This is a genomic window from Myxococcus sp. CA033, assembly GCF_013336625.1.
Taxonomy (GTDB): Bacteria; Myxococcota; Myxococcia; order Myxococcales; family Myxococcaceae; genus Myxococcus; species Myxococcus llanfairpwllgwyngyllgogerychwyrndrobwllllantysiliogogogochensis.
The window spans coordinates 1-57,671 of the sequence record NZ_JABUMU010000032.1; the positions used below are offsets into that span (position 1 = coordinate 1).

43 protein-coding genes (1 of these 43 running past the window's edge) are annotated in these 57,671 nt (G+C 69.7%); 14 read left to right on the forward strand and 29 right to left on the reverse strand.

Translation table 11 applies throughout. The annotated features are described in order from the left end of the window. Positions 1-123 precede the first annotated feature (123 nt). Positions 124-651, reverse strand: coding sequence for a DinB family protein (locus tag HUA78_RS41605; protein WP_174459126.1), 528 nt, complete (start codon positions 649-651; stop codon positions 124-126). Between the two features lie 174 nt (positions 652-825). Between HUA78_RS41605 and HUA78_RS41610 the strand changes: the two genes are divergently transcribed. Beyond that, a complete protein-coding gene (locus HUA78_RS41610) occupies positions 826-3,264 on the forward strand; it encodes a helicase-related protein (protein WP_174459127.1) in 2,439 nt (812 codons plus the stop codon). Between the two features lie 204 nt (positions 3,265-3,468). Beyond that, positions 3,469-4,002, forward strand: coding sequence for a hypothetical protein (locus HUA78_RS41615; RefSeq protein ID WP_174459128.1), 534 nt, complete (start codon positions 3,469-3,471; stop codon positions 4,000-4,002). A gap of 60 nt (positions 4,003-4,062) precedes the next feature. Here the strand turns inward: HUA78_RS41615 and HUA78_RS41620 are convergent, their stop codons facing one another. Next, complete coding sequence (locus HUA78_RS41620) at positions 4,063-5,025, reverse strand: TIGR03885 family FMN-dependent LLM class oxidoreductase (RefSeq protein WP_174478740.1); 963 nt, start codon at positions 5,023-5,025, stop codon at positions 4,063-4,065. 133 nt (positions 5,026-5,158) lie between these two features. On the opposite strand from HUA78_RS41620, the gene HUA78_RS41625 reads away from it, so the two are divergent. Both HUA78_RS41625 and HUA78_RS41630 read left to right on the forward strand, forming a co-directional pair. Next, the gene (locus tag HUA78_RS41625; protein WP_174478741.1) at positions 5,159-6,808 is read left to right on the forward strand and encodes an alpha-amylase family protein; all 1,650 of its coding nucleotides are present in this window, start codon (positions 5,159-5,161) and stop codon (positions 6,806-6,808) included. 51 nt (positions 6,809-6,859) lie between these two features. Next, entirely contained in the window at positions 6,860-7,540 is a 681-nt protein-coding gene (locus HUA78_RS41630) for a lysoplasmalogenase (protein WP_174478742.1), read from the forward strand. A 39-nt stretch (positions 7,541-7,579) separates the two neighbouring features. Here HUA78_RS41630 and HUA78_RS41635 read toward each other — a convergent pair whose 3' ends face one another. The 3 genes from HUA78_RS41635 to HUA78_RS41645 all read right to left on the reverse strand — a co-directional run bounded on the left by HUA78_RS41635 (position 7,580) and on the right by HUA78_RS41645 (position 11,806). Beyond that, a complete protein-coding gene (locus tag HUA78_RS41635; RefSeq protein ID WP_254624195.1) occupies positions 7,580-9,148 on the reverse strand; it encodes a leucyl aminopeptidase in 1,569 nt (522 codons plus the stop codon). Between the two features lie 138 nt (positions 9,149-9,286). Beyond that, positions 9,287-10,273: a glutaminase A gene (gene glsA, locus HUA78_RS41640; protein WP_174478743.1), complete on the reverse strand. Its 987-nt coding sequence runs from the start codon at positions 10,271-10,273 to the stop codon at positions 9,287-9,289. A gap of 129 nt (positions 10,274-10,402) precedes the next feature. Then, entirely contained in the window at positions 10,403-11,806 is a 1,404-nt protein-coding gene (locus HUA78_RS41645) for a hypothetical protein (protein WP_174478744.1), read from the reverse strand. Positions 11,807-12,112: 306 nt separating this feature from the next. Here HUA78_RS41645 and HUA78_RS41650 point away from each other — a divergent pair, with 306 nt between their 5' ends. Further along, entirely contained in the window at positions 12,113-13,027 is a 915-nt protein-coding gene (locus HUA78_RS41650; protein WP_174478745.1) for a hypothetical protein, read from the forward strand. A 118-nt stretch (positions 13,028-13,145) separates the two neighbouring features. Then, positions 13,146-14,219: a type IV pilus twitching motility protein PilT gene (locus tag HUA78_RS41655; protein ID WP_174459169.1), complete on the forward strand. Its 1,074-nt coding sequence runs from the start codon at positions 13,146-13,148 to the stop codon at positions 14,217-14,219. 51 nt (positions 14,220-14,270) lie between these two features. On the opposite strand, the gene HUA78_RS41660 is transcribed toward HUA78_RS41655, so the two are convergent. Then, the gene (locus HUA78_RS41660) at positions 14,271-14,858 is read right to left on the reverse strand and encodes a hypothetical protein (protein ID WP_174478746.1); all 588 of its coding nucleotides are present in this window, start codon (positions 14,856-14,858) and stop codon (positions 14,271-14,273) included. Positions 14,859-14,968: 110 nt separating this feature from the next. Continuing rightward, positions 14,969-16,585 (reverse strand): NADP-dependent glyceraldehyde-3-phosphate dehydrogenase, encoded by a 1,617-nt coding sequence (locus HUA78_RS41665; protein ID WP_174459135.1) that lies wholly within the window; start codon positions 16,583-16,585, stop codon positions 14,969-14,971. Between the two features lie 95 nt (positions 16,586-16,680). Here HUA78_RS41665 and HUA78_RS41670 point away from each other — a divergent pair, with 95 nt between their 5' ends. The 3 genes from HUA78_RS41670 to HUA78_RS41680 all read left to right on the forward strand — a co-directional run bounded on the left by HUA78_RS41670 (position 16,681) and on the right by HUA78_RS41680 (position 20,081). Next, positions 16,681-16,872 (forward strand): hypothetical protein, encoded by a 192-nt coding sequence (locus tag HUA78_RS41670; RefSeq protein WP_174463268.1) that lies wholly within the window; start codon positions 16,681-16,683, stop codon positions 16,870-16,872. A gap of 264 nt (positions 16,873-17,136) precedes the next feature. Next, positions 17,137-19,200: an ATP-binding protein gene (locus tag HUA78_RS41675; protein ID WP_254624201.1), complete on the forward strand. Its 2,064-nt coding sequence runs from the start codon at positions 17,137-17,139 to the stop codon at positions 19,198-19,200. Next, on the forward strand, positions 19,197-20,081 hold the full coding sequence (locus tag HUA78_RS41680; protein WP_217441940.1) for a hypothetical protein: 885 nt from the start codon (positions 19,197-19,199) through the stop codon (positions 20,079-20,081). Before HUA78_RS41675 ends, HUA78_RS41680 begins: the two co-directional genes overlap by 4 nt. Before the next feature lie 70 nt (positions 20,082-20,151). On the opposite strand, the gene HUA78_RS41685 is transcribed toward HUA78_RS41680, so the two are convergent. Together HUA78_RS41685 and HUA78_RS41690 are read right to left on the reverse strand one after the other, a co-directional pair. After that, positions 20,152-22,026, reverse strand: coding sequence for an EGF domain-containing protein (locus HUA78_RS41685; RefSeq protein ID WP_174463320.1), 1,875 nt, complete (start codon positions 22,024-22,026; stop codon positions 20,152-20,154). 253 nt (positions 22,027-22,279) lie between these two features. Beyond that, positions 22,280-23,107, reverse strand: coding sequence for a PPK2 family polyphosphate kinase (locus HUA78_RS41690; protein WP_141646447.1), 828 nt, complete (start codon positions 23,105-23,107; stop codon positions 22,280-22,282). A gap of 269 nt (positions 23,108-23,376) precedes the next feature. Here HUA78_RS41690 and HUA78_RS41695 point away from each other — a divergent pair, with 269 nt between their 5' ends. Beyond that, a complete protein-coding gene (locus HUA78_RS41695) occupies positions 23,377-23,964 on the forward strand; it encodes a 2OG-Fe(II) oxygenase (RefSeq protein WP_141646446.1) in 588 nt (195 codons plus the stop codon). An 88-nt stretch (positions 23,965-24,052) separates the two neighbouring features. On the opposite strand, the gene HUA78_RS41700 is transcribed toward HUA78_RS41695, so the two are convergent. Then, complete coding sequence (locus tag HUA78_RS41700; RefSeq protein WP_254624196.1) at positions 24,053-25,642, reverse strand: DUF4215 domain-containing protein; 1,590 nt, start codon at positions 25,640-25,642, stop codon at positions 24,053-24,055. Between the two features lie 788 nt (positions 25,643-26,430). On the opposite strand from HUA78_RS41700, the gene HUA78_RS41705 reads away from it, so the two are divergent. Beyond that, positions 26,431-27,879: a chondroitinase-B domain-containing protein gene (locus HUA78_RS41705; protein ID WP_174463318.1), complete on the forward strand. Its 1,449-nt coding sequence runs from the start codon at positions 26,431-26,433 to the stop codon at positions 27,877-27,879. A 54-nt stretch (positions 27,880-27,933) separates the two neighbouring features. Here HUA78_RS41705 and HUA78_RS41710 read toward each other — a convergent pair whose 3' ends face one another. The 4 genes from HUA78_RS41710 to HUA78_RS41725 all read right to left on the reverse strand — a co-directional run bounded on the left by HUA78_RS41710 (position 27,934) and on the right by HUA78_RS41725 (position 33,222). Next, complete coding sequence (locus tag HUA78_RS41710; RefSeq protein WP_174463317.1) at positions 27,934-29,517, reverse strand: SDR family NAD(P)-dependent oxidoreductase; 1,584 nt, start codon at positions 29,515-29,517, stop codon at positions 27,934-27,936. A gap of 138 nt (positions 29,518-29,655) precedes the next feature. Next, entirely contained in the window at positions 29,656-30,498 is an 843-nt protein-coding gene (locus HUA78_RS41715; RefSeq protein WP_174478748.1) for a GIN domain-containing protein, read from the reverse strand. Positions 30,499-30,570: 72 nt separating this feature from the next. Further along, complete coding sequence (locus HUA78_RS41720; RefSeq protein WP_174478749.1) at positions 30,571-31,947, reverse strand: hypothetical protein; 1,377 nt, start codon at positions 31,945-31,947, stop codon at positions 30,571-30,573. A 39-nt stretch (positions 31,948-31,986) separates the two neighbouring features. Next, positions 31,987-33,222 (reverse strand): GAF domain-containing sensor histidine kinase, encoded by a 1,236-nt coding sequence (locus HUA78_RS41725; RefSeq protein WP_174478750.1) that lies wholly within the window; start codon positions 33,220-33,222, stop codon positions 31,987-31,989. A 290-nt stretch (positions 33,223-33,512) separates the two neighbouring features. On the opposite strand from HUA78_RS41725, the gene HUA78_RS41730 reads away from it, so the two are divergent. From HUA78_RS41730 to HUA78_RS41740, 3 genes are all read left to right on the forward strand, one after another. Continuing rightward, on the forward strand, positions 33,513-35,300 hold the full coding sequence (locus HUA78_RS41730) for a HEAT repeat domain-containing protein (protein WP_174478751.1): 1,788 nt from the start codon (positions 33,513-33,515) through the stop codon (positions 35,298-35,300). Positions 35,301-35,342: 42 nt separating this feature from the next. Next, on the forward strand, positions 35,343-36,062 hold the full coding sequence (locus tag HUA78_RS41735) for a hypothetical protein (RefSeq protein WP_174478752.1): 720 nt from the start codon (positions 35,343-35,345) through the stop codon (positions 36,060-36,062). 110 nt (positions 36,063-36,172) lie between these two features. Next, positions 36,173-37,540 (forward strand): tail fiber domain-containing protein, encoded by a 1,368-nt coding sequence (locus tag HUA78_RS41740; protein WP_174478753.1) that lies wholly within the window; start codon positions 36,173-36,175, stop codon positions 37,538-37,540. A gap of 50 nt (positions 37,541-37,590) precedes the next feature. Here the strand turns inward: HUA78_RS41740 and HUA78_RS41745 are convergent, their stop codons facing one another. The 15 genes from HUA78_RS41745 to HUA78_RS41815 form a co-directional block, all read right to left on the reverse strand. Next, positions 37,591-38,577, reverse strand: coding sequence for a DUF2278 family protein (locus HUA78_RS41745; protein WP_141646209.1), 987 nt, complete (start codon positions 38,575-38,577; stop codon positions 37,591-37,593). A 123-nt stretch (positions 38,578-38,700) separates the two neighbouring features. Continuing rightward, the gene (locus tag HUA78_RS41750; RefSeq protein WP_174478754.1) at positions 38,701-42,777 is read right to left on the reverse strand and encodes a DUF6519 domain-containing protein; all 4,077 of its coding nucleotides are present in this window, start codon (positions 42,775-42,777) and stop codon (positions 38,701-38,703) included. A gap of 9 nt (positions 42,778-42,786) precedes the next feature. Then, positions 42,787-44,979: a hypothetical protein gene (locus HUA78_RS41755; RefSeq protein ID WP_141646211.1), complete on the reverse strand. Its 2,193-nt coding sequence runs from the start codon at positions 44,977-44,979 to the stop codon at positions 42,787-42,789. Beyond that, the gene (locus HUA78_RS47915; RefSeq protein ID WP_174478755.1) at positions 44,976-47,558 is read right to left on the reverse strand and encodes a putative baseplate assembly protein; all 2,583 of its coding nucleotides are present in this window, start codon (positions 47,556-47,558) and stop codon (positions 44,976-44,978) included. The genes HUA78_RS41755 and HUA78_RS47915 overlap by 4 nt, the downstream gene beginning before the upstream one ends. Beyond that, a complete protein-coding gene (locus HUA78_RS41765; protein ID WP_174478756.1) occupies positions 47,555-50,155 on the reverse strand; it encodes a putative baseplate assembly protein in 2,601 nt (866 codons plus the stop codon). Before HUA78_RS41765 ends, HUA78_RS47915 begins: the two co-directional genes overlap by 4 nt. 1 nt (position 50,156) lies before the next feature. Then, positions 50,157-50,513, reverse strand: coding sequence for a GPW/gp25 family protein (locus tag HUA78_RS41770; protein WP_141646214.1), 357 nt, complete (start codon positions 50,511-50,513; stop codon positions 50,157-50,159). 3 nt (positions 50,514-50,516) lie between these two features. After that, complete coding sequence (locus HUA78_RS41775; protein ID WP_141646215.1) at positions 50,517-50,840, reverse strand: hypothetical protein; 324 nt, start codon at positions 50,838-50,840, stop codon at positions 50,517-50,519. A 2-nt stretch (positions 50,841-50,842) separates the two neighbouring features. Next, entirely contained in the window at positions 50,843-51,391 is a 549-nt protein-coding gene (locus HUA78_RS41780; protein ID WP_141646216.1) for a phage baseplate assembly protein V, read from the reverse strand. Then, on the reverse strand, positions 51,388-52,530 hold the full coding sequence (locus tag HUA78_RS41785) for a hypothetical protein (RefSeq protein WP_174463310.1): 1,143 nt from the start codon (positions 52,528-52,530) through the stop codon (positions 51,388-51,390). The genes HUA78_RS41780 and HUA78_RS41785 overlap by 4 nt, the downstream gene beginning before the upstream one ends. A gap of 7 nt (positions 52,531-52,537) precedes the next feature. Then, a complete protein-coding gene (locus HUA78_RS41790; protein ID WP_141646218.1) occupies positions 52,538-52,828 on the reverse strand; it encodes a hypothetical protein in 291 nt (96 codons plus the stop codon). A gap of 24 nt (positions 52,829-52,852) precedes the next feature. Then, complete coding sequence (locus HUA78_RS41795; protein WP_174478757.1) at positions 52,853-53,497, reverse strand: hypothetical protein; 645 nt, start codon at positions 53,495-53,497, stop codon at positions 52,853-52,855. 4 nt (positions 53,498-53,501) lie between these two features. Beyond that, positions 53,502-53,765, reverse strand: a complete 264-nt coding sequence (locus HUA78_RS41800) for a hypothetical protein (RefSeq protein ID WP_174459151.1) — start codon at positions 53,763-53,765, stop codon at positions 53,502-53,504. Then, positions 53,762-55,756 carry an ATP-binding protein gene (locus HUA78_RS41805; RefSeq protein ID WP_174478758.1) on the reverse strand — a complete coding sequence of 665 codons (1,995 nt, stop codon included), beginning with the start codon at positions 55,754-55,756 and terminating at the stop codon, positions 53,762-53,764. Before HUA78_RS41805 ends, HUA78_RS41800 begins: the two co-directional genes overlap by 4 nt. Next, complete coding sequence (locus HUA78_RS41810) at positions 55,753-56,955, reverse strand: DUF4255 domain-containing protein (protein ID WP_174478759.1); 1,203 nt, start codon at positions 56,953-56,955, stop codon at positions 55,753-55,755. The genes HUA78_RS41805 and HUA78_RS41810 overlap by 4 nt, the downstream gene beginning before the upstream one ends. Further along, positions 56,952-57,671 carry the 3' portion of a hypothetical protein gene (locus HUA78_RS41815; RefSeq protein WP_174478760.1) on the reverse strand. 420 nt of this gene lie beyond the right edge of the window, so 720 of the gene's 1,140 nt are visible here — the last part of the coding sequence; its start codon lies off the right edge, out of view — the gene reads right to left on this strand; it ends in the stop codon at positions 56,952-56,954. The genes HUA78_RS41810 and HUA78_RS41815 overlap by 4 nt, the downstream gene beginning before the upstream one ends.

Genomic DNA, 57,671 nt, shown 5'->3' on the forward strand with positions numbered 1-57,671 from the left:
CTCATGGTTCGGGTGCATGCCTACCTCGCCGCACGCAACGCCCAGCGCTCTGCCAGTCCATACCTACGTCGAGCCGACCTCAGGCGCACCGCCTGAGGTCATGCGGGAATCGTGGTCGTTGGTTTAGGACGCCTTGGAAACCGCCAGGACGAACCGCGCGTAGCCGAGTTCCGCCGCGTTCTTCATCAATTCGAGCGAGGCCCAGGCCACGATGTCTCCGAAGGGCTTGCCCTGCAGCGGCCAGCGCGTGCGCTCCGTCGAGCGCAGGTCTTCGTCGCCGAGTCGTTCGATGTGGGCCCGCCATTCTCCGTGCAGTCGATGGACCCACTCGCGCACGCCGTCGGCGGTGCCGGGCCAGTACACGGCCTCTTTGGTCAGGGTCGCATCCGCGAACGAGTGGTTGAGCACCATGGCCCACCAGAAGCCCAGATGCCATGTCAGCCAGGCGACGCTCGCGGGCCCCAAGTCATAGCCCTCGTGTTCGGGCCAGTCCGCGCGCCAGTGTCCGTCCGCGCCTTGTTGAACGTGAAGGCCCACCCGGCCCGGGCGGCGCAGGCACTCCTCCGTGGTCAATCCCTCGAGATGGTACTGGGTGAGCGCCCAGGCGATGTCGAGCTGCCCGAGGAGGGTGTCTCTGACGGGATGGGTCATGGGCCCCACGCTAGAGGGCACCCCCAGGCGCCGTCCATGGCGCGTGGCGCGCGTCAAGTCACCCACGTTCCGGGACGTCACGTGCCCCTGCTCGTGGAGCCGAGCGCCCAGCCATGCCCGCGAGGACCGCGCGGCCTGCGGCGCAGGGCCCCTCCCGCGGTTAGACTGCCGCCAATGAACTCCAGTCCATCCAGCCGCTCGGCCATCGTCGTGGCGGAGCTGGGGCCGACGAACACTGGAAAGACCCACCGGGCCATCGAGCGCATGCTCGAGCACGACACGGGGATGATGGGGTTGCCACTTCGCCTGCTCGCCCGCGAGGTCTACGACCGGGTGACCGCCCGGGTGGGTGAGGGGCGGGTGGCGCTGATGACAGGGGAGGAGAAGCGGCTGCCTCCGCGCCCCGACTACTGGATTTGCACCGTCGAGGCGATGCCTCTGGACCGCACGGTCGACTTCCTCGCGGTGGACGAAATCCAGCTCGCCGCCCACCGTGAGCGCGGGCACGTCTTCACGGACCGTCTGCTGCATGCGCGAGGGCGCAAGGAGACCTGGTTCCTGGGCGCGGACACGATGCGGCCGATGCTCCAGTCGCTCATCCCCCACGCCTCGGTGAAGCGCGCCACGCGCCTGTCCCAGCTGCGCTACTCCGGGCGGCGCTCCCTGAAGAGCCTGCCTCCGCGCTCGGCCGTGGTCGCCTTCTCCGCGGACCGGGTGTACGAGCTGGCCGAGTCGCTTCGGCGCCTGCGCGGCGGGGTCGCCGTGGTGCTGGGCGCGCTGTCGCCCCGGACGCGCAATGCCCAGGTGGCGATGTATCAGTCCGGCGAAGTGCAGTACCTGGTGGCCACCGATGCCATCGGCATGGGGTTGAACCTGGACCTCAACCACGTGGCCTTCGCGGCGCTGTCCAAGTACGACGGTGCCGAGCAGCGAGACCTCTTCTCGGATGAGCTGGCGCAGATCGCCGGCCGCGCGGGCCGTCACCTCAATGACGGCAGCTTCGGCACCCTGAACACGCTGTCCGAGCTGTCCCCCCGGGTGGTCTCTTCCATCGAGTCACACCAGTTCCCCGCCGTGCGCAGCCTCATCTGGCGCAACGCCGAGCTGGACTTCGCGAGCCCGGAGGCGCTGCTGGACTCGTTGACCCGGGCACCCCGCCACAACGCCTTCATCCGGGTGGAGCGCGCGGATGACTTCGATGCGCTGAAGGACCTCTCCCAGGTCCCCGCCGTCCGGGACCTGGTGACGGACCGCGCGGGCGTCGAGCTCTTGTGGCAGGTCTGCCAGATTCCCGACTTCCGCAAGGGCCTCTTCGGCCAGCACGTCGGGCTGCTGCGGGAGACGTTCCTCCAACTCGCCGAGGGCGATGGGACGTTGGACGCGACGTGGCTCGGCAAGCAGGTGTCACCGCTCGACGACGTCTCGGGGGACCTCCACACGTTGATGGACCGGCTCGCCGCCATCCGCATCTGGACGTACATCAGTCATCGCTCGTCATGGTTGCATGACGCCGAGCAGTGGCAGGAGCGCACGCGCCACATCGAGGATGCGCTGGGGGATGCCCTGCATGAGCGACTCGTCGAGCGCTTCGTGCAGCGGGCCGCGCGCAGGAGCGCACGGCGCTTCGTGAGGGCCACGGCGCCTGTCGCTGGGAGCGGCTCCGACAGTCCCTTCGCCAAGCTGGGGCTCCTCCTGGGCGAGGTGGCGGGGGCGGATGGGCCGGCGCTGACGGAGGAGCAGTTCGTCCAGCGCGTCGTCGATGCGACGCATGAGGCCTTCGAGGTGGATGCGCTGGGAAGCATCTCGTTCGAGGGGCAGCCGCTGGCGCGACTGGTGCGCGGCACGGACCGGCGCTCGCCGCAGCTGGCCCTGGCGGAGCCGGAGGTCTGGACGGGGGGCGCGCGGCGGCGGCTCGAGCGGCGGCTGAACGCCCTGGCGAGGGACCTGGTCACCGAGGCGATGGGAGGTTTTCCCGCCGAGTCCCTCACTGGCGCGGGGCGCTCCGCGGTGACGCGGGGACTCTCCTACCGCCTGGCGGAAGGGGTGGGAGTGATTACCCAGGGCGAGGCCCGGGAGCAGTGGGGGCTGATGGACGAGGAGTCGCGAGAGCGCTTGAGGACGCTGGGCGTTCGCGAGGGGCGACGCTACTTCTACGTGGCCAACGCCCTGTCGCCTCCGGCGATGGAGCGGCGCTGCATGCTGACGGCGCTGTTTCTCCAGAAGCCCGCACCCAAGGGGGTGCCGAGTGAAGTTTCGCTCGAGGCGTCTGTGTTTGGCGCGCGGGAGGCGCGAGCCTTCGGATACGAGGTGCTGGGCTCCGCGGCGTTGCGAATCGATGTCGTCGAGCGGCTCGCCGATGCGCTGCGTCACCCGAACGGCGCGCAGCAGGCGCAGGCGCTCATGCAGGAGCTGCGGCTGGAGGCCGGCGCGCGCGCGGTGGTGCTCCGGGAATTGGGGGGCCCGTCGGGGAGCGCCGCGATGAAGCGCCGCCGCCGTCGCCGCCGAGGGACCCAGAACTCCCCCGCAGTGCAGCAGGCTGCGGGCTCGCATCCCTCCTCCCGGGAGAGCGGCACGGGTGCGCGGGGAGCCCGGGGCGGACCCAAGCCGGAGTGAGGACTGGCGACGGGTGCTGTCCATTGAGGCTGTTGGATTGAATTGAGCTGGGATTGCGGGACCTGTCCTCGGACGAAGGTACGATGCCCGTGTTGAGTCGTGCGGGTGGCGCTTGGGGGATGGGTTGAATCATCGCAATCACTTCCCGCAAATACATATCGCTCGCATAAGTCAGACAAGTTCACCCGCGAGCGAGGGAGTCCCATGTCCAGCCAGCTCAGTCGTCGTGCGCAGTCAATCCCTTGCTTCCTTGTTCTCACGCTCGGAGTCGTCCTCTTCGCCAGTCCAGCGAGCGCGCAGCTCGTGGCCCTGGAGTGCCCTGGCACCATCGCGGCGACGTACAATCCAGGCATCAAGCTCGAAGCCCAGGCCATCTCCGCGACGGCGATGGGAAGCTTCGGGCCCTGCGTCGGTGTGCCGCTGACCTTGCCCTCCGGTACCTTCACCGCCACTGGCGGCGGCACCTTGAGCTGTGTGACGGGAGATTCAACCTTCGATGCGGTCATCAACTGGAATGACAACTCCACGAGCAACGCGTCCGTCACCGCCACCATCGACGTACGCCCCGGGGGCGCGGTCGTCGTCTATACGGGGACCCTGAGCAGTGGGAAGTTCAACGGCGCGACCATTGTCATCACCGTGGCCCTCCTCACGACGGACCTCGACAACTGTCTCACCGCGCAAGGCGTGACGTTCACCAGTGGCGCGGGCACCATCACCTTCGCCAAGGTCCTGTGACGGCTCGCCCCGGCACGGGTCCAAGCCCGTGCCGGGGCGGCATGCGCCCGAGGTGAGGGGTTAGCGGAGCGCTGGCAGCACCCGCGCGGCGAAGGCGTCGATGAACGGCTCCTGCCAGCGATTGACGTTGTGCAGGTACAGGCGACTGAATCCGAGCGCCACGTCCTGGGAGAGCCAGTCCACGTGGCGCTGGAGGCTGGAGGACACGCGCACGTGGCCCTCCAAATCCCTGGGCTGCACCGTGCGCGCCAGCTCCTCGAACTGGGAGGGGCGGCGCAGGTCCGAGAGCACGGAGCTGGCGAAGATGTTCGGAGCCCACTGCTCCATGGCGCCCTGGAGCGCGGCCTGCTCGTCCTCGGCCCACGAAAGCTGCACCTTGAGGAACATGGGCTTGCCCTCGCCGCCTCCGCGATGAAAGGCCTCCACCATCTTCCGCAGCTCCTCGGGAGGCTTGCTCACGGTGATGAGGCCATCCGCCCAGCTCCCCACCCACTCCGCCGTCTGGGGAGTGATGGCCGCGCCCACCAGCAGGGGCGCCTGGGCCGGGCGTGAGTAGAGCTTCGCCTCCTCCACCCGGACGAGTCCTCGGTGCGTCACCGTCTCCCCCCGGAAGAGGGCGCGCATCACCTCCACGCAATCCCGCAGCCGCGCGTTGCGCACATCCTTCGGCGGCCAGGGCTCCCCCGTCACGCCTTCGTTGACGAGCTGCCCGCTGCCCAGTGCCGCCCAGGCGCGTCCTGGGAACATCTCCGCGAGCGTCCCCAGTGCCTGCGCGATGATGGCGGGGTGGTAGCGCTGTCCCGGTGCGTTCACCACGCCCAGGCTCGTCAGCTTCGTGGTGGCCAGGGCCGCGCCCATCCAGCTCCAGGCGAAGCCGCTGTGTCCTTGTGTCTCGCTCCAAGGGTGGAAGTGGTCGGAGTTGAGCGCCGCCGTGAAGCCCGCCGCGTTCGCGCGCTGTACCAGCCGGAGCAGTTCGCTGGGAGGAAACTGCTCGTGGGAGGCGTGGTAGCCGAGCGTGAGCATGCGCGCGCACGGTGGTGTCGCCTTCTTGGTTTCGCGAGTCCACCTGATGACCAAGTGTGCGCTGTCGCACGCATGTGTCACGTCGTGGCGGCGCCTCTGCCTCGGCGTCCCCACCCTGCACGCAGGGAGACGGATGATTCAGGACCTCTGGTACAAGAACGCGGTCATCTACTGCCTGGACGTCGAGACGTTCATGGACGGAAACGGCGACGGCGTGGGCGACTTCATCGGCCTCCAGCGTCGCCTGGACTATCTGGCCGGCCTGGGTGTCACCTGTCTGTGGTTGATGCCCTTCCACCCGACGCCCAACCGCGACAACGGCTACGACATCACCGACCATTACGGCGTGGACCCCCGGCTGGGGACCCCCGGTGACTTCGTGGAGTTCACGCACCAGGCGAAGCAGCGCGGGATGCGCGTCATCATCGACCTGGTCGTCAACCACACCAGCGACAGGCACCCGTGGTTCCTGGACGCGTGCAAGGGCCGCGACAGCCGCTTCCATGACTTCTACGTGTGGTCCGACAAGAAGCCCCGCGACGCGCACGAGGGCATGGTCTTCCCCGGCTCGCAGAGCACCACCTGGACCCATGTCCCCGTGGTGAAGCGCTGGTACTTCCATCGCTTCTTTCCCTTCCAGCCGGAGCTCAACGTCGCCAACCCCGCCGTGCGCGAGGAGCTGCTCAAGGTGATGGGCTTCTGGCTGGAGCTGGGCGTGTCCGGCTTCCGGGTGGACGCGGTTCCCTTCCTCGTGGAGCTCAAGGGGACGAAGGACCACGGGAACAAGGACCCGTACGCGCTGCTCAGCCGGATGCGGGAGTTCCTCTCGTGGCGCAGCGGGGATGCCATCCTCCTGGCGGAAGCCAACGTCACCATGGACGAGGTGATGAATTTCTACGGCAAGGAGGGGGACCGGATGCAGATGGTCTTCAACTTCGCCGCCAACCAGAACTTCTTCCTCTCGCTGGTGACGGAGGACGCGACGCCGCTGGTGGAGGCGCTGCGCTCCGCGCCCCGGCTACCCCAGCTGGCGCAGTGGGCGAACTTCCTGCGCAACCATGACGAGCTGGACCTGGGGCGGCTGCCAGCCGCGGCGCGCAAGCGCGTCTTCGCGGAGCTGGGCCCGGAGCCGAGGATGCAGCTGTATGGGCGGGGACTGCGCAGGCGGCTTTCCCCCATGCTCGCGGCGGACCGTCGCCGGCTGGAGCTGTCGTTCAGCCTGATGCTCTCGCTGCCGGGCACTCCGGTGCTCTGGTACGGGGACGAGCTGGGCATGGGCGAGGACCTGTCCCTGCACGAGCGGCAGAGCGTGCGAACGCCCATGCAGTGGTCCACCGAGCCCCATGGGGGCTTCACCCGGGCGCCGGAGCCCTTCCGCCCGGTGGTGGCCAACGCTCCCTTTGGCTTTCCCCAGGTGAATGTCGAGCAGCAGCGCAGGGACCCGTCCTCGCTGCTCAACTGGATGGAGCGCATGGTGCGCATGCGCAAGGAGTGCCCGGAGCTGGGCTGGGGCGCGTGGAAGCTCCTGCGTGTGAAGCCTCCGCACGTGCTCGCGCTGCGCTACGACTGGAAGGGCGAGACGCTGGTGATGCTGCACAACCTGTCTGGCAAGGCGTGCGAGGTGGGCTTCTCGCCCGGCGGGCCTCCGGCTCGGCTGGTGCATCTCCTGTCGGAGGCGCACTCCGCGCCGGGCAAGGCAGGGCGACATCGGGTGACGCTGGAGGGGTACGGCTACCGGTGGTTCCGGATGGAGCCCCGCGCCATGCCCGCCGCCACGGCTTGAGCGCTCGCGGCGCGTACCTGCCTGGGACGGCGCCGCGCTAGGCTGCCACCCATGCTGACGGGTGGTGGGTCGAGGATTCTCGCGGGAGTCGGAGTCGTGGGCGCGGTGGGCTTCCTCCTCGCGATGGACACGGGGCGCCCCGAGGTCCGGCTGATGACGAAGGCGGTGCCCATGCTCTGCCTGCTCCTGTGGCAGTGGCCCCCTCGGGAGCGTTATGCCCGCTGGGTCTTCGCGGGCCTGGGGCTGTCGCTGCTCGGCGACGTGTTGCTGGACCTGGGGCCGGAGTTCTTCCTGCCCGGCCTGGGCGCCTTCCTGTTGGCCCACGTGAGCTACACCGCCGCGTACCTCACCGTGACGCGCGGGCTCCAGTGGGTGAGGGCGCTGCCCTTCCTGCTCCTGGCCGTGAGCGCCAGCGTGTTCCTGTGGCCCGGCCTGGGGGACATGTCGCTCCCCGTGACAGTCTATGTCGCCGTCATCTGCACGATGACCTGGCGCGCGGCGGCGATGCTGGGGACGCCCGGCCTGTCACGCCTGGAACAGCGGGCCGCGTTCGCCGGCGCGCTGCTGTTCGCCGTCAGTGACGGACTGCTCGCCATCAGGCTCTTCGTGCAGCCCGTGCCCGGCGCTGGTTACGCCATCATGTTGCTGTACTGGGCCGCGCAGCTCAGCATCGCCGTCTCCGCTCGCGGGCCGCGCGCCCACCCCGCGAGCGCCGGGCACTCCCTGGCTTGAGGGGGCCCGCGCGGTGGCGGGCGCCCCTTGCCGCACCTGTCAGTGGCGGGTTTCCTTGGGCGCGCTGAACGAGCGCAGGAACTCGATGAGCAGCCGCGCGCCGTAGCCCGTTGCCCCCTTGGAGCGCCACGCCTTGTCGCTGTCGATTCGCGACGTCCCCGCCATGTCGATGTGCGCCCAGGGAATGCCGTCGACGAACTCCTCCAGGAACAGGCCCGCGGTGATTTGACCCGCGTTCACCCCGCCGATGTTCTTGAGGTCCGCGACCTCTGAATCGAGCTCGCCCCGCAGGCGCTTGTCGAGCGGGAACTGCCACACCGTCTCGTCGGACTTCTCGGCCGCCGCGCGCACCTGGTCGACGATGCCTTGATGGTTGCCCATGACCCCGGCGTTGTCGTTGCCCAGGGCCCGCTCACAGGCTCCGGTGAGCGTGGCGATGTCGAGGATGGCGTCGGGGGCTGGCTTCTCCTCCGTCGCGAGGACCAGGCCGTCCATCATCACCAGCCGGCCCTCGGCGTCGGTGTTCAGGACCTCGATGGTCTTCCCGCCCCGGGCCGTCAGGACGTCGCCGAGCCGCATCGCCTTGCCTCCCGGCATGTTGTCCGTGCACATGAGATACCCGGTAACGGAGGCCTTGACGCCGAGCGCGGACAAGGTGGACATGGCGGCGAGGATGGCCGCCGCGCCGGACATGTCTGTCTTCATCGCGGCGTGGACCAGGTCGTTGGGCTTCAGGCCGAGTCCGCCCGAGTCATACATGATGCCCTTGCCAATCAACGACACGCGGCCGAGGGGCTCGAGGGCCTTGCCTCGCTCGTCTTTCGGCCGATACGAGAGCTTGATGAGGCGCGGAGGCTCCGCGCTCCCGGCATTCACCCCGAGCATGCCGCCGCAGCCCATCTTCGCGAGGGCCTTCTCGTCGAAGACCTCGATGTCCAGCCCCGACGCGGCCGCCACCACGCGGGCAATCTCCTCCACGCGGCGCGCGGTGAGGAGCGTGGCCGGCGCGTTGGCCAGGTCGCGGGCCAGCTCGGTGGCCCGGGCCGTGATTCGGCCACGCTCGACGCCGCGCTTCACCTCTTCGAGGGGTAGCGACGACGACAGGAGGGTGAGGGCCTCCAGGGGCGGCTCCTGCTGGGACGTGCGCTTGAGCGGGCGATAGCGATAGCGCGCCAGGAGGACTCCCTCGACGACCGCCTGAGCGGCGACGTCGGGCGCGATACCGCCGAGGTCCGGCAGCGTGAAGCCGAGGTGGACGTAGTGGCCCGCTGCCCGTGCGAAGGCCGCCGCGGCATCGCGCAGGGACGCGAGGTCACTGTCTGCCTTTTCTCCGATGCCGACGACGACGAGCGCCGAACCCTCCGCGCGTGGAATGACGAGGGACTGGCCGACCTTGCCCGTAAATCCAGCCGCCTTGAGCTGGGCCCGGCTGAGCCCCAGCTCACGGGGGACCTCCCCATCGACTCCGACAGGGATGCCCAGGACGCCCGCCTCTTTGGGCAGGGCCCGTGAGACCTGGAGCGTGGTGGCCTCGAGCTCATCCACGGAAGGCGCGGGATGGAAGTCAGACACTGCTTCCGCATGGTACGTTGGAAACGTCATCGTCATGGCTCTGTCCTCGGGCGCTGTGCCAGCGCGGCGCTGACTGTCGAACTCGCGAAAATGTAGTCACGCGATATCCGGCGCGGTCATGCCCGCTGCCGAAGACGAGCCCCTCGTCGACTGGCCGCCAGGGAGCGGCCGGCCTCAGGCGTCGGGGCTCGACCTGAACAGGCTCAACCCGAGCCGCTGCGACAGGAAGCGCGCGGCGAGCTGCCCCTGGACGCTGTTGCCCGCGGCGTCGAGCCGTGGGGCGAACGTGCCCAACCCACCCTTGCCCGGCGCGACGGTGACGATTCCGCCGCCAATGCCACTCTTGCCGGGAGTGCCCACGTCATAGAGCCAATCTCCCGAGGTCTCATACATCCCCGCCGTGGCCATCACCGCGAGCGCGTGGTGGCAGACCTCCGCGTCGACCACCCGGGTCCGGGTCACCGGGTTGACGCCTCCGTCCGCCAGCGTGGCCCCCATCACCGCGAGGTCCCTGGCGGTCACCGCGAGCGAGCACTGACGCGTGTAGAGCTCCGTCGTGAGGGAGGGCTCTGTCTCCAGGCGGCCCAGGCCATGCAGCAGCCAGGCGAGCCCCTGGTTGCGGTGGTGTGTCTTCGTCGCGGAGACATACACCTCCTCGTCGAGCACGAGGGGCCTGCCGGCGAAGCGTGACAACCCCTCGTGGATGAACCGCCACCGGGCCTCGGGGCTGGTGCCCGGCACCAGGCTCGTCGTCGCGAGCGCTCCTGAGTTCACCATGGGGTTGGTGCGCCCGTCCGGGCTCTGGTCTATCGCCATGGCCGAGTTGAACGGCAGGCCGGTGGCATTGACCCCCAGCTTGCGCCGCGCCACCTCCGGGCCCAGCGCCTGGCAGACGAGGGCGAAGACGAACGGCTTGGACACACTCATGAGGGTGAACGGGTGGTCCACGTCGCCCGCTCCGTGGCTGCTGCCGTTGATGCCGGCGACGCACACGCCGAAGAGGCGGGGGTCCACCCTCGCCAGCGCGGGGTAGACCTGGGAGCACGCTCCCTCCGTGTTCTCTCGATGACGTCGGTGCGCCTCGATGACCAGCTCCCCGACCCGCTCCGAAGAGGGGAGGTGTCCGGTGGAGATGAAGGCCGCCTCGTCTGCCGTATCCATGCGTGGCGGCCCTCCTGCTCGGAGTGGAGAGGCGAGGCGTTGCTCGCCTCGTCGGTCATCGGTCCCCTGGCGTTGGCTTCGCTGGAAGGGTTCGGTCGCGAGGGGTGGTTGTCAATGCCGCGGGCAGGCCTACTGCGCCTCGAGCATCAGGAAGCTGAAGTCCGCCGTCCCACTGCCGCTCGCCTTGGGGGCGTTGGAGTGGCAGCCCATGCAGGACGCGGTCGGCTGGATGAAGGTCTCCATCGTCGTGTTGGCGAGCACTGGCGGCGTGCCCTGGGGCGCTCCACCCGTGGCCCACTGGGTGCTGATGAGCTGGTAGTTGGCCCAGACGGAACCCTTGAGCAGCCCCCGGTAATACGCATTCAGGCTGGGGTCGGCCTGGATGGGCGTGGTGCGAGTCACCTGCACCGGCGCGTTGAGCGGCCCGCCGTCCGGAGCGAGCTCCGTGTACGGCTGGGTCGCCGTCTGCTGGTTGGGCTGGCAGTTCGTCGTGCAGTGCGGGTTGAAGAAGGACGACGTCGTGTTGTCCACCTGCTCGAAGGTGGACCAGAACCACTTCGCCTGGCTGGCCGTCTTGTGGATGATGTGCAGTCCCACCAGTCCCACGGTGACGGGGTTGGCTCCGGGACTCGGGGCGCCCGACTCGTCGTTGAGGACCCACGCCTTGCGCATGTAGAAGCGCTTTCCGGCGACCTCCTGCGCGGACAACACCTTCCACGCCGCCTTGACCTCCATGGCGCCCACCGGACCGCAGGGTTTGCCATTGCAGGGCCCGGGGTTCTGGGTGGGACCGGTGGGGAAGGAGATGGTGGCGCTCGTCTGACCCGCCGCGTTCCAGAGGTCGTTGGTGATGAGGTAGTTGTACTCGTCCTGGTTCAGTCGCTTCTCGTAGCGCACGAACCGGCCGTTCTGGTCCGTCAGGGGTCCGCCGACGGCCTGCTTGATGTCGGGGAACCTCTCGATGACGATGGCGGACGCCTTGGAGTCACTCACGAGCAGCTTGTCCACGTTCGCGTTGACGGCCTCGAGTCGGCCGGCCTCGGTCAGCTTCGTCAGCCGCCGCAGCTTCGTCTCCAGGGCCGCCGGCGTGTTGAACGTGCACCAGGCGCCGGGCTTGCTCCCGGGTGGCACGAAGATGTCGGTGTCCTCCGGGTAGGTCTCCCAGACGGTCGGCCCCTGTCCCGTGAGGATGCTGACCTGGGTGTTGGGCGCGCACGCGGACGTCGTCGCCGGCCAGTTGAGCGCGATGAAGGTGTTCCACGAGTAGACGTCCACGTCGGACTGGAACTCGCCGAAGCGAGGGCACGCGTCCACTGGCACCACCGACTGCGCGGGGGTGATGGCCGTGGCGCACGTGGAGCCGGGACAGGTGGGGTCCGGGTTGCACCCCGGCGGGAGTGCCTGGGCGGACGGAGTGTCCGTCGAGCCCACCGGAGAGGATGAGGGCGACGTGGTGGCACAGGCGACGATGACGGCTCCGGCGAGGACACCGCCCACCGTCAGCTGACGCAGGAGAGTGTGAGAGACGCTCATGGACGACCCAGGGGTAAGAGGGGACGACTGCGACGCTGCCCGTGCAAGGCGAGGGCCCCTGTCCAGGAGTGGCTGCAACCTCCCGGAAAGAGGAACGAGCCCCACCGGGCCCGCATCCACCCGCGTCGTGTGCGGACGCTGGTGCGTTGGTGCATCACGCAGCCAGGCGCGCCAGGGTGCCCGTGGGAAGCACCCCGCGCCAGCCAGGGGGAGGGGAGGGGTGCTCGATTCAAGACACCGTGAGGGTGTGTGGGTTCAGCGCGGTGGGGCTTTCGCGCGGCGGGGTGGGCCCTTGATGATGTGGCCATGCCCCGCCGCCCCGCGCTTCCCGTCGTGCTGCTGCTCTCGCTGTCGTCCGCCTTCCTGCTGGGCGCGGCGCCTCCCGCCGCGACGGGGGCGGCGAGCTCCGCTCCGGTGACGCTCCGGTGGAAGGTGCCGCCGGAGTCCTTGGGCTACGCGTACACGACGGAGGACACGGACCCCCAGGGCGGCCGGATGCGCGTGGACCTCTCCAGCCTCAAGTCGCAGGGCGTCTCAGTGGGCAAGCGTCGGCAGCTCTTCACGATTCAGCAGCCCACGCAGGCCGAGATGGTACTGGTGCTCACGCCGAAGCCCTCGGGCGACGTGGCCGCCAAGGTGGTGGTGACGCGGATGGACATGCCCAAGGCCAGGCGCCCGTCGAAGCAGGACCAGGCGATGGCGAAGGCGATGAAGTCCATGGAGGGCACGGTGCAGTTGCGTGGGAGCCTGACGCCCTCGGGGTTGGTGACCAGCGACCTCAAGCGAGAGCAGCGCAACCTGCTGGCGTTCATGGTGGAGCTGCCGACGAAGCCGGTCTCCGTGGGGGAGGTGTGGACCCACAGCGCGGACCTCCTGAAGATGGGCGGCCGGTGGCAGGGCGAGCATGAAGTCCTCAACCGCGTGGAGCTGGTGGCGCTGGAGCGCGAGGCGGAGGGGCGCACGGTGGCCGTCATCGACTTCACGCTCGCGGAGCGGCACGACGGCAAGTTCGAGCACTCCGACCCGTCGAAGTCGATGCCTGGGATGATGGAGATGTCCTACGTGGCGCGAGGCGAGTTCCTCGTCGAGGAAGGCCGCTGGAGGCGCATCGCCGGTCAGATGTCCACGCTCTCCAAGGGCCTGATGACAGGCAACACCGCGCAGCGGTTCGTCATGGTGCCGCTCGCGCCCATTCCCGCCGAAGTCCTCGCCGCCGAGTGACACGTGGGGGCCGGGGTTCTCTCAACCCAGGGGCTGCGAGGTCATTACCCACTCCGTGGGCAGGTGAGAGGCGTTGCCCTAGAATCCCGGGTTCTCCTCGTTGAAGTGAGGCTGTCTCCTGGACCTGGCAACGCTGAACAAGCTGCTCTCGGTGGGTGTGCAGAATGGCGCATCGGACATCCATTTCCGCCCGGGTGACCCGCCCATCTACCGGGTGAACGGCGCATTGCGCCCCCTGAAGATGGACAAGCTCCAGGCGGACCACACCAAGCAGGTGGCGTTCCACGTCATCACGGACCCCTCCATCAAGAAGCAGCTGGACACGCTTCAGGAGTGCGACGCGTCGTACAGCCTGCCGGGCGTCGCGCGCTTCCGGGTGAACATCTACCGTCAGCGGGGCTCGCTGGCGTGCATCCTGCGCATCATCCCGGATGAAATCCCTACCATCGACGGGCTGGGTCTGCCGCAGGTGCTCAAGACGATTGCGAGCAACGAGCGAGGGTTGGTGTTGGTGACGGGCGCGACGGGCTCCGGGAAGAGTTCCACGTTGGCGTCCATGATTGACCACATCAATCGCACGGAGAACCTGCACGTCCTCACCATCGAGGACCCCATCGAGTTCATCTACAAGAACATCAAGTCGTCCATCTCCCAGCGCGAGATTGGCTCGGACACGACGAGCTTCGCGGTGGCGCTGAGAGGGGCGCTGCGCCAGGACCCGGATGTCATCCTGGTGGGAGAGATGCGCGACACGGAGACCATCGACATCGCGCTCAAGGCGGCGGAGACGGGCCACCTGGTGCTCTCCACGGTGCACACGACGGATGCCTCGCGCACCATCAACCGATTGGTGTCCGTGTTCCCCGCGGAAGAGCAGACGATGGTGCGCATGCGACTGGCGGACTGTCTGAAGGCGACGGTGTCCCAGCGGCTCCTGCCCCGGGCCAGCGGAAAGGGGCGCACGGTGGCGCTGGAAATCATGGTGCAGACGAAGACGGTGGAGCAGTACATCCGGGATGACCGCGCCAACGAGCTGAAGGACGTCATCGAGAAGGGCCGCGACATGTTCGGCATGCAGTCCTTCGACCAGCACCTGACACAGCTCTACCGCGAGGGGCTCATCACCCTGGAGACCGCCCAGAGCGCCGCCTCCAACCCGGCTGACTTCCAGCGCGCGCTCGAGTTCGATTGAGCCCTGGGCACGGCCCGTCCCGTCCGAGCCGTCCGTTTCCGCTCGAGAGGGTCAGAGAGTGCAGTTCTGGTTGCCGGTCAGGGACTCGTTCGTCGCGCTGATACAGGAGCACGGACGACTCCCACGGCACTTGAACGAGTTGGACGCCTCGCACAGGTCGCTCACGCGCTTCCAGCGCCTGATGGACTGGTCGACATCGTCATACCGGGTGAAGAGCTCATCCCCACGGACCGCGAAGGTGAAGACGTCCTGGTTGGACTCCAGCGAGCTCTCGCCCGAGGTGTCGCAGGAGGTGGCCCTCGTCATCACCAGCTTTCCGTCCGCCACCTTCCAGGTCCCCAGCGTGTTGTCCCAGACCTGCTCCATGTGGATGAAGGAGCTTCCCTTGATGAGCATGGCTTCGGTGGACCGAGCACCGAGGCCCTGCTCGAGGCGATAGAGGCCGTCCGGAAGGGTGCCTCCGGTGAGCGCCGGCGCGTTCGTCACCTCGGTGTCGTCCACGCTCATGTTCGAGCACCAGCTCACGGCATGGCACTGGAGCGTGCCCCCCTCCTCTTCCTTTTCATTGGAGTCGCCACATGCCGTGGCGAGGAGGGACAGCGAGAGGGACAGTGACAGGGCACGCAGCATCTTCTTCATCGGGTCCTCCTGCATCGAGTCGGTGGGGAACCAACCCCCGACAGGAGGAGACAGGCCGGAGCCCGCTGTTGCAGAAAATCGACGGGCCCCTTCTCGCCGTGGGTGGCTCGTCAGAAGAGGAAGTCCGTGGTGAGGAAGTCCGACTCCCGCCGGGTCAGGATGGATTGGACGAGCGTGGTGTTGGCGGGCGTCGTCTTCGTGGCGACGAGCGTGCGGATGGAGAACACGCGCAACGCATCCGCGACGGACAGCGTGCCCTCGGCGGAGTCCTTCCTCCCGTTGAAGGGGAAGGTGTCCGGGCCTCGCTGGCACTGGCAGTTGAGGTTGATGCGGCCGACCTGGTTGGAGAACGCGTCGATGAAGCGGCCGATGCGCGCCGAGTCCTTTCCGAACAGGCTCAGCTGCTGGCCGAACTGGGAGTTCACCACCAGCCGCACCACCTCCTCGTCCTCGTCGAACACCATCACCGGGACGACGGGGCCGAACTGCTCCTCGCTCGCCAGCCGCATGTCCTGCGTCACCGGGTACACCACCGTCGGCGCGTAGAAGGAATGGGCCGCCTGGCCTCCCGTCGCGTTCACCACGCGCGCACCCTTGGACACCGCGTCGTCCACGAGGCCCTGGAGGTAGTCCGCCTTGCCCGGCTCGGGCAGGGGCGTGACGGAGACGCCCGGCTCCCACGGCATGCCGGGCTTGAGCTGGTCCACCGCGGCGGTGAACTTCTTCAGGAAGGCATCGACGATGCTCCGGTGCACCACGAGCAGCTTGAGCGCCGTGCACCGCTGGCCGTTGAAGGACAACGTCCCGGTGATGCACTCCTTCACCGCCTCATCCAGGTTCGCGTCCTCCAGGATGATGGCCGGGTTCTTCGCGTCCAGCCCCAGCACGGACTTCAGGCGGTGGGGCCGGGGATGCATCTTCTTCAACTCACTGGCGCCCCGGTTGGTGCCGATGAAGGCGAAGAGGTCCACCTGGCCGCTCTCCATCAGCGCGCCCACCGTCTCGCGGCCCTTGCCGTAGATGATGTTGATGACGCCCGGCGGGAAGCAGTCGCGGAACGACTCCAGCAGGGGGCGGATGAGCAGCACACCGAACTTCGCCGGCTTGAACACCACCGTGTTGCCCATCAGCAGGGCGGGGAAGAGCGTGCTGAACGTCTCGTTGAGCGGGTAGTTGTAGGGCCCCATGCACAGCGCCACGCCCATGGGGGCCCGGCGAATCTGCGCCATGATTCCCTGCTCCTGCACGAAGCGGGACGAGGTGCGGTCCAGCTCCTTCAGCGCGCGGATGGTCTCCACGATGAGGTCGATGGTGCGGTCGAACTCCTTCTCGGAGTCCGGCTGCGTCTTGCCAATCTCCCACATCAGGAGATTCACCACTGCCGTGCGCTGGGCACGCATCGCCACCACGAAGCGCTCGACGGCTTCGATGCGCTCGGCGACCTTCATCGTCGGCCAGACCCCCCGGCCCAGGTCATACGCCTTCACGGCCGCCGCGAGCGCCTCCAGCGACTCGCGAGAGGTGAGCAGTGGCGTGGCGCCCATCACCTTCTGCTTCAGGCCCTCGGGCGTCTTCACGTAGACGGGGCTGCGCACGGGGCTGAGGTCTCCCGCCCATGTCCGAAGCTCGCCGCCGACCAGGTACTCGCGCTGCTCGAGATAGGCGGGGAGCCGCACACCCGGGGGAATCTGCTCGTCGGTCGGAAAGAGGTCAGCCAGTGCCGTCATGGGGGCCCTTTTTAACGGACCCCTCGCGGACTGGCACGCCTTCCAGCGTCCCTAGAAGGAGGTCTGGAGGCCCCCCTCGCCGCCGGACATCCAGTGTGGCGCAGTGGAACGAGCCGCCGAAGGAGTTGAAGCTCCGGACGTCGCAGAGCAGTGGTTTGAAGCCCCACTTCTCCGACGCGGGGACCGTGGAGCGGCGCAGCGGGCTGTCGTGCTGCCCGTACCTCATGGGCGGCCGGCTCCGGGGGCTGGAGGCCTGGGTGGCGCACTTCATCCGGAGCGAGGGCTGAGCACGGGCGCGTGCCTTGGGGAATCGAGCGAGGCGACGACCTCCGGAAGGTGGGGGCAGGCGACCGGGGGCTGGCGGATTGCCTGGCCTGGGGGCTTCACGGTCGGCTGACCGCATGAGCCCCCGGGGCTCCCGTGCGTAGATCTGGAGCGAGTCCCGCTTCCCCCTGGAAGGGACACGGGGGCGATGGGGTTCGTGAGGGAGGGCGCGCGAGGGGGTCCGTGAGGACGCGCCGCGCAGTCGTTTCAGGAAGGAGCCGCGCGTGATGCACGAGGGGGATGCCTCCGCCGCTCGGGTGGGGGACTTGCTGGCCGGTTGGGAGAGTGAGCTGAGGGCTCGCTACGTACGCCGGGTGGAGCGGGAGCGCGGTCCCCGGGGCCTCGCCGAAAGCAGGCTGGTGGAGATGCTCCCCGTGCTCCTGGAAGCCCTCACCCGGGCGCTCTGGGAAGCGCGCGTTCCTCCGTCTCCCGCCATGCTCCATGCCCTGCGCGTCGGGCAGGCGGAGCGCTGGCAGGAACGCCCGGACGCGGACGTGGGCCTGCTGGCGCGAGAGTACGGCCTGTTCCACGACTGCCTGCTGGAGTTGCTCGAGGAGGTCGGGGCGCGCGCGTCCCTTCGTGAGCTGCGAATCGTGGAGGCGGTGCTGGCGGAGGCGACCGCGGACGCGGTGAGTCGCCACTCGGCGAACTCCCACATGCATGATGACGGTGCCTGGCTCCAGGCCATCATCGACCACGCCCCGCCCGTCATCTTCGCGAAGGACGCACAGGGGCGCTTCGTCCTCGTCAACCGGAGCTTCGAGGAGGCGCTGGGGATACCGCGCTCGCGCATCCTCGGGAGGACGGACTACGGCCTGTTCCCCTTCGATGTGGCGCACAGCAACCGTGAGCACGACGCGCGGGTGCGCGACACGCACGCGCCCCTGATGGCGGACGAGTACATCCCCGGCGTGAAGGGCGTGCGCACCTGGTTCGCCATGAAGTTCCCGCTGCCCGGCGGGGCGCGACCGGACGGCCCCTTCGTCTGCGGCATCTCCACGGACATCACCGACATCCGCCGCACGAACGCGGCCCGGGACTTCCTGCTGGAGGCGGGGAGGGTGCTGTCAGCCTCGCTGGAGCTGGAGGCGACCCTCCGGAGCCTCGCGGGCCTGGTGGTGGCGCACCTGTCCGACTACTGCACGGTGGACCTGCTGGATGGGGAAGGGAAGCTCGTCCGGCTGGAGGCCGCCGCGAGGGAGCCTTCGCGCCAGGAGCTCATCCGCCGCATCATGCCCTACGCTCCCCGCGTGGACGTGGACACGCCGCTGAGCCAGGCGCTGGCTCGAGCCGAGGCCCTCGCCGTGCCCCAGGTGACGCCGGACTGGTTGGAGTCCGTGTCCACCAACGCGGCGCACCGCGCGCTGCTGGAGGCCCTGTCGCCCCGGTCCTCCGCGCTGGTGCCGCTGGTGTCTCGCGGGCGCGCCCTGGGGCTCATCCACCTGGTGTGGACGCGTCCGCATGCGCCCGCGGAGATGGAGGCGCTGGTGGAATTGGCGCGAGGCGCGGCCGACCGCGCGGCGGTGGCCATCGAGAACGCGCGGCTGTACCGGGAGGCGCGCGAGGCGGTGCGGGTCCGCGAGGACGTGGTGGCCATCGTGAGCCACGACCTGCGCAATCCCCTCAACGCCATCCACCTGACGGCCACCGCGCTGCTCCGGCGCGCCGGGCTGTCCGAGGAAGGGGTGAAGGGAATCGGACGCATCCGCGATGCGACGCAGCGGGCCACGCGCATGATTCGCGACCTGCTGGACTTCACCCAGGCGCGCGTGGGCGAGCGCATTCCCATCCGGCCGCGTCCCATGGATCTGCATGGACTGATACGGCAGGCCGTGGATGAGCTGTTGCTCGCGCATCCCCAGCGGCACGTCCACGTGGAACTGCACGGAGACGGGCGGCTGGACGCGGACGAGGACCGGCTGGCGCAGGTGGTGACCAACCTGGTGGGCAACGCGCTCCAGCACAGCGAGCCGGGCTCGCTCGTGCGGGTGGTGCTCCGGCAGGAAGAGGAAGGCGTGTGCCTGGAGGTCCACAACGCGGGCGCTCCCATTCCTCCGGACCTGTTGCCCACCCTCTTCGAGCCGTACCGGCGAGGCCCCGAGGCACGCACGAATAAAGGCAGCATCGGCTTGGGGCTCTACATCTCCCGGCAGATTGTCCTGGGGCATGGTGGGCGCATCGACGTGGACTCCGCCGAGGAGGGCACCCGCTTCAGGGTGTGGCTGCCTCGCCCGGTCGAACCTGGGCTTCGCCCGGAGAGGTGGGGTATTCATCCGTCAGGTACCCCATGAAAAACCCCATCATCGCGACACGAGAACTCGGCCGAGGCGCCGCACGGTTTCATGACCTCGTCTACATCGTCAGCAAGGGCAAGACGCTGCTCAGGGACGAAATCGCGCATACCAGCGTGGTGAGCGTCGACGGTGGGGACTGGGCCGACGGCGTGGACACGACCTGGAATTCGACGGCCATTGCGGTGGCGCGACAGCCCTCCGAGAAGATGGTCGTGGTGGGGGAGGATGGAGAGGTCGTCACCTACGTCGGTGGGAAGAGCAAGAACGAGGCGCTGAAGCCCGCGCCGGTGATGATTCGCAACGCGCGCGAAATCGCGGGGTGGGTCTACGCCTGTGGGATGAAGCGACAGGTCTACAAGCGCATCGGCGAGGCGAAGTGGGTGGCGATGAACGCGCCTGCCGCGGAGGCCACGGAGAAGGCGGGCTTCGAGGCCATCGACGGCACCTCGGAGACCGACCTCTATGCCGCGGGCTGGGGCGGAGAGGTGTGGCGCTACGACGGGAAGAGCTGGTCGCCCTGCGAGAGCCCCACGCGCGTCATCCTCAGCGCCGTCTGCTGCGCGCCGGATGGCACCGTCTATGTGGCGGGGCAGCAGGGCGTGCTGCTCAAGGGGCGCGGAAGCGCCTTCGCCGTGGTCCCCTGGGCGGAGGAAGTGACGAGTGACTTGTGGGACCTGTGCTGGTTCCGCGGCAAGCTCTACGTCGCCACCCTGTCCGCGCTGTACACGCTGGAGGGCGACAGGCTCGTCGAGGTCGACTTCGGCGAGGCGGGAACGCCTACGTGCTACGGGCTGGCGACCGCGGAGGACGTGCTGTGGTCGATTGGCCGCGACGACGTGGCCTCGTTCGACGGCACCACGTGGAAGCGCTACGAGTGACGCATCGCCGCGCCCGTGGCGCGCGGGGAAGACAGCTCCCCGCGCGTCAGGGACTCATCGGCTCAGGCCATCAAGGGTAGGAGATGGACTCGACGAAGGACGGGTGGCCTGGATGGCACGCGGCCTCCACGTCGGCACCGACGATGGTGCCGCGCAGGATGCGGCTCGGCTGGCCCGGCCGCTTCACCGTGAGGGTGTAGGGCAGCGGGCTGTCGTCGCCATGCGTCGTCTCGAAGCTCGTGGTCTTCAGACAGACGTCATAGATGCCTCGCGCAGGCGCGGCCTCCTCCCCGCCCGGCGCCCGTGCCTGCTCGCCGGTGATGCCAGCCTCGTAGCTGACGAGCTCGCCGGAGGGCGTCCGGATGATGAGCTGGGTGTCCAGCGCCTGCTCCCACGTCGCGGTGAGCTGGAACGGCGTCACGCTGGTTCCGCAGACCCCGGACGTGCAGGTCCTCCCGCTGGCGCAGGTGTTGCCGCAGCAGCCGCAGTTCGCCTCGTCCGTGTTCGCGTCCACGCACCGCCCCGAGCATTTGACCTGCGGCGCCGGGCAGCTGCCGGGCACGCAGTCAAAGCCGCCGGTCTGATTCACGCACCGCTGGCCCGGGGTGCAGGTGTGCGTCCCGAGCGTGCACTCGTTGATGTCATTGCACGTGCGCCCGTTGCCCGAGTAACCCGCCTTGCACGTGCAGTTGTAGCTGCCCTGCGTGTTGCTGCAGGTGGCGTTGGCGGAGCACTGCGAGGTGCCGTTGGTGCACTCGTTGATGTCGTTGCACGTCCTGCCGTTGCCCGTGTAGCCGCCCTTGCACGCGCAGGTGTAGCTGCCTTGCGTGTTGGAGCAGGTGGCGTTGACGGAGCACTGCGAGGTGCCGTTGGTGCACTCGTTGACGTCCGTGCACGTCCTGCCATCGCCCGTGTACCCGCCCTTGCACGCGCAGGTATAGCTGCCCGGCGTGTTGCTGCACGTGGCGTTGGTGGAGCACTGCGAGGTGCCGTTGGTGCACTCGTTGACGTCCGTACACGTCCTGCCGTTGCCCGTGTACCCGCCCTTGCACGCGCAGGTGTAGCTGCCTGGCGTGTTGGTGCAGGTGGCGTTGGCGGAGCACTGCGAGGTGCCGTTGGTGCACTCGTTGATGTCGTTGCACGTCCTGCCGTTGCCCGTGTAGCCACCCTTGCACGTACAGGTGTAGCTGCCCGGCGTGTTGGTGCAGGTGGCGTTGGTGGAGCACTGAGAAGTGCCGTTGGTGCACTCATTGACGTCCGTGCAGACGCTGGGCTGGCCCGAACAGGCGTACCCCGGCTCCACCTGGCAGGTGGCGCTACAGCCGTCGCCCCCCGTGCGGGCGCCGTCGTCACAGCCCTCGCCCGTCACCACCCTGCCATCGCCGCACAGCGGTCCCGTCGCCTCCACCGCGTCCACCTGGTAGAGGGCGGCCAGCCCGCCCCGCAGCTTCACGAAGCGATAGGGCGTGGCATTCGTATAGGGGACCAGCGCCGTATAGGTGCCGAGCCCCAGCTCGATGAGCCGCACCTGTCCGGTGGTGATGACCGTCATGTCGGCGCGCAGGAACTCCACCTGCGCCACCACCGCCACCGTCAGGCCCCGGTAGTGGATGCGCAGCGGGCCAGTGCCTTCCTCGCCTTCGCCCATGTCCAGGTTGAGCGAGCCGCCCAGGGCCGCGAGGAAGCTCGCCACCGTCCCATTCGGCGCGCCTATTGCGTTGTTCGGGTTGAGGACGGCGACGACACCGCCCGGTGCCACCGCGTCCGCGTAAGGGTCTATCGCGAACTCGGACACCTTGTCCGTCGAGTCCTCTTCCTCCTGCTTCGCGGACTCGTCGTTGGCGGGGGCATCCCCCTCTGAATTGACACCACAGGCGCCGAGAACGGTGAACATCAACACCGTGCTCAGCGTGTGCCACAGCGTGGCCCTTCGATTGAACTCCATGTTTTGCTCCATTCCACTCAACAGACCGACAGCTCCCGAGGTCAGTCAGCCCTTCGGGAAACCGCCGGAATCCATGAAATGCATGGAGTTCAGTTCGCGCCTGGAGACCTTGCGCTTGTCTGGCGAAGCACGTGTGCCAATCGACAGGCGCCGCGTTGAGTATCGCGGCGGTGCGTCGAACGCGACATCAGGGGGGACCTGCAAGGCACGCGCGGGTGCCTGGGCTGCGGGGTGCGTTGCGGGCGAGCTTCCGCTACGGCTTCTTGCGCCAGGCCTTGAGCTCCGCCTTCTTCTTCGCGCCCACTTCATCCAGCCTGTCCTGCCAGCGCTTGCGGTAGGGCCGCAGGGCGGCGGCCACGGTGCGCGCGACGACGAGGTTGCGGTACCACTTGGAGTCGGCGGGGACGATGGTCCACGGGGCGTTCTTGGTCGACGTGCGCGCGAACACGTCCTGGTAGGCCTGGGTGTAGTCCGCCCAGTGCCGGCGGTCCTCCCAGTCCCCGGCGCTGATCTTCCAGGCCTTGCGCGGCTCCTTCTCGCGGTCCAGCAGGCGCTGCTCCTGTTCCTTCTTGCTGATGTGGAGGAAGAACTTCAGGACGATGGTGCCGTTCTCGGAGAGCATCTCCTCGAAGTCGCGGATGTGCTCGTAGCGCTTCGTCCAGAGAGATTTGGGCGCCAGGTCATGGACGCGCACGGCGAGCACATCCTCGTAGTGGGAGCGGTTGAAGATGGAGAACTCGCCCTGGCGGGGTGTATGGCGGTGGATGCGCCAGAGGAAGTCGTGCTCGCGCTCCTCGGTGCTGGGGACGGCGAAGGAGGCGACGCTGACGCCTCGGGGATTGAGGCTGCCCACCACGTGTTTGATGGTGCCGTCCTTGCCCGCCGTGTCGCGGCCCTGGAGGACGATGAGCACGGAGTTCAGGCGCGCGCCCCATTGCAGGTCCTGGAGGTCGAACAGCTCCTCGCCGAGCGCGTCGAACTCCGCCTTGGCATCGGCCTTGAGGGCCTTCTTCGGCGGAGTCGTGTCGATGCTCTCCAACCGCACCCTGGCTCCCTGTCTCGCGCTGGTGATGAGTTGCATGGCTTCCTTTCCATCCGTCCCGGGGGACTCGCGTGGGGGGCTGGCGTCGTCGCCCCAGCCGTCCCCTGGTATCGCCCGGAACGGGCTGGGGCTGAACCCTTCATGCCTCCGTCATGAAGACTCCGTGAAGATGTGAGCACAGTGGGCCGCGCACCTCGGAGGGGCCGCGGCGAGCCTGCTCCGTGCCTCCTCCGCGAGCCGCGTCTTCGCCGAGGCCGTGCCGGGGGAGGGGTGATTTACATTTCGAGGGGGCTGAATTATGGGGGCCCATGACGCCACTGCTCCCCGACCCCGATGGCGAGCTGGATGCTCGCAACCCGCTGGTCATCACCGTGGATGACCTGCTCACCGACGACGAGTGCCGGGCGCTGGTGGAGCGAATCGAGGAGGCGGGCCCGACGGCGGCGCCCATCACCACGTCCTCGGGCTTCGTGATGCGTCCCGACATCCGCAACAACACCCGCGTGATGTTCGACGACTACGAGCTGGCGGACCTGTTGTTCCAGCGCATCTCGCCGCACGTCCCGCGCCGGCTGGAGCGTCAGTGGGAGCTCTCTGGCACGAACGAGCGGCTTCGGTGCTACCGCTACGATGCGGGGCAGTACTTCGCCCCGCACTTCGACGGGGCCTTCGTTCGCGACCGTGACGAGCGAAGCCTGCTCACCTTCATGGTGTACCTGAACGACTGCACCCACGGTGGCGCGACGAACTTCCTCTCGCTCGACCGCTCCGTGACGCCGCGTACGGGCACCGCGCTGCTCTTCAACCACCACCTGCTTCACGAAGGGGCGGAGGTCACCGCGGGCCGCAAGTACGCGCTGCGGACGGACCTGATGTACCGGCGCATCCGCTCGTGAGCCGGCGCTGACCCGCGGTGCCTGGCCCTCCGCGCGAGGTGCCACGGGCTCCGGAGCAAGAGGTCCCCGGAGCCCGTTCCTTCAGGGCTCAGTGAATCTCGATTTTACAGGTGGCGCTGCAGCCGTCGTTGTTCTGGCCGTTGCCGTCGTCGCACTCCTCGCCGGAGGTGAATTGAACGACGTGGTCTCCGCAGCGAGGCCCCAGTACGCAGCCCGGCGCGCATTCGCCGTAGCCCCCATTGTTCGTGCCGTCGTCGCACTGCTCCCCTTCATCGACGATGAAGTTGCCGCAGAGCGCGCTGCACTCGGTGTGCCGGGTGGTGAAGTCGTGGAGGGTGAGTCGGTACGAGGACGCGGTGGTGTGGCGCTCCGCCTGGAACACCGCGACCTCGTAGATACCGCCTGGCGTGAGCCCGAGCCGCGTGGCCTGGTTCGACAGGCTGACGTTGCCACTCATCGCGCCGTGTACCCCGCCCATGTCGAGGGCGAGGATGCGATTGATGAACACCCAGACATCGTCATCGCCTCGGAAATCGAGGACCTCGGTGCCCTTGTATTCGAACCAATAGCGCGTCTCGCTGGTGAAGCTGAAGTTGCGCGGCCGGGCGGGGTTGCCGTTGTCGCCGCGCAAGGGCTCCTGCCCGGAGGCGACCCAGCCCAGGTTGTCCAGTGGGAAGAAGCTCTGATTGTCGAAGATGTACGAGCCATTCGGCTGCCGGTGGAGGATGAGCGTCCCGACCTCGGGCTTGTTGACGAACGCCGTGTCGCGGAACCACTGGGCGAAAGCCGCGGCTCCGTGCGTCGTGAGGGAGGACTGGCCCTCCTTCGCGTACGCGGGCTTGCCGTTCGCATCCAGGGTGTTCTTCACGATGCCGGTCTCCGCGCCGTTCTTGTTCTCGAAGTCGATGTGTCCCCTCGGCAGGGAACTGGAGGCCGGCAGGTCGTAGCCCCGGAAGTCGCGGTAGACGATGGGGAGGGCCACCTGGGCGGGAGGTGACTCGATGGTGATGACGCATTGGAAGCCGGGTTCGAGCTCACACGACGACGAGCAGCCATCATGGGCGCGCGTGTTGCCGTCGTCGCATTCCTCGGTCGTGTCGTTCGGCAGCAGCACTCCGTCGCCGCAAACGGACTCACAGACGCCGTTGGTGCAGAGAGGCTCCCTCATGCAGAGCGGGGAGCAACCGTCGCCGGTGTCGTTGTTTCCATCGTCGCACTGCTCGGTCCCTTCGGTCACCTGGTCGCCGCAGGTGGTGCGGCTGCACGGCTGGCCGACAATGGGGCACTTGTAACCGGACTCCAGACGGCACGAGCCGTTACAGCCGTCCGCGGAGGTGGTGTTGCCGTCCTCGCACTCCTCTTGTCCGGCGAGGATGCCGTCGCCGCACGCCGCCGCGCCGCAGGCCCCGCCGTTCGCCGGGCAGCTCCAGCCGGTCTCCACGGCACAGCTCGTGTCGCAGCCGTCGTTGCTCGTCGTGTTGCCGTCGTCGCAGACTTCCTGGCCATCCACCTGGCCGTCGCCACACACGGGAAGCAGGACACAGGGCTGGCCTGCCTGCTCGCACACCCAGCCAGGTTCGACCTCGGCGCAGCTCGCGGAGCAGCCGTCGCCGCTCACCGTGTTGCCGTCGTCACAGGCCTCCGAGAGCTGGCGGTGGCCATCGCCGCAGGTGCTCATTCCGGCGTCGGGTTCAGGGGCAGGTCCCCCGTCAAGGGGCCCCGCGTCCGGCTCCGGTGCCGGTCCCCCATCAAGCGGCCCCGCGTCCGGCTCTGGTGCCGGTCCCCCGTCGAGCGGCCCCGCATCCGGCTCCGGTGTCGGTCCCGCGTCGGTCTCCGGGACTGGTCCGGCGTCGGTCTGCGGTGTCGGTCCGGCGTCGGTCCCTGGGGTCGGTCCCGCGTCGGTCTCCGGGGTCGGTCCCGCGTCTTGCTCTGGCTGGGGGCCCGGCCCTCCGTCGGTACCCGTGTGGGTGCCTGAGTCCTCCTCGTTGCCGGGCGTGCCGGAGTCCTCTCCGCCGTCGGGCGGGCCCGCGTCGCCACCGCTGTCTGGGATGGACGCATCGGGGGGCCGGGTACCGGCATCCGTGTTGGGAGAGTCATCTCCGCCGCACGCGGACAAGACAAGGAACAGGGTGGCGAGCAATGCGCTCAGCGACCGCGAATGAACACGAGGAATCTGCATAGGGATGAGAGAAGGAAGTGAGGGTTGAGGCGGAACTTGGAGGGTGACTGACTCCAGATGTTGTCGATCGGCGATGGCCCGCCTGGGCGCAGCATGATGCCCGGAACCGCTGACATCATTGGGTGTTGTCCCCTGCGCTTCGGACGTTCAGGAATGCTTGAGATTTGTACCATGGTGACAGGTGCCACCCCATCGACAGACCATGGGCCGCCCGCCCCCGGGTGTAGCCCCGGACCCACGGAGGGAGATATCCGCTAGGGTCGCAGACCCCCGTGATTGGAGTCCCCATGCGACCCTCCTCCCTGGTCCTGCTCCTGCTGCCCCTGACTGGCGCCGCCGCCGTGAAGAACGTCTCCACCGTGGCGGAGCTGCAAGCCGCACTCGCATCGGCGAAGGCCGGTGACGACATCGTGCTCGCGGACGGCACCTACACCGTGAACGCGAACCTGGACTGCAAGGCGGAGGGCACCGAGGCCCAGCCCATCACCGTGCGCGCCGCGAATCGCCATGCGGCCCTCATCCGCTTCAACGCCGTGGAGGGCTTCAAGGTGTCGGGTCGCTCCTGGGTCTTCGACGGGCTCACCATCGAGGGCATCTGCGCGCGAGACCCAGACTGCGAACACGCCTTCCACGTCACCGGCCACGCGGAGGGCTTCGTGTTGCGCCACAGCCGGGTGCGCGACTTCAACGCGCAGCTCAAGGCCAACGCGACGAAGAACACCGAGGGTGTCTTCGAGATGCCCCACCGAGGGCTCATCGAGCACAACGACATCTACGACACGCGCCCGCGCGCGACGTCGACTCCCGTCACCAAGCTCAACATCGACACGGGCGACGACTGGGTGGTCCGCGACAACGAGCTGCACGACTTCTCCAAGCAGGGCGGCATCTCCTACGGCGCCTTCATGAAGAGCGGTGGCAAGCGCGGCCTCTTCGAGCGCAACCGCGTCGTCTGCGCCAGGGACCTGCCGGCCTCGGACACCCGGATTGGCCTGTCCTTCGGCGGCGGCGGAACGGGGGCCGCGTTCTGTGCGCCGGCCTTCGATGCGAACGTGCCGTGTGACCCCGAGCACTCGGATGGCATCCTGCGAAACAACATCGTCGCGAACTGCTCGGATGTCGCCGTCTACCTGAACCGGGCCACGCGCACGAAGGTGCTGTTCAACACCTTCATCGGCACGACGGGCGTGGACTTCCGCTTCGCGTCCTCCACCGGCGAGGCCCACGGCAACGTGTTGTCGTCCGTCATCCGGGGCCGCGACACCGGCAGCTTCACGGCGGGCACGAACTTGATGAACGTGGCCACCGCCACCTGGACGTCCTGGTATGCCGCGCCCCTCCAGGGCGACTTGACGCTCAAGGGCTCCGTGTCCCAGCTCGTCGGCGCCGCCGCCCCCAATGCCCTCGTCAGCGAGGACTTCTGCCGGCGTCCTCGGCCCTCCACCGGGGCGCACACGCTGGGCGCGCTGGAGCATTCGCTGGGCAACTGCGAGCCGGGCACGGGTGAGCCCGACGCAGGTTCCGGAACGCCCGACGCGGGCTCGGGCCAGCCGGACTCGGGGAGCGGCAACGCGGACGCGGGGCCTTCGGATGCGGGCTCTTCGGACGCGGGTCCGGGGCCGGACAAGGACGCGCCTGGGGACGACGGTGGATGCAGCGCCAGTCCGGGCCTGTGGCCCCTGCTCCTCGCGCTGCTGGTGCCGCTGAGCCTGCGCCGCCGCTTCCGCCGCGAGTGAACGCGGTGGGCCCCTGGCTTTTCCGTCAGGGGCCCGCGCGACGCGGGGACATGCTCACCACGCGGTGTGGCGGTAGTCCTTGAAGAAGTTGCCCCACGAGAACTGGCCGGTGTTCTCCGAGAAGATGACCGGGTCCACGATGCGGGCCGCGCCGTCGATGATGTCCAGGGGAGGCTGGAAGTCGAGGTCCACCACCTTGCGCTCCGAGAACAACACCGGGTCCTCGTCGGTGACCCAGCCCGTGTCCACCGCGTTCATGTAGATGCGGTCCTTGGCGTAGTCCGCCGCGGACGTCAGCGTCATCATGTTCAGCGCGGCCTTCGCCATGTTGGTGTGGGGGTGCCGGTCCGTCTTCGTCCCGCGCGAGAAGCTGCCCTCCATCGCCGACACGTTGACGATGTGGCCCGCCGAGGAGCGGTCGCGCATCATCAGCGGCTTGAGCTTGCCGCAGAGGATGAAGGGCGCCACCGCGTTGATCAGGTGGACCTCCAGCATCTCCGCCGTCGGCACGTCCGCCAGCTTCATCCGCCACGAGTTCATGTTGCGTAGGTCCACCTGCTGCTCGTCCGCGTCCAGCCGGCCCTGGGGGAAGAGGGCGCGCGTGTCCCCCTCCTGCTCCATCGCGTAGGGCAGGAGCGACAGCGCGGCGGACGAGTGGATGCCCAGCGCCGGGTCGCTGCTGCGCCAGGTCGTCGTGAGCGAGGAGGCGTCCACCGTGCCGCCGGTGCCGAGCATGGGCGTCACGGTCTCGATGCAGGCCCGGTGGCCCGCGAGCAGCGGACGCGCGGCCTCCGGCAGTTGTTCCAGGCGGAGCTGCTCGCCCTCGAGCAGGTGCGCGTAGAAGCCCGGAGGACGGCGGACCGTCTGCGCCGCGTTGTTGATGATGATGTCCAGCCGCTGGTGCGTCTGCTCCACGTACGTGGCGAACAGCTCCACGCTGGGCGCGTGCCGCAAGTCCAGCCCGTGGATGTGCAGCCGGTGGGACCAGTCCGCGAAGTCAGGCTCCAGCACGTAGCGCCGCGCCGCGTCCTGGGGGAAGCGCGTGGTGGCGATGACGGTGGCGCCCGAGCGCAGCAGCATCAGCGAGGCCTGGAAGCCAATCTTCACGCGCGCGCCGGTGATGAGCGCGACCTTGCCGTCCAGGGAGGCGCGCTGGGTCCGCTTGGCGTAGTTGAAGTGCGCGCACTCCAGGCACATGGAGTCGTAGAAGAAGTGCAGCTGACGGAACTCCGCCTTGCACACGTAGCACTTGCGCGGCGTCTCCAGCAGCTGCCCCGGGTTCTCCTCGGGCGGGGGCGGCAGCATGGGCACGTTGAAGACGGGCGCCCGGCGCATCAGCCGGATGCGGGTGGACGCCCGGACCTCGCGGTCCTTGGTCTCCTTCTCCTGCCGGCGCTCCCGCCGCAGGGCCTTCTCCAGCCGCGTCTTCGCCCCACGGTCCGGGTGCACGAGGCGGCCAGCGGCGACCAGGAGGGCGAGCTTGTCCTCCTCGGGGAGCCGAGTGAGCAGGATGCGGTCCTCCGCCGCGGCCTCCAGGAGGCGGGTGCATCGACGGACGTCCTCCAACGAGAGCGAGGAGGGCGACGTGAGGTCGGTATCAGCGGGGAGTGCGGGCGACGAGGTCTCTGCGTCCTTCATTCCCGCGGTGAATATCCCGGAGGCGCCCGCGAAGAAAGGCCGGCGGTGGCGGAGGGCTCGGTAGGAGGGGAGGCGGCCGTGCTGTCCGGGGGAGGAGGGCCCCCGCCCTGGGACGGCCCGCCCGCGACCCAACGTCGGTCAGTGCCAGTTGACCCTGCCGCTGCCATTCACGCGGATGGAGCGCACGGAGGCGTCGCCCCACAGGTCCACGTCGCCCGACGCGTCCAGCGAGACATTCACGGTGCCGCCCTCGACGGTGGCGCTCGCATCGCCGGAGCCCTCGGAGACCAGGTCCAGGTCCACCGCGCGCAGCTCGCGGGCCTCCAGGTCGCCACTGCCTTCCATCCGCACGCTCAGCCGCGAGCTGGTGCCCTTCAGTTTCACCCGGCCGGAGCCCTCGCTGGCGACATGCACGTCGCTCGCGGCGCCCGTCCAGCTCAGCTCGCCGGAACCGGACAGGGAGAAGTCCGCCCGCTCCACGAGCACCGAGTCCGGCATGCACATCACCACCCGGCCGGAGCCCTCCACCTTCGCCTCCACCGTGCGGGCTCCGCCGCAGTAGCGCAGGCCGCCCGAGCCCGTCGATTCCAACCGCACGTGCTCCTCGGTCTGGCCGATGAAGCCCTCCACCGTCATCGAGCCGGAGCCTTCCAGCGTCGCGCCCACCAGCCGAGGCACCGTGATTTCCACCCGTGCGGTGCCCTTGGGGTGAAGGTTGCCGTCCGTCACGATGAAGAGGGACGCATCCGGACCCTTGAAGGTGCGCACGTTGTCCTGGAGGTTCGAGTCCAGCGTCACCGTGAGCGTGGCTGTCTCCCCTTCGCGCACCACCACGTCCAGGTTCCCTTCATGGGTCACCGACTGGAACGCCTCCACCTGGCGCTCCTCCGTGACGGTGTCTCCGTTGCCGTGTACGTCGAAGTCACTGCAGCCCGCGAGCCACCACGCCGTGAGTACACCCGCCGCCACGCGCTTCCACATGTCCTGCCTCCAGTGAAGGGGGCGCGCAGTCCAGGCGCGCTGTCCCTGGAACACCGGGGGCTCCGGAAACTGTCACTCGACCCGGACCTCGGGTGAGGGCAGTCGTGCCGAGGCCACCGCCAGGCACAGCGCCGCCACGACGAAGTAGTAGTAATTGCAGAACGCTTGTTTGTTGAAGGCGAAGAAGGTGGCGTAGGTGAGGGCCGTGGCGGCGGCGAAGCCCGACGGCGACCGGGGCGCGCGCCACAGACTCAGGCCCAGCACCAGGGCCACCGCGACGAACGGTATCCAGATGGGCGGAGGCGCATGGCCCCGGGCCACCCACGCGGCCAGGTAGCTCAGCGACTCCGTGCGAAACGGCTGGTGGATGTGCAGCGCCACCACGCTGTGGAAGAACGCCTTCACGTCCGGAAGCGCGAACGGAAGGCTCACGGCCAGCGCGGTGGCTCCCGCGCGCCAGAGCAGGTCCCAGAGCCGCCGGGGCTCGGGAACCAGCAGGAAGGCCAGCGGCACGAGGAACACCGTGTGCTGCTTCACGGCGAGCGTCAGCCCGAAGACGTAGGGGAGGGCCCGAGGAAAGCGGAAGGCACAGAAGACGCTCGCCGACAGCAGCATCACCAGGAACGGCTCCGTCCAGGACTGCTCCAGCACGAAGAAGCCGCGCGGCGTGAGCAGGTAGAGCGCGGCGGCTCCCGCGCCCAGTCGCCCGCCACGCGCATACGCCATCAAGCCCGCCGCCACCGCCGTGGCCACCAGCTGCGCGTAGCGCGGGTCGCCCGCGAGCACGCGGCCGAGCGTGGCGAACACCAGACTCAAGGGGGGATAGGGAAAGCCGAACAGCAGACGCCCGTCCCTCGCCAGTCCTTCCCCGTACCAGAGCGTGTGCCCGTAGATGTTGGGGAAGGTCATCGCGAACGGATTGCCGCCGCGCAGCAGCTCGTCCGCGCCCTGGAGCTGGAACACGAAGACGTCGATGCTCGGCGACGGGGCATGCCGGAGAATCCATCCCCCGAGCAGCAGATACACCCCGAGCAGCACGGGCACGCCCACCTGCCGCAGTCGCTCCGGCCCCGCCAGGAGCGCTCCCGACACGAGCGCCGCGGTGGCCAGGTGCGCATGGAAGGGCGCGAAGGGCCAGGGGCCGTTCAGCCGCAGCGCGGATGAGGGGTAGTCCGAGAGCAGCGCCTGGAGCTGCCACAACAACGCCACTCCCAGGAGCAACGCGAGCACCGGTTCAGCCCACCGCCAGGGACGACGAAAGCCCGGGCCGACCACGGCCAGCAGGCTCAGGCCCAGGCACCTGGTGAGGCCTTGCAGGGAGTCCTCGCGGAGCGTGCCATTGGTGAGCTGGAGCGTCAGGGCGAGCACCGAGGCCGCCGCCAGGCAGAAGACGGGGAGCCGCCAGGGGTCAGCGAGGGGTGGCTGGGGGAGCGACGGCGTGGACTCCATTGCGCGCGTTATACCCGCTCTCGCGCGAGGGAGGGGCTGTCAGCCGCAGCGCGGCAGGTGGATGCTGAAGGTCGTTCCGCCCGCCAGGGTAGAGGTCACCTCGATGCGGCCTCCGTGCGCCCGGGCAATCTGGTCCACGATGAAGAGGCCCAGGCCGACGCTGCGCCGCTCCACTCCGGCCTCCGTTCCACGTCGCATGGGCTCGAAGAGGGTGGGAATCACGTCCATGGGAATGGGCGGTCCGGCGTTGGTCACCCGAAGCACCAGCTCCAGGGGGCTGCCCTCGCTCAGCACCTGGATGCGGGCGCCCGGCGGGCTGTACTGCACGGCATTGGAGAGCAGGTTGTGAATCACCTGGGCGATGCGGTCCGAGTCCAGGGCGCCCTGCCCATCGCCGCTCGTCTCGACCTCCAGTTGCCGCTCCGGCATGACGGCCCGCACCTCGTCCACCGCCTGCTGGGTCAGCTCATGTAGGTCCATGACCTGGCGCTTGACGGGCATCACCTGACCCATTCGCGCCTGGGTGAAGTCGAGCAGGTCCAGGATGAGTCGCTGTGCGCGGTCCGCCGAGTCCACGATGCGGCGGATGGCCTTGCGCGCCCGCTCGTCCAGGTCCGTGCGTCGCACCAGCGTGGACGCGGAGAGGAGGATGGCGTTGAGCGGATTGCGGAGGTCATGGCTGACGATGCCAATCAGTTGCTCGCGCAGGACGGCTGCTTCCTTCGCGCTGAAGAGCTGCGCGTCCCTGCGCTCCAACTCGTCCTGGTTCTCGAGCTGATGGCCGATGAGCTCCCCGAGGTGACGGAAGACCTCGAGCTTGTCTTCGGTGAGCAGGGCCGGGTTGGCGTCCAGCGCGCACATGACGCCGAAGAAGGAGCCGTCCCTGCGGTACACGGGCACGGCGATGTAACTCTCCACGCCGTAGAGCTTGGGCGCGGGGTGGTTGGCGAAGCGGGGGTCCTCGCTCGCGTGATTGACGAGCAGTGGTGTCGCCGACACGCGGACCGAGTTGCAGAAGGTCGTCGTGATGGCCAGCGTGTCGCCCGGATTGAGGCCGAAGTTCATCTCGTCCAGCACGGCGCAACACCGCCACTCCTGGGCGGTGACGCGGGCGACGACGGCCAGCCGCAGCCCCGTGGTCTGCAAGAGCACCCGCAGCACCGTCTTCACGGCGTCGATGCGCGCGATGGCCTGGACGTCCGCGGTGAAGCCGACGGGAAGGGCCGCGGAGTCGACCGGCGGCGGGCGGGCAGGTGCGCTTTCAAAGGCGGCCATGGGAGCTGGAACAGTGGCCTGGTCGCTCATCATTTCACCCCTTGATGCCCTTCTGATGGCCTCGGGGCCCCGAGCGCTCGCGTGCGGGCCACGCGGCGCTTGCCGGGGTGCTGGCGCGGCGGAGGGGCTTGCGGGCGAAGTGTGGAGTTCCGTGCCCTGGGGGCGGATTTGGCGCGGGGTGAGGCAACCCCGGAGGCCCGCCCAGGGAGCGAGCGAGTAGAATCCCGCGCTGTCGGCACGGAGCCAGGGGGGGCAGATGGCACGAGTGCGAACACCTCCAGGGGGCGGCCATGCGTGAGTCCCCGTCGACGTCGGAGCTGCTGCGCCAACTGGCCGGGACGACGAGCGAGGGCACTGGTGAAGGTGTCGCGCGGCTGCGTGCGCGGGCGGACCTGGTCGACGCGGCTCGGGAGGCCCTCGCGGGGGGACAGGAGCGGGAGAAGGTCCTGGCGCTGCTCGCGATGCAGGGACTGGACGCGCGCGGAGCGCAAGACCTCCTGCTCTCGGCGATGGGCGATTCCTCCGCGCGCGTCCGGGCGATGGCGGCGCGGGGACTGGCCCTGGCGCCACGACAGGTGGCCTGGAGTCACCTGGTCACCGCGCTGGCGGATGCGGACAGCGCGGTGCAACGACAGGCCATGGAGGCACTGGCGCGACTCGACGTCTCCGAAACGGGAGCGCTGCTGGGCGCGCGCTTCGGTTCCGCGACGGAGTCGGAGCGGCTGAACATGCTCGATGTCGCCAGAGAACAGGAGGCACACACCTGGCTGGCCCTGGCGCGGCAGGGGCTCGTGGACGCGGCGCCCTCCGTCCGGGCCGCTGCGGTCGCGGCGATGGCCACGGTGGAGGACCCTTCCTCGGACCGCGTGCTCGTGGAGGCGCTCCAGGACGTGGATGAGCAGGTGCGCCTGTCGGCCGTCGAGGCCCTCACCCCGCGCGCCTCCCTTCCCACCACGCCGCTGCTGCCGCTGCTCGCGGATGTCTCGCCCACGGTGCGGATGCGGACGGTCCACGCGCTGCTCCGCCGGGGAACCTCGGAGGGCTGCGAGCAGCTGGTGCGCCTGCTGGATGATCCGCTTCCCCCGCTGCGCGAATTGGCCATTCTCGCGCTCGGCCAGCTCGGCTGCGGCGCGGCGACCTCCCGGCTGGTCGACGAAGCCCGCCGCGCCTCCGACGCGGAGGAGCGCGCCGCGCTCGTCACCGCGCTCGGGCGTCTGGGCGGAGGCGAGGTGGAGCCGGTCATCCAGGAGGCGCTCGGGGACACGTCCGCGCCCGTGCGTGAGGCGGCGGTGGTGGCGTGGCCTCGCGTCGTCGGACTGGCGCGGGCGCTCGCCCCGCTGCGGGGACTGTTGCGTGCCGACCCGGACTGGCAGGTGCGTTCCCAGGCCGTGCTCGCGCTCACGGGCGCGGCCCCCGAGGCGGACGAGGACCTGTCCCTGGCCCTCACCCGCGACGTGGACCCGAGGGTCCGCACGGCCGCGGCACGGGTGCTCGCGGACAGGGCGGGAGAGGTCGCGGAGCGGGCCCTGGTGAAGGCGCTCTCGGACCCGGAGCCCGAGGTCCGGTTGAAGGCGGCGCGCTCGCTGGGGCGACGGCTGGCGGTGGAGGCCCATCCCGTGTTGTCCGCGCTGGAGGGCTCGGAGCCGCGCCGCGATGTCCGGGCGGAGGTCCGACTGGCGCTCTCACGTCTGGAGCGGGCGCGCACGGGTGGCGATGAAGAGTCACCTCCGGAGCGCGAGCTGTATGACCCGGCGGGGCAGGGGGTGGCCTTCGCCACGTGGCTGAGAGACCCTGACTGGTACCCCGTCTCGGACCGCCTGGTGTTCTACCGGGAAGGGGCGCTGGAGAGCATCGACCTGGATGAGCACGTCCAGGTCCATGACTACTCCGTCGATGTCGGCCACCTGCGCCTGCGACGCGAAGGGGCGCCAGACCTATTGACCGCGTTCCAGGTGGAGCGCACGACCTGGCCGACTCCGGAGCAAGGCGACCAGCCCTGCTACCGGCTGGAGCTGCACACCGACGTGCTCACCGGCACCGGCCAACCCCGGGTCTTCTATTGCTTCGACGTCCGCTAGAGTCACCGCGTTGCCCGCACCGTCCTTCGTCTCCGAGGCTCCATGCGCCACGCGACTCTCGTGCTCGTCCTCTTGCTGGCCTCCGCGTGCCGATGCACCGAATCCGTGCGCAGCGAAACCGTGGGCTCCGCGGTCGTCACCCATGTGCGGAGCTGCGAGGCGCTCGACTGGGAGAACAACTCCTGCCGGACGGACTCCGTCATGGCGGTGGGGAAGGTGCGCATCACGGAAGTGACTTCCGTCTCCGCGAGTCCCTCCCAGACACGCGCGCTGGTGAGCCTGCGAAACGGTACGGCCGTCCTCGTTGACACCCGGTCCGGAGAGAGTCTCAGCCGCTTCCCCGTCTTCGCCTCGGCGCAGGAGTGGTGTGGTGACTCGGAGCTGATCGTCACGTATGCCCTGGCGAACTTTGGCGTGACGGAGGGCTACAAGGGCACCACCCTGGAGCTGGTGTGGTTCGAGAGCGACACGGAGGTCCGCCGTGCCGTGGTCCACAAGGGCCTGCGCCCCGTGCCCCGCGTCCTGTGCGGGCCCGCTCACACGCTGGCCTTCGCGTTGGAGGGCGAGAAGCGGGAGGACCCGCCGGAGCTCTACCGCTGGAGCGAGCGCGAGGGACTCCAGCTCGTGGAGACCTGGCCCGGGCCCCTCGATGAAGGGGGACCGCCGGCCCTCGCCCTCTCCTGGGCCTCCTCGGGACGGCCCTCCTGGTGCGCGCTCCAGCCGCCGTATTCCCAGAACCGCTGCGTTCCGCCCGCGCGCTGACCCGCACGGTGCGCAGCGGGTCGCCCCCTGGTGGAAAAATGACCCCACCCCCGAAGACTTGAACGCGACCCCGTTCTCCCGCCGCAGGCCATCGGAAACCGGGAGACCACATGAAGACCAGGTCGCTGTTCGCCGCGCTGGGGTGTCTGTCCTTGGGTGCCGTGGGGTGTAGCTCCGAGGGGCCTCCTGCCCAGAGCTGGGAGGTGGGCTCGGGGCTTCGGCTGGATGACGACAGCGTCGTCAGCGTCGCGTACGGCTCGGGCCCTGGCACGGTGGTGGAGGGCAATGACCCCCGGCTCGTCGACGCACGCACGCCCCTTCCAGGCCATGGGAGCTACATCCAGAACGGGACGCAGGCCCAGGACGCGTCGCTGTCCCTGTCGGGCGCGGCCAGCGCGAAGTCCGGCCTGTTCGTCAATGGGGCGGCGGAGGTCCTGACGCCCGTGCCGCTCCTGCGCGTCACGAACACGAGCGCGAGCGCGCCCGTCTGGGACGCGCTTCCCCTCTTCTCCGTGGACTCGTCGGGCGGGTTGCTGGCGCGGGGTGAGCTGGGCCGCGGCCCGGTGCCGATGAGCGGCGCCGGGATGCGGCTGATGTGGTCCCCCGCTCGCGCCGCGTTTCGCGCGGGTTACGCGGAGGACGAATGGAATGAAGCCAACCTGGGGTTCTATTCCTGGGCGGGTGGGACGAAGACCCGGGCGAGCGGCTTGGCCGGCTTCGCCTTCGGTGACCAGTGCCTGTCGAGCGGCACGGGGGCGGTGTGCTTCGGCTCGAAGAACGAGGCGCCTGGCACCGTGAGCTTCGCGAGTGGCGCGAACTCCATCGCGAGTGGCTTCGGCTCCGTGGCCATGGGCTTCACCAACAACGCCACGGGCCAGGGCTCCATCGCGGTGGGATATCGCGTCTCGGCCAACGCGGACTACAGCACGGCCCTGGGGCATCGGGCGTCGTCGGGCGGCTTCTCGGGCTCGTTCATCTGGGGAGACGAGTCGACCACCGCCTTCGTCAGCAACACCGGGGCGAACCAGTTCATGGTGCGCGCGGCGGGCGGCGTCGCTCTGCGGACCAACGCCACGTTGACCACGGGCTGCAACCTGCCGGCGGGCTCCGGCGTGTTCAGCTGCACGTCGGACCGTCACCAGAAGGAGGACTTCCGCCGCGTCGATGGAGAGCAGCTCCTGGCGAAGGTGGCGCGGCTCCCCGTGGAGACCTGGCGCTACAAGGAGGAGGCCTCGGGCGTGCGTCACCTGGGGCCGGTGGCGCAGGACTTCCGGGCGGCCTTCGGACTGGGAGTCGATGACACCAGCATCGGCATGCTCGACATCGACGGCGTCAACATGGCCGCCATCCAGGCCCTGGAGCGACGCACCCGCGAACTCCACGTGCGGGACGCCGAGGTCGACGCACTGAAGGCGGAGCTGGCGGAGCTGAAGCGCGGCGTGGCCGAGTTGAAGGCCGCGATGTCTCGCGACCGCTGATGGGGTTGGAGTGGGCCCACTGGCAACCCCCGTGTCACATGTCCGTCGTGTCAGAAGACGACGGTCCAACCGGGGCGACGGACCTGCTCCTTCACGTACGAGACGCCGTCCACCTTCAGCCCCTGGGCATCGAGCAGGTTGATGGAGCCGCCCTGGTTGGTGAGCTCCACGGGCTTCTGGACGCGCAGCACGCGGGTGGCGCCGGGGGCCAGGTCTCCGCTCAAGGTCTGCTGGTGTTTCTTCCGGTCCGCGAGCACCCAGCCGGAGAGGGACACCGGTGCGGGTGACGTGTTGAGGAGGGTGACGGTCTCCTGCTCGGGCGCGTGGGTGTCGTTGACGAGCGCGGCGATGATGCGCACCAGACCGTCATGCTGTTCGGGCACGGGCGTGGTGAGGGCATGTCCCGTGCGGTCGTCGGTGTGCCAGACCTGGGACTGGAACTTGAGGAAGATGCCCACCCACTGCTCGGGCTCCGCGAAGTGGAGGAGCACGCCGCCGTCCTGCCACACGCCATCCTGGCTCGCGAAGGAGGAGTGGTTGCCCTGATTCATGTGGATGTCGTGGATGCCGCGTCCGGGGCTGAAGCCGAAGTACTTGTCCTTCGCGCTCTCCGGTCCCCACGTCTCGCCGAAGGCGTAGACGGTGGCCTGCTCGTCCGCCATGGCGCGCTGGAAGAAGTGGTCCAGCTTCTCGTTCAAGTCGTTGTCCGGCCCCGGCACGTTGGGCGACAGCGCCTTCATGAGCGAGCGGTCGAAGAAGTTGCCCCGGATGTAGTCGAGCGCGCGTCCGCCACCTCCTCCAGGCAGGGCCGTGAAGCCGAGCGGCAGGGCCTTGAGGGCGTCGGTGGATGGATGCCGGAAGTTCTCGTCGACCAGGTACTCCAGGTCCGACGGCGGCAGCTTGGAGCTGACGTTGATGGCGATGCGGTGGTCCGCGTCCTGGTCGACGAGGCGGACCTGATAGTGGGGACTGGGGCCAGAGCCCAGCCGTCGCGCGATGGCGGAGCCCTTCAGCACTCCGTAGTTCTTGAGCGGCATGCGTGATTCCTCCTCCCGGGGAAGAGGCGTCACGCGCCGGATGTCTCGCGGCCCGTGTCGAGGGCCGCACGGAGCCCGGACCGACACGGGCGCGCCTGGACGCCGGGCTCCTCGCGGCGGGGGCTACGGCAGCACGGCGCGAGGCCCCTTGTGAGGCTTCGCGGGGGCCTCCACCGTGCGCAGCGGCGCCGCGTCGCCGTGGGCATCACGGCGATACACGGTGATGGTGCCCGAGCGGGCGTTGGCCACCCGCAGCTCCTCGCCCGCCGCATCCAGGGAGACACCCGTCGGCTGGTCCAGCTCCGTGGCCTTGCCGTGAAGCAGCCGCAGCGGCTTCACGTTCTCCTTGCCCGCGAGCAGCGCCTCCACCGAGTACACGGCCACCGCGTCCGCCCCGTAGTCCGCGACGAAGAGCTCCTGGTGGGTGACATCGAGCGCCAGGCCCGAGGCGCGGTTGAGCTTGAGCTGCTCCCCCGTCCACCGGGCGAGCGGCGCCGTGTCGCCTTCCGCCGCCATGTCGAACAGGGAGAGGAAGGCTCCCCGGCCCGTCTTGCTCGCCGCCGTCAGCCCCGTCACCTGCGCCTTGCCGGAGCCCGCCACGAAGAGGCGGTGTTGCTTCACGTCCAGCGCCAGTCCCAGCGGGCCAGACAGCCCCGTCTTCCTTCCGGAGAGCACACGCGCGGACTGGAACTCGCCCTTGTCATCGCGGCGGAAGACGGCCACCGAGTCCCCGCCGCCGTTGGCCACGTAGAGCTCGTCGCGGGCCGGGTCCAACACCAGCGCCGTGGGCTGCTCCACGCCCTCGCGCAGCGTTCCCACCGTGCGAGTCGCCTCCTGCTCCGCCAGACTGAAGCGCACCACGGCGCTGGCGCTCGTGTCCGCCACCAGCAGCTCCTGGTGCTTCGCGTCTCTCGCCAGTCCCCAGGGCTGCTCCAGGCCCGACGTGAAGCGGGACTCCGGGGTGGAGGCGGGCAGCACCTGGCTTCCACCCTGGCCCGGGAAGGGGCTGGGCGGAGAGCCGGTGAAGCACTGAATCCAGAACCACAGCTCGAAGTCGCCGCCCTGCCTGCCGTCGCCCCGGTTGGGATAGCCGATGGCGAAGCGCCGCTGGAGCGACTGGGAAATCACCTCGCCATCGAGGACGCGGAAGCCATCGCGCGAGTGGATGAAGCCGCCCTGGACCCGCAGCTTCGCGAGCATCCGGGCGTTGGCGAAGTTGTCGATGTTGTACGAGCGCAGCAGGTCCATCCACCGGTAGGACTCCAGGAGGGGGACCCAGACGATGTCGGTGCCGAAGATGCGCGCCTCGCCCCTCATGTGGAAGGTCTGGTGACCCACGAAGCCCGGAGCGCGGCCCATCTGCTGCGTCCAGTAGGTCACGTCCGGGGTCGTCAACGGATAGACGACATCCAGTGACAGGGTGACGACCGGCGGTGGCAGGGGCAGGGGCGCGCCCGAGGGAGCCAGAAAGGGCGCGAGCTCCTCCGTGCAGATGATGCGAATCCCCTGACGGAAGAGGCCGAAGGGGTCGAACCCGAGCAGCCCATCGTTCTCCAGCACGAACTGGGGATTGGCGGCCAGCTCCACCCGGGCCACGTGGACGGAGGCCTCTTCACCACTTTCCAGGCCGGGGCGTGCGCTGAACACGATGGGCGGAAGCCGGGTCGGCTGCTGAGCGTCCTCGACGAGCACCGCCGTCACCTGCTGGGCTTCCGCCCGGGAGATGACCCAGCGCACCGCCGCGATGCCTTGCGCGTCGGTGCGGATGAGCAACGACGGCCCCTCCAGCGCTCCGTCCAGGGAGCGCAGGCGGGCTCCGTCCTGGGGCTGGACCAGGCGGAAGTGGACGATGGCGTTGGCGACCGGGTTCTCTCCGGTCATCACCGCGACGATGAGCGGCGTGGGCAGCACATCCCCTGCGTGGGCCTGCTGACCGTCTCCACCGAGGTACAGGAACGTGCGCTGTCGGCACAGCGTGTCCAGCGCCTCCTGCACCGTGTCCGCGCTGAACAGCGTCTGGCACCCTCCGGGCTGGTAGGCGACCCGGTCGGCGAGGCTCAGGCGCGCGGTGAAGACCAGGGGAAGGTGGACCTCGCGGAGGTTGCCGCCGCCGTCCGCCACGAGCAGCCGCGCCTCCACCTGTTGCGTGGCGTCGTTCTGGTTCGGCAGCCACTCCACCTGGGCGATGCCGTCCGCGTCGGTGGGGACGATGATGCTCTCCGTCCAGGGGTTGCCCGAGCCCGCGAGGCGCACGCCGTTGTACTCCCCCCGGGCGTCGCCCAGCACCCGGAAGCGCACCGTCTGGTTCGCCGCGCGGCGCTGGTGACGGGCCACGCCCACCCGCAGCGGGCGCGGGAGCACTTCACCGGGCATGGCCTCCTGCCCGTCGCCCCCTTCGTACGTGAGCACCCGCTGCCGGCTCAGCGTGTCGAGCGCCTCCTGGACGGTGTGCGTCTCGTTGAGGATTTCCTGGGCCGTGTCCGGGGCATACGCCACCTTCGAGGCGACGCTGAGGCTGGCGCTGTAGCGCAGCGGCGCGTGGACCTCCTCGTTGCCATGGTCCAGCAGCCGCGCCTCCACCACCTGGCTGTGCCGGGGGTGGTCCACCGTCTGCCACCCGTCGATTTGCGGCGTCCACCAGGCCTCGGCAATGCCGCTGACGTCGGTGTAGACGACGATGGTGGTGCCGGTGTTCGCCGGCCTGCTCACGTCCTCCAGCGTGCCGTTGCCCTCGGACGTGACGACACTGAACTGGACGCGTGCGCCCTCCACGGGAATCCGCCCGTTGAACACTCCGGCGCGCAGCGGACGCGCGAGCCGCGCCGGAGGAGCGGGCGTCCTCGTGGGCATCACCTCCTGGCCATCGCCTCCGGCGTACACCAGCGTCTTGTGCTCGGTGAGCGGGGCGAACAGCTTGCGGCAGTCATGCACCGTCCAGCCGAGGTTCGTGCGCTCCATCACCGCGAGCGCGCAGTAGTGGTGCCGGATGCCGTGTGCGGACTCGAACGTCGGGACGCCCGCGCGCCGCGGCCAGAGCACGGTGCGCGTCACCGTGCGCGCGGGGATGAGCCAGTAGTCGCCCGTGCGGTAGTGGCCCGCGGTGAAGCGCACCTGCACGCCGCTCTCCAGCGGAATCCAGCCGCTGTCAGGGCTGGTCGGGTCGGCGGCCGGAATGACCTCCACCGTTCCCGTGGTGCCCACCGTGTCCCAGCCGCGCACCGTGAGCGCGCCGGAGGGCAGGGTGACAGGCCACGTCGCCGTGTCGATGGTGATGCGATTGCCCGTGACGGCCTCCACCCGGACCAGCTCGCCGGGTTCGCCGCGCAGCACGCGCGACTCGTTGGTCAGCTCCAGCCACTGGTTCGGCTGGAAGCGCCGGTAGCCGTCCTTGCCCGGCTCGGCCACCACGAGGAGGCGGTCGTCGACGTCCACCGACTCGACGCGGGTGTAGAGGATGCCGTTGTCGCGAGACCACTTGAAGGTGGCCCGGCCGCCGCTCGTGTTGGCCCGGTGGACCTCCACCCGATAGAGCTGGTTCTCCAGGCGGCGGTAGCCCGCCTCCGCCGCGACGATGCACGGGTTGTCGCTGACCTGCTCGGGCTCGCCGCGCGCCGCCAGCGTGCCGGTGCTCGTCAGCTCCGCGGGCGTCCACTCGGGGGTGCCGAAGGTGTGGCACGGCACCGCCTCCACCGGCCCGGAGGCCTGGTCGCCCGTCAGCGGATACAGCCGCGCCTGCCACACCGTGCGGGTGCGCGTGGCGGTGTCCGGTCCGCCCAGCGCCACCTCGCGCAGCTCCGAGTCCTCCAGCGCGGTGACGTGGCGCCGCCACACGTCCAGGAACGCCAGGTAGCGCCCGTTCACCTCGGGCAGCGGCACGCCGGGCAGGTCCGGCTGCGCGCCCAGGGCCTGCTCCTGCTCGTTCTCACAGAGGATGCCGTCTACGTAGTAGTGGCCGCGGCGGACCAGCAACTGCCCCTCTATCAGGACGACGGCGAACCCTGTCTGGTCCGCGGGCGTGCCCGGCTCCTGGGGCGTGCCGCTGGAGCCGATGATGTCCCGCCAGGTCGTCTCGTCCAGATACCGCTGGATGTCGACGTGCTCGTTCCAGTCGGCGTCGAGCTGGACGCGGCCCTGCTGCATCCGCACGCCGGAGTAGTGCTTCGCGGGCCGGAAGGTGTTCCGGCTGAAATCACCCTTCATGGCGTCTCCTCAGGTCACGAAGAAGAACCCGGCTTCGAGTCCGAAGCGCAGGTAGTCAGTCAAGCTGGCGCGGAGGTTGGCCTCGCGCTGCGGTTGTTGAAGGTGGTGGAACACGCCCATCTCCCCCTCGTCGCTCGCGCCCCGGCGGATGCCGGAGTCGGTGTCATCCCGGAGCTGGCAGTAGCCGGGGTCTCCATAGCGGTCCGACGTGAAGACGGGCTTCACGCGCCGCTCCACTTCCAGGCGCACGTCGTCGGGCGCGTCCTCGGCGTAGGCGGGCTGGCACCGGAAGCGCTGGGGCACGCGCGAGCCCGGCGGCACGTACGAGAAGCGCACGCAGCCTTCCTGCCGCTGCACCACGTCGACCCGGCCGGTGAAGAGCGAGTCGCTGCCGAGTACCAGCACGGTGGCCTCCACGCCCCCCAGCACCGTGCTGGCCAGCACGTGCAGCGCGCCCGTCCTGCCGGCGCCTTCGTAGGACTCCACCGGCGGATCCTCCACTGGCCCCGGCAGGGGTGGCAGCGGCTGGAGCGCCAGGCCTCCCAACCCGTCCACGATGCAGTCCTCCAGCCGGAGCGTGGAGGCGCGGCCCGTTTGAATCGGCCCGGTGATGCAGCGGCTCAAGAGGACGGTGCAGTCGCCGTCCTTCGCTCCTCGCACGACGAGGCTCGGCGCCTGGGTGCGCGGCTGTCCGTCGGGCATCAAGTCCCGCCCGGGGACCAGCGTGCAGTGCCGCAGGTCCAGGGTGGCGTTGTCGGCGGCGTACACCTCCAGCACGCCACCGCGCACCAGCAGTCCGCTGAGCACCAGCGTGGCGCCCTTGCCCAGCCGCACCACGCACCGTCCGCCCTGGAGGTCGAGGACCGGGCGCTGGAGGTTGGCGGCCCGCAGCTCCAGGCGCGCGCTGGACGCGACGTTCAGCGTGGTCAGCGGATAGCGCTCACTGTCGAGCACCTCCACCAGCGCGTCCGCGCTCGCGGCGCTCGTGTCCGTGGCCAGTTGCACGGAGGTGAAGGGGCCGGCCCGCGTGTCCACGCGGTAGGCGTCACGCTGCTCCAGGGGGAGGAGCGTCTCCTGCCGGTCATAGAAGCCGCCGCCCACCTCGCTGCTGAAGCCGTAGGCGTAGCTCACGTACAGCGTGTCGGGCACGGGCCGGCCCTGCGCGAAGGCCAGCCGGCCGAGGACCGGGTCCACCGCGACGAGGATGTCCCGGTTCACCGGTGGGGCGTTCGGGTCGGTGCCTGGATAGGGGAGGGTGGCGGCGGGGCGGTGCCAGGTGGACAGGTCGCAGATGACGATTTCATCCGGGGACACTTCCTCGAGCGTGTCCGGCGCCGTCTCGCGGTGGAGCGAGAAGGGGGGCGCGGCGCCAAAGGCGAGCTGCTCCGGCGTCCGGTCCTGCGCGAGCGCGGCGCGGCGGGCCTCCAGCTCGTCGTACAGCGGGCGGCGGCGCAGCGGGCCGGGCACGTTCAGCTCTCCGGCGAGCGAGCTGAGCGTGGTCTCCGACTGCGGCAGGTTGAACAGGTGGGTGTCGCTGCCCAGGACGTTGAAGCGGAAGAGGCCCGCTTCCGTGGCGCCGGGCTCCGAGCCGGGGAGCACGCGGAACGCGGGCGCGAGCACCACGGGATACGCCTCCAGTCGCCACAGGAAGAGGCCGACGTTGGGGAGGTTGTGCTTGCCGCGCTGGTTGTCGATGTGGCGCACGTCCACCGTGCGCGTCGCGTCCTCGAAGGGCGAGCCCACCAGCTCCAGCGCGTTCGAATCTCTCAGGTCCGGGGTGCGCAGGCTCGTGGGGCGCGGGTGGTTGACGTGCTGGGTGGTGCCCACGCGCTGGAAGAACTCCACCGCGCGCGCGGGCCAGCCCGTCACGTCGCGCGCGAGCTGCTCCAGCATGGCCGCGGTGCCCTTGCGCCGCCGGTAGGCCAGGGAGTTGGCCACATAGGCGCGCTGGCTGAAGAGGCCCGGGTCCACCGGCACCAGATCGCGCACCTTGAGCAGGTCGCCGATGTACGGCACCACCCACTCCTGGCACGTCTCGATGAACCAGTTGTCGTGGAGCTGGCCGATGTCCTCCTCGAGCGCCAGGAACTCGCGCTCCATGACGGCCAGCAGCGCGCGCAGGGGCTCGCCCTGGAGCGTGTCCTTGGCGCGGTGGATGGCCGGCAGCAGCTTGTACAGCCTGTCCTGCGGCGAGGGGCTCACGGGCTCACCTCCGACTCCACGACGAGCGTCACGCCCCGGTTTTCACCCTGGAGCGACGGGTCCAACAGGAGCAGCTGCGCGGGCCGGAGCGTCGTGCCCTCCCACCGCGCGCCCCGGGCCCTGAGCAGCGAGAACAGTCTCTGGGCTGGCACCGCGGGCGTCGTCGGGTGCAGCCGCTCCAGGTCCACCATCACCACGCCGGGCACGTCCTGGAGGACGCGGATGATTTCCGCGCCGCTCACCGCCTGGGCGAACTTCCGCCGCTCGAACGAGAAGGCGTCGCGCAGCGCGGCCTCCGCGCGAGCCAGCACGTCCTCGGGCAGGTACCGCGCGTCCAGCCGCAGCCGGGCCTCCATCGCGAAGTAGAGCTGCTCGTACGAGGAGAGCGCGAACTGGCGGACCGGGTCGTGGTGCGTGCGCAGCGCTTCCTTCAGGCTCTCGTAGAGCAGGGAGTCCTCGGCCACCGGCCCACCGCTCTTCGCGGCGACGGTGACGTGGACGAGGATGCGCTCGCCGTTGGTCAGGTCCGCCGCCTGGGCCTTGCCGATGCCGGCGAACGTCGCGGCGAAGTCCTCGTAGTCCTGCAGCGACACCACGCGGCGCAGCGTCAGCACGGAGGCCGGAGCATTGGCGCGCGCGTCGTCGCGAGACTCGGGCGCGGCGGCGCCGGTGGCCGGGAGCGGGTTGGTGACCTCGCGGATGCCCAGCGGCCTCACCTTGAGCAGCGCCAGTTGTCCCCGGTCCACCTCGCCCTCCGGGCCGATGCCGGAGCGGTACACCGCCGTCACGTTCTCCTGGCCCGTGGGCAGCCGTGCGCCGGACACGCCGTCGCCGAAGGTCACCACCACGGAGCTGTCGTCCTGGATGCGCACCATGTAGACCTCGGCGCGCGCGTCCTGGCCGAAGAGGGTGGGCACCTCCTTCCAGAGCACGCCGTTGACCCGGACCTCCAGCGTGCTCTCCCCGCCCGTATCGGTGGGCGCGGGCACGTGGGTGAGCGGCGGCTTGCGCAGCACGAAGCGCTGGAGCATGCGCGAGCCATCTCCGCCCCCGAGCACCTCGCGCACCGTCTCGCCATGCGTGGAGGGCAGCACGTTGCCGTAGATGCTGACAGTGGAGCGCACCAACTGCGTGGACAGCTCCTCCGTCAGCACCAGTCGCGTGCGTCCATTCGCCAGCGGCTCCGCGCGGTCCAGCACCACCACCTCGCGGACCCACTCCCCTGACTCGGAGGTCTCCCGGTAGGGGCGGCCCTCGACGAGCAGCACGTGGCCCGGCTCCAGGCCCTCCACCGCGCGGTCCAGCTCGATGTCATTGCCGCCCACCGGGTCCGTCCGTGGCATCTCGCCAATGGGCAGCTCCTCGCTCTGCGCGAGGACGACGGTGCTGCGCAGCGGGAAGTAGGACAGGTGCTCGTTGGTGTCGAGCGTGAGGCGCGACACCTTGGCGTTCATCGTGAAGTCCTCACGCGCCCAGGGCTGGATGTCGGTGATGCGATACAGCTCCACGTACTTGGACTTCCAGAGCGCCACCCAGCTGCCGAGCACGAGCGTGGGGTATTCGCGGTCCAGGTCGACGATGCCCTGGACGGCCGTCTGGTTCTCGAAGTGGGGCCACTGCGTGAAGCGATTGTCGCCGGGCCTGTAGTCCGGGTTGTAGAGCTTCTTGATGTCCTCCGGCATCGCCTTGAAGGACGGCGCGTTGTAGCCGAAGAGGTTGCCGCGCAGCCGCAGCACATAGGCGCGCGGATGGTCCGCCGGGTCCACGCGAGGTGTGTCGCTGCCCAGCCCCGGCTCCCACTGCACCACGGTGTGGTTGAGCGCCGGCTCCGTCGGGTTCGTCACCCGGGTGACGCGCGTCACCCAGCGCAAGTCCCACTGCTCGCTGCCGGGAACCGTCTCCCGCTCCTCGCCTACGAGCAGCAGGGCGTCTCCCGGTTGGATTCCGGGCTGGATGCCCTGGAGGTAGAGCGTGTCCTCGCCGCGCAACAGCTCTTGAGGCCGCGTCCTGGGCACCTTGAGGACGTTCCACTCCGCGCGCGCCTCCATCGCCTCCGTCGTCTCGAAGGTCTGCGGCCTCGCGTCCTGGCCGGGGATGCTGAGCACCTGCACGCCCACGGGCACCGTCACCCGCGTGGGCGCGCCGGGCGCCGTCTCCACGGTGAAGACCAGGTACGTGCTGGCGGCGACACCGGGCTTGAGCTCGTAGCCAAGCTGCCGCGCCAGCTCCAGCACCGAGCGCCGCTCCGTGGCGGTGCGCAGGAAGCCCTCGTTGGCGATGCGCTCCTGGTAGAAGGTCAGCACGTCCGCGGCCGTGGCCCACGCATCCAGCAGCGCGATGGACAGGTCCTCCGGACTGCGCGTGGACAGCGAGGCCAGGGGTCGGGTGCCCTGGAACTCTCCGTCCGGGAGGAACTCCGTCGGCAGTCGCGCCAGCATGCGCTGGAAGAAGCTGGAGTGCGTGCCGATGCGATACGCGAGCGCGGGTTGTCCCGGCCGGTTGTAGAGCGGCGTGGGCTCCGGCGGGCCCCGGTCCTCACACGCCTCGCAGTCCCCCGAGCCCTTGGCTGACGTGCTCACAGGCCCCCCTGCATGAAGAAGTCGAGCTGCCCGTTCTCGGGCTGGCTCGGGTCATTGTCGAGCCGGGCGATCTCCAGCCGCTCCATGGCGATGAGCCCGTCCTTCCACTCGTCGCGCGGCACCTGTCCGAAGCGGCGGAAGCGCTGCGGCTTGCCCGGCGCGTCCTCCGTCTCCACCCACGCCACCCCGGGGACCTTCATGGCCGTGGCGACGAGCTGGCTCAGGTACACGGGCTGGCCGAAGGAGAAGTTGTCCGGGTGGAAGAAGCCGCGCTGTCCGCCCGGCAGCTCCGCCGTGCTGAAGGCCTCCATCAGCGCGGCCTTCACGTTGGCGGCGAGATATCCCGGCGAGACGCAGACCGTCATGGCGATGTCCAACGGGACGAAGAGGGGCGCGTCGACGCGCAAGTCGTAGCCCGCGAGGCGGAAGCGCTCCAGGAAGGCGGTGAGCCGCTCGGAGAAGTCCGCGTCCACGGGGAAGCCGCCGCGCCGGTCCACCGTGACGAACATGGTGTGCCAGCTCCCCGTCCACCGCAGGCTGCCCACCGCGCGCTGCACCTCGGGGTGGCGCTGGGCCACCTCCGCGTAGTCGTCCTCCGTCACCGCGCGCTGCTGGACGCGGAAGGCCTCTGGCGCGTTGACGCGCGCCCGCTCCACGGACTCCGGCTCCACGCCGCCCCGCGCCGGCAGCGGGTTGCGCACGCGAAGGATGGCGTTGCGCCAGTCGCCGCCCACCAGCGAGTACAGGTGGGTGATGGACTCCGAGCCCACGTTCCCGGAGGTGCCGTTGCCGATGCGATATGTCGCCGACAACGCCACGTCGGGGCTGGGGCGCTCGCCGAGCACGTTGTCCCCGAAGCGCAGGCGGGCCCGGCCGTCGTCCTCGACCTCGGCCACGAACTCGCGACTGAACCGGCCGCTGTTGAGCAGCGTGCGACGGGGCGTCCACACCCGCCCGCTCTCCGCTTCTCGCAACCAGATGGCGGGCAGCGCCTCTTCGGCGGGCGTGCGCAGCGCCGCCGCCGCGGAGGCCGTGGGGTCCACCGCGCGGCGCCCGTCCACCCGGGACACCTGGGTGAGTGGCCCGCGCGCAAGCCTGGGACGATAGCGGCCCTCGACGGACACGGTGGGCAGCGCGTCCGTCAGCGTGCGGCCGTGGTCCACCAGCACCACGTTGCCGCGTGCCACGCTCACCGGCGCGGCCTGTCCTGGTGGGTCCTCTGTCTCACCCGTGGAGTCCAGCGGCACGCCCACGCTCCACAGGCACAGCTCGAAGGGCAGCGCGTCCTCGGGGCCCCACGCCACCTCCACCACGTCCAGGTCCATCAGCGGGTCGCGGGTGAACTCCACCTGCGTCAGCCGCACGGCGTGGCGGCGCGACGGCTCCGCGTCCACCACGCGTCCGGTCTCCGGGCTGCGCACCTCTTCCAGCAGCAGCACCAGCCCGGGCGTGAAGTTCTTCGGGGTCATCACCCGCTGCGCCGGGTCGGAGTCGAAGGGAGGATTCAAGAGCGTGGCGGCGGTGGCGCCCTGGGGCAGACAGCACCGGTCCTCGCCCCAGGTGTGGAAGACGATGCGGCCATGGCCGGCATGGAGGGTGGCGGGGTGGAGCGACTCGAACACCTCCGCGCCCGCCGTCACGGCTGCCTGGAGCTGACGTGCATCGAGCACGCGCGGAGCGTCCACGGTGGTGACGAACATCGCGCCCGGCGTCACGTCGGTGGGCCCGGGCAGGGCCCAGCCTTCCGCGCCGGAGGCCACCTGCACCGTTACCCACGCGCGCGCGTTGCCGCCGTCGTGCATGGGGTAGTCCAGGAGCTTCGCGTGGCGACGCACGGAGGTGCGCTTCCGCGCGGTGCCCAGGTACGCCTCGGTGGCCACCGCGTCCTGGTAGTAGCTGAGGTAGTCGGCCGAGTAGGCCATCAGCTCCACCAGCGTCACGCCCAGGTCCGCGGGGTTGCGCTCCTTCCACTGCGGCGTCACCTCCGACAGCCTGTCCAACAGCAGGCGCCGGAAGCTGGCGTAGTCCCGCGTGAGGTAGTCGATGGGCGGGTCCTCGCCCGAGGGTGCGTCGGCGTGCTTCGGCGGGGCGCAGTCGAACTCGCTCGGACACTCCACCTTGAAGGTGAAGTCCACGCGGGACAGGGGCGCGTCGAAGTCCGCGGGCGGCACCGTGTCCAGGAAGCCCCGGAGCAGCGCCAGCGTGTACGTGGAGAAGTCGCCCGAGGAGGTGGTGCGCACCACCAGCGTCTGCTCCGTCTCGTGCGTGCCGTTGGCCTCGTCCAGCTCCTTGCGCCGCGTGTACTCGGCCCGCTCGGCTGCGGTGGTGAGCGGGTCCGGCGGCGCCAGGTCCATGCGGAAGGCCAGGGCCACGCCGATGTCCTTGAGCCGCACGCCTCCGGTGATGGAGACGTTGTCCGCGTTCAGGGTCGCGGGCAGCGGCTTGTAGCAGCGCACCCATAGCGTCCGCTGGCGCTCCAGTCCGAGCGCCTCCGCGTCCTCGTCGAGCACCTCCAGATAGTCGATGCCGTTGAAGGTGGCGTGGGCCTCCACCAGCCGGCGTCGCTGCTCGCTCTTGCAGACGTAGCGCGCGCCCATGTCAGAGCTCCCTCGTGAACCGGGCCGTCTGACGCTGCTGCGTGCGGCGCACCACGTACCGCACCGTCACCTGGAGGGTGGCCTCTACGCTGAGCGTCTCCACGGCCTCCACCTGGATGAGGTCTCCCAGCCACTGTTGGAGCGCGCCCTGCACCAGGAACTGCGTGGCGGTGGCCAGCTCGGAGCTGTTGGGCGCGAAGACGAGCTGCCCCAGTCCGGTGCCGAACGTGGGCCGGTTGACGCGCTCGCCCGGCGAGGTGAAGAGCACCTGCTCAATCAGGTGCCGCACGTGCGTGTCCAGGTCCGCGTCCGCCGTGCGGCCCCGTCCATCCAGTCGGTATGGGAAGGCGATGTGCATGGCTCAGGTTCCCTTCACCCGGACCTGCGTCATCACCACCTGGGGCGGCCCCAGGGGCGCGGCGCCAATGGACATCCCCACGCTGTTCTGCAGGATGACGAACTGGCCTCCCGCGCGCACGCGCACGGCGGGCACCAGCCACTTCACCTGCACGCAGGGGCCACTCGTCTGCGGCGGGAAGGGGCATCCGGTCACGAGATACTGGTCCGCCATGGTGGCCACGGGCTGGCCGCCCACCTTGACGCGGGGATTGCCGGGCGTGGTCTGCATCTGGCCCCCGTGCGGACACATCACCGTGGCTCCGACGTGGAGGAAGAAGGCTCCCATGGCTAGATGACCTCCAGCGCGCCGTTGTTGACGTTGACGCCCGTGGGACCGAGCTTGATGTTGGCGGCGCCGAACGACAGCTCGATGCCGGTGGCGCTGAGCACCACCTTGGCCGTCCCCCCGTGGTCGATTTCGATGCCAGCCGCCGTGAAGGTGGCCTTGAGCGGCATGGGCACGGCCGGAGGGCTCACCTCGATGGTCAGCCCGCCCGCGCCGGGCAGGTCGTCGAGCTTCAGGGTGATGGCGTCCGTCTTCCACACCTTGGTGGTGGGCAGGCCGGGGGTGGCCGGGGCCTCGCCCTCGCCCCAGAAGCAGCCGGCGACGATGGGGTAGTTGAGGTCTCCGCGCTCGAACTCCACCCAGACCTTTGCGCCCGTGGGCGGCACCGCGAAGAAGCCCTTGCCGCTGCCGCCATAGGGCATGCACGGCATGGCCCAGCCCAACTGGCTGTCGCCCAGCACGGTGGGGACCTTCACCTGCACGCGGCCCATCATCAGCGGGTCGATGTTGTTGACCACCTCGCCGCGGTACTTCCCGAAGTACGTGCTCATGGCGGCACCACAGGGGTGAGCGCTCCGGTCCCCTCACGCGAGAGCGTGAAGCGCTGCTTGTATTCACCGGGGCGGATGGAGTGCGTGACGTTGCGCACGTAGAAGAAGCCGTCGTGTTCGAAGCCCGCGCCGCGCACACCCACCAGGCCTCGCGGGCGCAGCATGTCGCCGTAGCGCGTGGCATCCAGCTCCCCGGAGCCCGTGAGTACCTGGTCCGTGGACGCATCCGTCTGGCCCTGTGCCTGGGCGAAGGCCGCGATGTAGCCCGCGCCGTCCGGCACGTCCTCGAGCAGCGAGGTGCGCACGCGGGACTGCGACAGCAACGCGGGCTGGCTGGCCAGCGGGGGCACGCGCAGGCTCGCGAAGGTCTTCACCGGGAGCGCCCGGCCGAAGGCGATGGCCTGTCCGCTCACGGACGTGGACGCGAGCGCGTTGTACTGGAAGTTGATGGAGTCCACGTTCGTCTGCGCGCCCAGGTTCACTGACAGGGCCCGCTGGGGAATGCCCAGTCGGTTGGGCGGGCCCCAGTACGCGGTGTTGGTCAGCGGCGCGGGGCCGGGCGTCACCTGGAAGACGTAGCCGTAGCGGCTCGCCATCTCCTGGAGGTAGGCGTAGTCGGTGCCTCGGAAGACGGGCGTGCGGTAGATGGGCAGCGGCACGTCCAGCGAGGGCGGCGGGATGATGACGGGAATCAGGCCGTACTGCGCGTAGCTCAGGACGAGCTGCGCGATGATGATGGGCTCCACCTGGGCCGGGTGCTCGTGGACCTTCTGGTCCAGGTCCATGGCGGTGCTGATGTCCTCGCCGGTGATTGTGAGCGTGGAGGCGCCGGGCTGTTGTGACGGGGTGAGCGTGCGGTGGGTGATGAGCCCGTCGAAGAGCACCTGCGGAATCACGTTGAAGGTGACGAGCAGCACCACGCGGTTCATGGGCTTGAGCAGCGGGTGGCCCACCAGCCCGTAGTCTAGGAGGTGCATGGGGCCCGAGCGGCCCACGCCGAACGTGAGCTGGAAGCCCGAGCGTCCCTCGTCGTTGTGGGTGACCTCCACGTTCTGGAGGGACTCCATGAACGACGCGGGCGCGGGCACCGCCACGGTGGGGCCCAGCATCAGGGTGAGGTGGATTCCCAGCAGGCTCATCGCGCGCTCAGAATTCCGGCATGGCGATGCGCACCACGGAGCCCGTCTCGCGCATCAGGTCGAAGGGGTTGAGCGTGTCGTTGGCGTCGCAGACGCGCCAGAAGTGCTCCGGGTCTCCCAGCGTGCGGTGGGTGAGCAGGTCGAGCCTGTCCCCTTCGGTGACGGTGACTTCGGCGAGGACCTTCAGGGCATTGCCCGCGGGGATGAAGCGGCGGCGCTTGTAGGCCGCCACGCGCCCGTCGGGGAGCGTGAGGGTGGCGGTTTCCAGGGAGGCGTAGCGGCTGGTGGGGTCGAGCATGAAAGCTCCCGTGAGGCGTGGCGCTCAGCGTGGCAGCGAGGCATTGGCGACGCCGGAGATGCTGCCGACGACGGCCATGGCCTCCTTGACGACCTGGTGCGTGAGGAAGAGGGCGTAGCCTGGGTGCAAGAGGGGCAGGTCGTTGTAGGAGAGGACGCGCAGCCCCAGGGACACCTTGGCGCGGATGGGATTGAGGTTCGGGTCGAACGCTTCCTCGGTGATGGTGAACTCGGTGAGCTTCACGGGCAGCACCCGCTTGGGGCCCCAGATGAAGAGCGTCAACGGCGCGGTGGTGGGCACCACTTCCAGCGTGCCCACCTGCATCAGCACCGCGTTGAGGATGACCTGCGCCGACTTGGGATAGATGAGCATCTCCAGCGAGGACAGCTGGGGGTAGATGCCCAGGCTCCCCGCGATGGGGTCGCCATTGGCGAGCTGGTCCGTGGCGTCTATCTCCACGTCCACCCGGATGTTCTCCACCGGAGGACCCGCGAGCCGCAGGGCCTCCGTGCGGTCATTGCCGCCGTCGCCCGACATCTGGGGCGTCAGCGTGCGCGTCATCGTGTCCGGGTTGTATTGGAACACCACCAGGCTCGCGACGGGGTTGAACGGGTCCACCGCGACGATGGCGCCTCGCTGCGTGCGGGGTGTGCGTGGGAACGAACTCATGCCGTCACTTCCCCTGTCCCAGGCCCGAGTACACGGCCCGCGCCACCTGCGCGCCCAGCGACTGGGGCGCCGCGTGCGGCGTCACATGCACCGCGCCCGCGTCCAGCCGGGCCACCTCGCCGCCGGCAAGCCCCTGTGGCAGCCCCTCTGTCGCCAGCAGCCGCGTGAGCTCCTGTCGCACGGCCTCGCCCACCTGCTCGCGGTGGGCGGGGGCGATGCCGTGGAGCACCAGCTCGTCGATGTGCAGGCGGATGCGTCGTGGCGTCATGTCCACCCCGAGACCTCGGCTTCCGCCAAGGGCTTGTCGAGCTTGCTGAACTCCGAGCGCACCGCGCGCTGGAGGTGGCCCATCCGCACCGGCTCGTTGGCGTCGGCGGCCAGGAAGGCGGCGTTGAGGGCGATGGTGCGGATGTTTCCGCCGGTGACGCTGAGCCGGGCCAGCCGCGTCATGTCCAGGCCCTCGGTGGGCGTGGCGGCGGGGAACATGCGCCGCCAGATTTCCGCGCGCTGGGCGGCGTCCGGGAAGGGGAACTGCAACACGAAGCGCAGCCGGCGCAGGAAGGCCGTGTCCAGCGCGTCCTTCATGTTCGTGGTGAGGATGGCCAGCCCGCTGTAGGCCTCCATCTGCTGGAGCAGGTAGCTCACCTCGATGTTGGCGTAGCGGTCATGGCTGTCGCGCACCTCGGTGCGCTTGCCGAAGAGGGCGTCCGCCTCGTCGAACAGGAGGATGGCGCCACCTTCCTGGGCGGCGTCGAACACGCGGCGCAGGTTCTTCTCCGTCTCGCCGATGTACTTGCTGACCACCTGGCTGAGGTCGATGCGGTAGACGTCCAGCCCCAGCTCCAGCGCGAGCACCTCCGCCGCCATCGTCTTGCCCGTGCCGCTGGCGCCGGAGAACAGCGCGCTGATGCCCAGGCCCCGCATGCCGCGCGCGGCGAAGCCCCACGTCTCGTACACGCGCGTGCGCTGCCGCACGCTGGCGCAAATCTCCCGGAGGATGGCCTTCTTGTCCGCGGGCATCACCAGGTCGTCCCAGCCCGCCATGGGCTCCAGCCGCTGCGCCAGCTCCTCCAGGCGGGGACGCGACTGCACGCGACAGGCGGCCCACAGCGCGGCGCCCAGCGAGGCCTCCTCCTGGAAGGGGCCGCGCTCGTGGACCTCCAGGCTGGCGGCGCGGATGGAGCGCAGGGGCAGGTCGAACTGCGTGGTGACGCGCTCCAGGGCACCATTGAGCGGCACGGCCGCCTCCGAGCCGAGCGCCTGCATCCAGAGCACCTGCTGCTCTCCGCGCGTGGGCCGCTTCACGTCCAACTGGAGCGAGGCCCGGTGGCGCAGTCGCAGGGGCTCCCGGGCGGAGATGAGCACCATGCCCTGGAGCCGCTCCGCGAAGGCCGTGGCCAGTCGGAGGGCTTCGGCCCCGGTGCTCTCGTCACACTCCAGCAGCATGCCGCTCCCCAGGAGCAGCGCCTCGCGCTCCCACAGTCGGGCGAGCGTCGCCCGCTCCTCCGCGCCGGAGGGAAGCAGGCCCGCGCGGGCCACGTGGAGTTGGAGGCCCAGGGACGCGCACGCGGCGCTGGCGATGGCCTGGGCTCCTTCCGGCTCCACGCCACAGAGCTGGACCACGGGAGAGGGTGCGCCCGCCGGGGGCTCGCGCTCCCACAGCCGACGCAGGCGCTCCGCGAGCTCCTGGTGTGAGGGCGGCAGGGCTCCCGGCACGGGCACGGGCGTGAGGAACTCCTGCAGCCTCCGGTCCAGGTACGACAGGCCCGCGAGGTAGTGGAGGATGCGCTCGTCGATGCGCAGCGGGCTGGTGGTGAGCTGCTCGCCCGGGGCCAGGGACACCAGCTCCCAGCGCCGCAGCGCCGCCACGGGTGTCAGCGCGCTCCAGTGCGCTCCGGGCAGCGCGGCCAGGGCCAGTCCGAAGGTCGGCCACGTCCGACGCGGGTCCCCGTTCATCGCGGCGAACAGGGGACCGAAGCCCGTGCCCAGCTCCAGGCTGGCGCAGCACAGCAGGAGGTCGCGCTCGAAGGCCGACAGCCGGAAGGCGTCGCACAGGCTCTCCAGCGCGGAGGGCGCCGGCATCATCGACTCGGCCTCGGTGAGCGCGGCGAGGGCGGCTTCGACGTCCCGGACTTGCTCGGGCGGCCCCTCTTGCTGGACGAGCGCATGCTGGAGCAATCGCGCGCGCACCACGGCGAGCGCGGCGGCGAGCTGTCGCTGGTTGGCTGCCTGCCAGGAGTGGGGGAGCGGGAGGCTCATGTGACGGTCACCCGCTGGGACACGTCGAACACCGGGGGCGTCTGGGTCCGGTCGATGAGGAGCGAGTCCACGCCGTCCACCCGCAGCCGGACGAAGTGGTCACCGGCGGAGACGTCCCGCGCGGTGAAGCTGATGCTGTCCACCGGCACGGCGCGCTCCGGGGCGGGCACTTCCTTGCCGCCGAGGAGCAAAGAGACGCGCTGCTCCGGGCGGGCCCGAGGCTGGAAGGTGAGGGTGAGCGTCACCTCGTCGCCGGGTCCGCGCGGGGCGGGGTTGGGGGTGATGGAGGTGAGGCGGGGCGCGAGCGTCAGCGGCAGCGCGGAGGTGGTGTGCTCCACATTGTTCGCGTCGGTGATGACCACGGACACCCCATAGGTGCCCGAGGGCCAGCCGACAGCGTCGTTCGGAATGGCCACCGTCAGTCGCGAGGCCGTGACGTCCGTGGCGGGCCGGGTCACCGGCGCGGTCCAGAGCGGATGGGAGAAGCGCACCCCCACGGTGCCCCCGGCGAGGTACTGCCCGGTGAGGACCAGCACGTCCCCCAGCCGCGCGCTCGCCTGTTGCTGCGGTGGCGTGACGGCTTCGAGGAGTGGAAAGGGCGGCAGCGTGTCGGGCAGGACGGTCAGCACCGGACGCAGCACGGGCAGGGGCGCGCGGTGCGGGCGCGTGCTCTCGATGAGCACCACCGAGGCCTGGTAGACGACGGACACGCGGTACTGCGTCTGGAACATGGTCCAGAGCTTGGAGAACTCCTCCAGCGAAAGCGGCTCCGAGGTGATGCGCACGCGTTCAACCTGTCGGTACAGGTCATTGCCGGGCACCGCGACGCGCAGCTCCTCGGACCCGAGCAGCGGATGGTCGTGGAGGACGTTCATCGCCTTGCCCAGCAGCTTGTGGCTCTCCACGTCGTCGTCGGACGGCGCGTAGGGCGTGAGCACGTAGGTCAAGCGCAGGGCGAGGGGCGGGAAGCCGGACTCGCCGGGCTTCGACTTCGGCGGGAACTCCATGTTGCGCAGCGAGACGTCGTGGCTCACCTGGAAGAGGAAGAGGTTGAGCTGGTGGTGGGTGGCGTCGCGGGCCCGCGCCTTGTCCGGAGGCAGCGTCGTCACCGCGACGTCCGGGGTGTCCACCTGGAGGTGGTTGAAGAGGAGCGTGCGGAGCGTCGCAGTCACCGTGGCGATGGAGAGGGAGTTGCTCACCGTCCACCTCCGTTGCGGCGCGCGAGGTACTCCTCGAGCGACGGCGACGGTGAGGGCCGCGTGGGCGCGCTCCTGGCGGGCGCGGCGGGCGTCACCGCGCGGACCTCGATGCGGCCGATGGTGACCTGGATGACCGGTTCCGCCGGGGCCTGCGACGTGTTCCTCGAAGCCGGGCTCTCGGCCGACTCCTGCCGCGTCGTCCCCGTGGAGGACCGCGCGGACGGAGCGGGCGCCGACGTCTCCAGCGCCACGCTCAACGCCCGGGCACGCCCCACCGCCGACGTGACAGGTCGCGCGTCGAACGGACCCTGCTCCGAAGTCGTGAAGGTGCGCGAGCGCTCCTGCTCCACCAAGGACTCATGCGGTGCGCTGGAGGGCCGCGCGACAGCCCCCTGTCCGTGCTCCACCTGCACCGCGGTGAATGCGTCAGGGCTCCTCGTCGGAGCCACGGTCCCGGGGGGCGCCGCCACCACGGGGCGAATGTCCGCGCGCGGTGCCGCACCCGCAACGAGTCTCTCGGTGAGAGGCGACGCCGCGCGCGCGGGCGAGCCCCCATGAGCGACGCCGCTGCGCTGGATGACGGAGCTGGTGGGAGTCGTGAGTGAACTCGCGCGTGACTCGAACGGGAGAGAGGGCGCGCCCGTCGGCGCCTCCTGCCCCGCGTGGCCCGGTGCCTCGTCGACGCGCCCGTGGGACGCCGCCGTGACTCCGGTGGG

What these genes read in the sequence shown, in the direction of transcription:
- HUA78_RS41605 (WP_174459126.1), bottom strand. Translation starts at nt 651, where the DNA reads ATGACCCATCCCGTCAGAGACACCCTCCTCGGGCAGCTCGACATCGCC.
- HUA78_RS41610 (WP_174459127.1), top strand. Translation starts at nt 826, where the DNA reads ATGAACTCCAGTCCATCCAGCCGCTCGGCCATCGTCGTGGCGGAGCTG.
- HUA78_RS41615 (WP_174459128.1), top strand. Translation starts at nt 3,469, where the DNA reads ATGTCCAGCCAGCTCAGTCGTCGTGCGCAGTCAATCCCTTGCTTCCTT.
- HUA78_RS41620 (WP_174478740.1), bottom strand. Translation starts at nt 5,025, where the DNA reads ATGCTCACGCTCGGCTACCACGCCTCCCACGAGCAGTTTCCTCCCAGC.
- HUA78_RS41625 (WP_174478741.1), top strand. Translation starts at nt 5,159, where the DNA reads ATGATTCAGGACCTCTGGTACAAGAACGCGGTCATCTACTGCCTGGAC.
- HUA78_RS41630 (WP_174478742.1), top strand. Translation starts at nt 6,860, where the DNA reads ATGCTGACGGGTGGTGGGTCGAGGATTCTCGCGGGAGTCGGAGTCGTG.
- HUA78_RS41635 (WP_254624195.1), bottom strand. Translation starts at nt 9,148, where the DNA reads ATGACGATGACGTTTCCAACGTACCATGCGGAAGCAGTGTCTGACTTC.
- glsA (WP_174478743.1), bottom strand. Translation starts at nt 10,273, where the DNA reads ATGGATACGGCAGACGAGGCGGCCTTCATCTCCACCGGACACCTCCCC.
- HUA78_RS41645 (WP_174478744.1), bottom strand. Translation starts at nt 11,806, where the DNA reads ATGAGCGTCTCTCACACTCTCCTGCGTCAGCTGACGGTGGGCGGTGTC.
- HUA78_RS41650 (WP_174478745.1), top strand. Translation starts at nt 12,113, where the DNA reads ATGCCCCGCCGCCCCGCGCTTCCCGTCGTGCTGCTGCTCTCGCTGTCG.
- HUA78_RS41660 (WP_174478746.1), bottom strand. Translation starts at nt 14,858, where the DNA reads ATGAAGAAGATGCTGCGTGCCCTGTCACTGTCCCTCTCGCTGTCCCTC.
- HUA78_RS41665 (WP_174459135.1), bottom strand. Translation starts at nt 16,585, where the DNA reads ATGACGGCACTGGCTGACCTCTTTCCGACCGACGAGCAGATTCCCCCG.
- HUA78_RS41675 (WP_254624201.1), top strand. Translation starts at nt 17,137, where the DNA reads ATGCACGAGGGGGATGCCTCCGCCGCTCGGGTGGGGGACTTGCTGGCC.
- HUA78_RS41680 (WP_217441940.1), top strand. Translation starts at nt 19,197, where the DNA reads ATGAAAAACCCCATCATCGCGACACGAGAACTCGGCCGAGGCGCCGCA.
- HUA78_RS41685 (WP_174463320.1), bottom strand. Translation starts at nt 22,026, where the DNA reads ATGGAGTTCAATCGAAGGGCCACGCTGTGGCACACGCTGAGCACGGTG.
- HUA78_RS41690 (WP_141646447.1), bottom strand. Translation starts at nt 23,107, where the DNA reads ATGCAACTCATCACCAGCGCGAGACAGGGAGCCAGGGTGCGGTTGGAG.
- HUA78_RS41695 (WP_141646446.1), top strand. Translation starts at nt 23,377, where the DNA reads ATGACGCCACTGCTCCCCGACCCCGATGGCGAGCTGGATGCTCGCAAC.
- HUA78_RS41700 (WP_254624196.1), bottom strand. Translation starts at nt 25,642, where the DNA reads ATGAGCACCTGCGGCGATGGCCACCGCCAGCTCTCGGAGGCCTGTGAC.
- HUA78_RS41705 (WP_174463318.1), top strand. Translation starts at nt 26,431, where the DNA reads ATGCGACCCTCCTCCCTGGTCCTGCTCCTGCTGCCCCTGACTGGCGCC.
- HUA78_RS41710 (WP_174463317.1), bottom strand. Translation starts at nt 29,517, where the DNA reads ATGAAGGACGCAGAGACCTCGTCGCCCGCACTCCCCGCTGATACCGAC.
- HUA78_RS41715 (WP_174478748.1), bottom strand. Translation starts at nt 30,498, where the DNA reads ATGTGGAAGCGCGTGGCGGCGGGTGTACTCACGGCGTGGTGGCTCGCG.
- HUA78_RS41720 (WP_174478749.1), bottom strand. Translation starts at nt 31,947, where the DNA reads ATGGAGTCCACGCCGTCGCTCCCCCAGCCACCCCTCGCTGACCCCTGG.
- HUA78_RS41725 (WP_174478750.1), bottom strand. Translation starts at nt 33,222, where the DNA reads ATGGCCGCCTTTGAAAGCGCACCTGCCCGCCCGCCGCCGGTCGACTCC.
- HUA78_RS41730 (WP_174478751.1), top strand. Translation starts at nt 33,513, where the DNA reads ATGCGTGAGTCCCCGTCGACGTCGGAGCTGCTGCGCCAACTGGCCGGG.
- HUA78_RS41735 (WP_174478752.1), top strand. Translation starts at nt 35,343, where the DNA reads ATGCGCCACGCGACTCTCGTGCTCGTCCTCTTGCTGGCCTCCGCGTGC.
- HUA78_RS41740 (WP_174478753.1), top strand. Translation starts at nt 36,173, where the DNA reads ATGAAGACCAGGTCGCTGTTCGCCGCGCTGGGGTGTCTGTCCTTGGGT.
- HUA78_RS41745 (WP_141646209.1), bottom strand. Translation starts at nt 38,577, where the DNA reads ATGCCGCTCAAGAACTACGGAGTGCTGAAGGGCTCCGCCATCGCGCGA.
- HUA78_RS41750 (WP_174478754.1), bottom strand. Translation starts at nt 42,777, where the DNA reads ATGAAGGGTGATTTCAGCCGGAACACCTTCCGGCCCGCGAAGCACTAC.
- HUA78_RS41765 (WP_174478756.1), bottom strand. Translation starts at nt 50,155, where the DNA reads ATGGGCGCGCGCTACGTCTGCAAGAGCGAGCAGCGACGCCGGCTGGTG.
- HUA78_RS41770 (WP_141646214.1), bottom strand. Translation starts at nt 50,513, where the DNA reads ATGCACATCGCCTTCCCATACCGACTGGATGGACGGGGCCGCACGGCG.
- HUA78_RS41775 (WP_141646215.1), bottom strand. Translation starts at nt 50,840, where the DNA reads ATGGGAGCCTTCTTCCTCCACGTCGGAGCCACGGTGATGTGTCCGCAC.
- HUA78_RS41780 (WP_141646216.1), bottom strand. Translation starts at nt 51,391, where the DNA reads ATGAGCACGTACTTCGGGAAGTACCGCGGCGAGGTGGTCAACAACATC.
- HUA78_RS41785 (WP_174463310.1), bottom strand. Translation starts at nt 52,530, where the DNA reads ATGAGCCTGCTGGGAATCCACCTCACCCTGATGCTGGGCCCCACCGTG.
- HUA78_RS41790 (WP_141646218.1), bottom strand. Translation starts at nt 52,828, where the DNA reads ATGCTCGACCCCACCAGCCGCTACGCCTCCCTGGAAACCGCCACCCTC.
- HUA78_RS41795 (WP_174478757.1), bottom strand. Translation starts at nt 53,497, where the DNA reads ATGAGTTCGTTCCCACGCACACCCCGCACGCAGCGAGGCGCCATCGTC.
- HUA78_RS41800 (WP_174459151.1), bottom strand. Translation starts at nt 53,765, where the DNA reads ATGACGCCACGACGCATCCGCCTGCACATCGACGAGCTGGTGCTCCAC.
- HUA78_RS41805 (WP_174478758.1), bottom strand. Translation starts at nt 55,756, where the DNA reads ATGAGCCTCCCGCTCCCCCACTCCTGGCAGGCAGCCAACCAGCGACAG.